Annotated in this window: 49 protein-coding genes and 1 tRNA gene (1 of these 50 cut by a window edge); 28 read left to right on the top strand and 22 right to left on the bottom strand. The window is 71.8% G+C overall.

What is annotated here, in order from left to right; all coding sequences use genetic code 11:
* The coding region (locus ACGFIQ_RS15605) for a hypothetical protein (RefSeq protein WP_393243986.1) at positions 1 to 434 on the top strand (434 nt) is incomplete at its 5' end.
* 62 nt (positions 435 to 496) lie between these two features.
* Here ACGFIQ_RS15605 and ACGFIQ_RS15600 read toward each other — a convergent pair.
* Complete coding sequence (locus tag ACGFIQ_RS15600; protein ID WP_393243984.1) at positions 497 to 934, bottom strand: DUF4259 domain-containing protein; 438 nt, start codon at positions 932 to 934, stop codon at positions 497 to 499.
* Positions 935 to 1,070: 136 nt separating this feature from the next.
* On the opposite strand from ACGFIQ_RS15600, the gene ACGFIQ_RS15595 reads away from it, so the two are divergent.
* Positions 1,071 to 2,045 carry a hypothetical protein gene (locus ACGFIQ_RS15595; RefSeq protein WP_393243982.1) on the top strand — a complete coding sequence of 325 codons (975 nt, stop codon included), beginning with the start codon at positions 1,071 to 1,073 and terminating at the stop codon, positions 2,043 to 2,045.
* A gap of 10 nt (positions 2,046 to 2,055) precedes the next feature.
* Here ACGFIQ_RS15595 and ACGFIQ_RS15590 read toward each other — a convergent pair whose 3' ends face one another.
* Complete coding sequence (locus ACGFIQ_RS15590; protein ID WP_393244047.1) at positions 2,056 to 6,498, bottom strand: HAD-IC family P-type ATPase; 4,443 nt, start codon at positions 6,496 to 6,498, stop codon at positions 2,056 to 2,058.
* A gap of 218 nt (positions 6,499 to 6,716) precedes the next feature.
* On the opposite strand from ACGFIQ_RS15590, the gene ACGFIQ_RS15585 reads away from it, so the two are divergent.
* From ACGFIQ_RS15585 to ACGFIQ_RS15565, 5 genes are all read left to right on the top strand, one after another.
* A complete protein-coding gene (locus ACGFIQ_RS15585; protein ID WP_393243981.1) occupies positions 6,717 to 6,977 on the top strand; it encodes a hypothetical protein in 261 nt (86 codons plus the stop codon).
* Positions 6,978 to 7,035: 58 nt separating this feature from the next.
* Positions 7,036 to 8,424 carry an MFS transporter gene (locus ACGFIQ_RS15580; protein WP_393243979.1) on the top strand — a complete coding sequence of 463 codons (1,389 nt, stop codon included), beginning with the start codon at positions 7,036 to 7,038 and terminating at the stop codon, positions 8,422 to 8,424.
* A 50-nt stretch (positions 8,425 to 8,474) separates the two neighbouring features.
* On the top strand, positions 8,475 to 9,128 hold the full coding sequence (locus tag ACGFIQ_RS15575) for a GAP family protein (protein WP_393243977.1): 654 nt from the start codon (positions 8,475 to 8,477) through the stop codon (positions 9,126 to 9,128).
* A gap of 75 nt (positions 9,129 to 9,203) precedes the next feature.
* Positions 9,204 to 9,398 (top strand): hypothetical protein, encoded by a 195-nt coding sequence (locus ACGFIQ_RS15570; RefSeq protein WP_357410441.1) that lies wholly within the window; start codon positions 9,204 to 9,206, stop codon positions 9,396 to 9,398.
* A gap of 95 nt (positions 9,399 to 9,493) precedes the next feature.
* A complete protein-coding gene (locus tag ACGFIQ_RS15565) occupies positions 9,494 to 10,042 on the top strand; it encodes a YbaK/EbsC family protein (RefSeq protein WP_393243975.1) in 549 nt (182 codons plus the stop codon).
* A gap of 68 nt (positions 10,043 to 10,110) precedes the next feature.
* On the opposite strand, the gene ACGFIQ_RS15560 is transcribed toward ACGFIQ_RS15565, so the two are convergent.
* From ACGFIQ_RS15560 to ACGFIQ_RS15535, 6 genes are all read right to left on the bottom strand, one after another.
* The gene (locus ACGFIQ_RS15560; protein ID WP_393243973.1) at positions 10,111 to 10,746 is read right to left on the bottom strand and encodes a DsbA family protein; all 636 of its coding nucleotides are present in this window, start codon (positions 10,744 to 10,746) and stop codon (positions 10,111 to 10,113) included.
* A 20-nt stretch (positions 10,747 to 10,766) separates the two neighbouring features.
* A complete protein-coding gene (locus ACGFIQ_RS15555) occupies positions 10,767 to 11,195 on the bottom strand; it encodes a SufE family protein (protein WP_357066208.1) in 429 nt (142 codons plus the stop codon).
* Between the two features lie 71 nt (positions 11,196 to 11,266).
* A complete protein-coding gene (locus ACGFIQ_RS15550; RefSeq protein WP_252416973.1) occupies positions 11,267 to 11,692 on the bottom strand; it encodes a CBS domain-containing protein in 426 nt (141 codons plus the stop codon).
* 57 nt (positions 11,693 to 11,749) lie between these two features.
* Entirely contained in the window at positions 11,750 to 13,519 is a 1,770-nt protein-coding gene (locus ACGFIQ_RS15545) for a proline--tRNA ligase (protein ID WP_393243970.1), read from the bottom strand.
* A 64-nt stretch (positions 13,520 to 13,583) separates the two neighbouring features.
* Entirely contained in the window at positions 13,584 to 14,753 is a 1,170-nt protein-coding gene (locus ACGFIQ_RS15540) for a hypothetical protein (RefSeq protein WP_393244045.1), read from the bottom strand.
* Positions 14,639 to 15,778 carry a transporter substrate-binding domain-containing protein gene (locus ACGFIQ_RS15535; protein ID WP_393243968.1) on the bottom strand — a complete coding sequence of 380 codons (1,140 nt, stop codon included), beginning with the start codon at positions 15,776 to 15,778 and terminating at the stop codon, positions 14,639 to 14,641. The genes ACGFIQ_RS15540 and ACGFIQ_RS15535 overlap by 115 nt, the downstream gene beginning before the upstream one ends.
* Positions 15,779 to 15,995: 217 nt before the next feature.
* Here ACGFIQ_RS15535 and ACGFIQ_RS15530 point away from each other — a divergent pair, with 217 nt between their 5' ends.
* The 3 genes from ACGFIQ_RS15530 to ACGFIQ_RS15520 all read left to right on the top strand — a co-directional run bounded on the left by ACGFIQ_RS15530 (position 15,996) and on the right by ACGFIQ_RS15520 (position 18,188).
* Positions 15,996 to 16,763: an SGNH/GDSL hydrolase family protein gene (locus tag ACGFIQ_RS15530; RefSeq protein WP_393243966.1), complete on the top strand. Its 768-nt coding sequence runs from the start codon at positions 15,996 to 15,998 to the stop codon at positions 16,761 to 16,763.
* 2 nt (positions 16,764 to 16,765) lie between these two features.
* Positions 16,766 to 17,212 carry a hypothetical protein gene (locus ACGFIQ_RS15525; protein WP_393243964.1) on the top strand — a complete coding sequence of 149 codons (447 nt, stop codon included), beginning with the start codon at positions 16,766 to 16,768 and terminating at the stop codon, positions 17,210 to 17,212.
* A gap of 73 nt (positions 17,213 to 17,285) precedes the next feature.
* Positions 17,286 to 18,188, top strand: coding sequence for a sulfurtransferase (locus ACGFIQ_RS15520; RefSeq protein WP_393243962.1), 903 nt, complete (start codon positions 17,286 to 17,288; stop codon positions 18,186 to 18,188).
* 85 nt (positions 18,189 to 18,273) lie between these two features.
* On the opposite strand, the gene ACGFIQ_RS15515 is transcribed toward ACGFIQ_RS15520, so the two are convergent.
* The 3 genes from ACGFIQ_RS15515 to ACGFIQ_RS15505 all read right to left on the bottom strand — a co-directional run bounded on the left by ACGFIQ_RS15515 (position 18,274) and on the right by ACGFIQ_RS15505 (position 20,656).
* Complete coding sequence (locus ACGFIQ_RS15515; RefSeq protein WP_393243960.1) at positions 18,274 to 19,461, bottom strand: hypothetical protein; 1,188 nt, start codon at positions 19,459 to 19,461, stop codon at positions 18,274 to 18,276.
* Complete coding sequence (locus ACGFIQ_RS15510; protein ID WP_393243958.1) at positions 19,458 to 20,006, bottom strand: SigE family RNA polymerase sigma factor; 549 nt, start codon at positions 20,004 to 20,006, stop codon at positions 19,458 to 19,460. The genes ACGFIQ_RS15515 and ACGFIQ_RS15510 overlap by 4 nt, the downstream gene beginning before the upstream one ends.
* 68 nt (positions 20,007 to 20,074) lie before the next feature.
* A complete protein-coding gene (locus tag ACGFIQ_RS15505) occupies positions 20,075 to 20,656 on the bottom strand; it encodes a TetR family transcriptional regulator (RefSeq protein WP_393243956.1) in 582 nt (193 codons plus the stop codon).
* 119 nt (positions 20,657 to 20,775) lie between these two features.
* Between ACGFIQ_RS15505 and ACGFIQ_RS15500 the strand changes: the two genes are divergently transcribed.
* A complete protein-coding gene (locus ACGFIQ_RS15500) occupies positions 20,776 to 21,933 on the top strand; it encodes an FAD-dependent oxidoreductase (RefSeq protein WP_393243954.1) in 1,158 nt (385 codons plus the stop codon).
* Between the two features lie 27 nt (positions 21,934 to 21,960).
* On the opposite strand, the gene ACGFIQ_RS15495 is transcribed toward ACGFIQ_RS15500, so the two are convergent.
* On the bottom strand, positions 21,961 to 23,190 hold the full coding sequence (locus tag ACGFIQ_RS15495) for an MFS transporter (protein ID WP_393243952.1): 1,230 nt from the start codon (positions 23,188 to 23,190) through the stop codon (positions 21,961 to 21,963).
* A 119-nt stretch (positions 23,191 to 23,309) separates the two neighbouring features.
* On the opposite strand from ACGFIQ_RS15495, the gene ACGFIQ_RS15490 reads away from it, so the two are divergent.
* The 4 genes from ACGFIQ_RS15490 (at position 23,310) to ACGFIQ_RS15475 (ending at position 30,094) form a co-directional block, all read left to right on the top strand.
* Positions 23,310 to 25,097 (top strand): HSP90 family protein, encoded by a 1,788-nt coding sequence (locus ACGFIQ_RS15490; protein ID WP_393243951.1) that lies wholly within the window; start codon positions 23,310 to 23,312, stop codon positions 25,095 to 25,097.
* Between the two features lie 2 nt (positions 25,098 to 25,099).
* Positions 25,100 to 27,943, top strand: coding sequence for a hypothetical protein (locus ACGFIQ_RS15485; protein WP_393243949.1), 2,844 nt, complete (start codon positions 25,100 to 25,102; stop codon positions 27,941 to 27,943).
* A gap of 103 nt (positions 27,944 to 28,046) precedes the next feature.
* The gene (locus tag ACGFIQ_RS15480; RefSeq protein WP_393243947.1) at positions 28,047 to 28,637 is read left to right on the top strand and encodes a TetR/AcrR family transcriptional regulator; all 591 of its coding nucleotides are present in this window, start codon (positions 28,047 to 28,049) and stop codon (positions 28,635 to 28,637) included.
* Between the two features lie 71 nt (positions 28,638 to 28,708).
* Entirely contained in the window at positions 28,709 to 30,094 is a 1,386-nt protein-coding gene (locus ACGFIQ_RS15475; RefSeq protein WP_393243945.1) for an acetyl/propionyl/methylcrotonyl-CoA carboxylase subunit alpha, read from the top strand.
* A gap of 96 nt (positions 30,095 to 30,190) precedes the next feature.
* On the opposite strand, the gene ACGFIQ_RS15470 is transcribed toward ACGFIQ_RS15475, so the two are convergent.
* On the bottom strand, positions 30,191 to 30,925 hold the full coding sequence (locus ACGFIQ_RS15470) for a hypothetical protein (protein ID WP_393243943.1): 735 nt from the start codon (positions 30,923 to 30,925) through the stop codon (positions 30,191 to 30,193).
* A 1,023-nt stretch (positions 30,926 to 31,948) separates the two neighbouring features.
* Here ACGFIQ_RS15470 and ACGFIQ_RS15465 point away from each other — a divergent pair.
* Complete coding sequence (locus ACGFIQ_RS15465) at positions 31,949 to 32,869, top strand: hydroxymethylglutaryl-CoA lyase (RefSeq protein WP_393243941.1); 921 nt, start codon at positions 31,949 to 31,951, stop codon at positions 32,867 to 32,869.
* 54 nt (positions 32,870 to 32,923) lie between these two features.
* On the opposite strand, the gene ACGFIQ_RS15460 is transcribed toward ACGFIQ_RS15465, so the two are convergent.
* Complete coding sequence (locus ACGFIQ_RS15460; RefSeq protein WP_393243939.1) at positions 32,924 to 33,484, bottom strand: snapalysin family zinc-dependent metalloprotease; 561 nt, start codon at positions 33,482 to 33,484, stop codon at positions 32,924 to 32,926.
* 170 nt (positions 33,485 to 33,654) lie between these two features.
* Here ACGFIQ_RS15460 and ACGFIQ_RS15455 point away from each other — a divergent pair, with 170 nt between their 5' ends.
* From ACGFIQ_RS15455 to ACGFIQ_RS15445, 3 genes are all read left to right on the top strand, one after another.
* Positions 33,655 to 35,187 (top strand): acyl-CoA carboxylase subunit beta, encoded by a 1,533-nt coding sequence (locus ACGFIQ_RS15455; RefSeq protein ID WP_393243937.1) that lies wholly within the window; start codon positions 33,655 to 33,657, stop codon positions 35,185 to 35,187.
* 78 nt (positions 35,188 to 35,265) lie between these two features.
* The gene (locus tag ACGFIQ_RS15450) at positions 35,266 to 36,414 is read left to right on the top strand and encodes an acyl-CoA dehydrogenase family protein (protein WP_393243935.1); all 1,149 of its coding nucleotides are present in this window, start codon (positions 35,266 to 35,268) and stop codon (positions 36,412 to 36,414) included.
* A 128-nt stretch (positions 36,415 to 36,542) separates the two neighbouring features.
* On the top strand, positions 36,543 to 39,233 hold the full coding sequence (locus ACGFIQ_RS15445) for an ATP-binding protein (protein ID WP_393243933.1): 2,691 nt from the start codon (positions 36,543 to 36,545) through the stop codon (positions 39,231 to 39,233).
* Between the two features lie 243 nt (positions 39,234 to 39,476).
* Here the strand turns inward: ACGFIQ_RS15445 and ACGFIQ_RS15440 are convergent, their stop codons facing one another.
* Positions 39,477 to 39,983: a MarR family winged helix-turn-helix transcriptional regulator gene (locus ACGFIQ_RS15440; RefSeq protein WP_393243932.1), complete on the bottom strand. Its 507-nt coding sequence runs from the start codon at positions 39,981 to 39,983 to the stop codon at positions 39,477 to 39,479.
* Between the two features lie 99 nt (positions 39,984 to 40,082).
* On the opposite strand from ACGFIQ_RS15440, the gene ACGFIQ_RS15435 reads away from it, so the two are divergent.
* Together ACGFIQ_RS15435 and ACGFIQ_RS15430 are read left to right on the top strand one after the other, a co-directional pair.
* Entirely contained in the window at positions 40,083 to 40,664 is a 582-nt protein-coding gene (locus ACGFIQ_RS15435) for a YceI family protein (protein ID WP_393243930.1), read from the top strand.
* 271 nt (positions 40,665 to 40,935) lie between these two features.
* On the top strand, positions 40,936 to 42,414 hold the full coding sequence (locus ACGFIQ_RS15430) for a glutamate--cysteine ligase (protein WP_393243928.1): 1,479 nt from the start codon (positions 40,936 to 40,938) through the stop codon (positions 42,412 to 42,414).
* Between the two features lie 117 nt (positions 42,415 to 42,531).
* Here ACGFIQ_RS15430 and ACGFIQ_RS15425 read toward each other — a convergent pair whose 3' ends face one another.
* Entirely contained in the window at positions 42,532 to 43,965 is a 1,434-nt protein-coding gene (locus tag ACGFIQ_RS15425; RefSeq protein WP_393243926.1) for a hypothetical protein, read from the bottom strand.
* Positions 43,966 to 44,091: 126 nt separating this feature from the next.
* On the opposite strand from ACGFIQ_RS15425, the gene ACGFIQ_RS15420 reads away from it, so the two are divergent.
* Positions 44,092 to 44,778, top strand: a complete 687-nt coding sequence (locus ACGFIQ_RS15420; RefSeq protein WP_393243924.1) for a PASTA domain-containing protein — start codon at positions 44,092 to 44,094, stop codon at positions 44,776 to 44,778.
* A gap of 192 nt (positions 44,779 to 44,970) precedes the next feature.
* On the top strand, positions 44,971 to 45,864 hold the full coding sequence (locus ACGFIQ_RS15415; protein WP_393243922.1) for a PASTA domain-containing protein: 894 nt from the start codon (positions 44,971 to 44,973) through the stop codon (positions 45,862 to 45,864).
* Between the two features lie 7 nt (positions 45,865 to 45,871).
* Here ACGFIQ_RS15415 and ACGFIQ_RS15410 read toward each other — a convergent pair whose 3' ends face one another.
* Both ACGFIQ_RS15410 and ACGFIQ_RS15405 read right to left on the bottom strand, forming a co-directional pair.
* Positions 45,872 to 46,327, bottom strand: coding sequence for a hypothetical protein (locus ACGFIQ_RS15410; RefSeq protein ID WP_393243920.1), 456 nt, complete (start codon positions 46,325 to 46,327; stop codon positions 45,872 to 45,874).
* A 104-nt stretch (positions 46,328 to 46,431) separates the two neighbouring features.
* On the bottom strand, positions 46,432 to 46,716 hold the full coding sequence (locus ACGFIQ_RS15405) for a hypothetical protein (RefSeq protein ID WP_393243918.1): 285 nt from the start codon (positions 46,714 to 46,716) through the stop codon (positions 46,432 to 46,434).
* A gap of 624 nt (positions 46,717 to 47,340) precedes the next feature.
* On the opposite strand from ACGFIQ_RS15405, the gene ACGFIQ_RS15400 reads away from it, so the two are divergent.
* The 3 genes from ACGFIQ_RS15400 (at position 47,341) to ACGFIQ_RS15390 (ending at position 49,024) form a co-directional block, all read left to right on the top strand.
* The gene (locus ACGFIQ_RS15400) at positions 47,341 to 48,222 is read left to right on the top strand and encodes a helix-turn-helix domain-containing protein (protein ID WP_393243916.1); all 882 of its coding nucleotides are present in this window, start codon (positions 47,341 to 47,343) and stop codon (positions 48,220 to 48,222) included.
* On the top strand, positions 48,192 to 48,413 hold the full coding sequence (locus ACGFIQ_RS15395) for a DUF397 domain-containing protein (RefSeq protein WP_357066294.1): 222 nt from the start codon (positions 48,192 to 48,194) through the stop codon (positions 48,411 to 48,413). The genes ACGFIQ_RS15400 and ACGFIQ_RS15395 overlap by 31 nt, the downstream gene beginning before the upstream one ends.
* A 209-nt stretch (positions 48,414 to 48,622) precedes the next feature.
* Positions 48,623 to 49,024 (top strand): hypothetical protein, encoded by a 402-nt coding sequence (locus ACGFIQ_RS15390; RefSeq protein ID WP_393243914.1) that lies wholly within the window; start codon positions 48,623 to 48,625, stop codon positions 49,022 to 49,024.
* On the opposite strand, the gene ACGFIQ_RS15385 is transcribed toward ACGFIQ_RS15390, so the two are convergent.
* Positions 48,992 to 49,591 (bottom strand): hypothetical protein, encoded by a 600-nt coding sequence (locus ACGFIQ_RS15385; protein ID WP_393243912.1) that lies wholly within the window; start codon positions 49,589 to 49,591, stop codon positions 48,992 to 48,994. The genes ACGFIQ_RS15390 and ACGFIQ_RS15385 overlap by 33 nt on opposite strands.
* A gap of 215 nt (positions 49,592 to 49,806) precedes the next feature.
* Here ACGFIQ_RS15385 and ACGFIQ_RS15380 point away from each other — a divergent pair, with 215 nt between their 5' ends.
* Positions 49,807 to 51,363: a S8 family serine peptidase gene (locus ACGFIQ_RS15380; protein WP_393243910.1), complete on the top strand. Its 1,557-nt coding sequence runs from the start codon at positions 49,807 to 49,809 to the stop codon at positions 51,361 to 51,363.
* Between the two features lie 71 nt (positions 51,364 to 51,434).
* Here the strand turns inward: ACGFIQ_RS15380 and ACGFIQ_RS15375 are convergent, their stop codons facing one another.
* The 3 genes from ACGFIQ_RS15375 to ACGFIQ_RS15365 all read right to left on the bottom strand — a co-directional run bounded on the left by ACGFIQ_RS15375 (position 51,435) and on the right by ACGFIQ_RS15365 (position 53,503).
* Positions 51,435 to 52,241 carry a WecB/TagA/CpsF family glycosyltransferase gene (locus ACGFIQ_RS15375; protein WP_393243909.1) on the bottom strand — a complete coding sequence of 269 codons (807 nt, stop codon included), beginning with the start codon at positions 52,239 to 52,241 and terminating at the stop codon, positions 51,435 to 51,437.
* The gene (locus ACGFIQ_RS15370) at positions 52,238 to 53,353 is read right to left on the bottom strand and encodes an NAD-dependent epimerase/dehydratase family protein (protein WP_357066310.1); all 1,116 of its coding nucleotides are present in this window, start codon (positions 53,351 to 53,353) and stop codon (positions 52,238 to 52,240) included. Before ACGFIQ_RS15370 ends, ACGFIQ_RS15375 begins: the two co-directional genes overlap by 4 nt.
* Before the next feature lie 64 nt (positions 53,354 to 53,417).
* Positions 53,418 to 53,503: transfer RNA gene (locus ACGFIQ_RS15365), tRNA-Leu, on the bottom strand.
* A 206-nt stretch (positions 53,504 to 53,709) separates the two neighbouring features.
* Here ACGFIQ_RS15365 and ACGFIQ_RS15360 point away from each other — a divergent pair.
* On the top strand, positions 53,710 to 53,714 hold the beginning of the coding sequence (locus ACGFIQ_RS15360; RefSeq protein WP_007454122.1) for a DUF3662 and FHA domain-containing protein. 784 nt of this gene lie beyond the right edge of the window; only the first 5 of its 789 coding nucleotides appear in the window; its start codon is at positions 53,710 to 53,712; the stop codon falls past the right edge of the window.

Here is a 53,714-nt window from a genome sequence, read left to right as displayed (position 1 = left end):
CCGAGCAGAAGCGCGCGGCGGAGAAACGTGAGGCCGAGCAGCGTCGTAAGGACGAGGCGGCTCGTTGGGACGCGTACGCCAAGGCGCAGGCGAAGGCCCATCAGGACCAGCAGAAGGTGAAGGCGAAGGCGGAGAGCAAGAAGGCTGACAAGGTTCTCAAGGCGTCCAAGGCCAAGGACGACCGTGAGTTCCGGGCGGCCGAGCAGAAGCGCGCGGCGGAGAAACGTGAGGCCGAGCAGCGTCGTAAGGACGAGGCGGCTCGTTGGGACGCGTACGCCAAGGCGCAGGCGAAGGCCTACCAGGACCAGCAGAAGGCGAAGGCGAAGACGACCACCGCCAAGCCGACGGCCAAGGGCTCCACCACGTCGACGAAGAGCACCAAGAGCACCAAGAGCGGTGGCAGCGGTGCGACCGCCGGGAAGAAGAAGTCGTAGCGTCACGTACCAGTGCCGTGAGGCGCAGGAGCGGCCCGCCGTACCGCACGGCGGGCAGCGGCCTAGACCAGCGCGATCTGGCCGGGTAGTTCGGGCGGACCGGTCAGCACCGCGCGGAGCTTGTTGATCTGCGGGAACTCGCTGTCTCCCGCTTCGCCCCACAGGCTCCGCCACTCCGAGTCGTCGCCGAGGACCCGGTCGAGTGCCTGGACTGCCAGCTGTGCCAGGTCGTCCAGGTCGAGGGATTCGCCAGCGAGCAGGAAGTCCGGCGCGTACGACGAGGTTATCGGGTCGCCGCCGGGCAGCTGGGACGCCACGATCGCTGCCGCGGCGATGGCCGAGGCGGCATCGTCGTGGTCGAGGTAGTCGGTGTTGAGTGCCGCAGTTGTCAGGGCAGCGCGGACCGTTGCCGCCCGCGCCGACGGTTCGGCATCGTGGAGTTCACCGCACCAGTCGGCGGCGCTGTCGTTGTCGAACGGGCCGTCACCCCAGGCGCCCATGTGTTCCTCCTCGATGTCCCGGTGACCGGATCATGAGGGCAAGCGGGGGCGGACGCAAGGGGCTGTACGGGCCTGAAGCCGCCGCGGCCCCTCGGGCGGGACCGTCGATAGAACGTGATCGTCGTACGGTGGCCGGATGGTGTCGGACGCGGTGCGCTACTACGACGATTTCCTGGCCGATCGGGACTGGCTCGCCGAGGGGCTGGGCTGGGCGGTGGTTCAGCCGGCGAGTGCCGAGGCCACCGTCGACGGAGTGATCGAAAGCCTGCGGGCCAGGCGTGTCGAGCCGGGTGACGACCGTCCGGGTGAGCTCGCCGACCTGGCCCAGATCGGCCCCGATGTGGTGGTGTTCCAGGACAACGGCTGCGCGCTGAGCCGGCCTGAGGTGCTGCGCTGGCTCAGCGACGGGGTGCGGGTGCACACGGTCGAGTGGACCATCAACGGCAACGGCGGCGTCTCGTACGCGGTGTACGGCAGGGTGCTCGCCTGGATGGACATCAACGACCCGGACCGGCGGCACGGTGCTGACCCGTCCGTGTTCGCCGACGACCTGGACGACGTACGCGCCGCGCGGGGCACCGGGTATGTGAGGCCCGCGGCCATGGCGTTCGTCGAGCGGCGGACCGGCGTGCGGCTGCCGGCGGAGTGGATGAGCGACGAGGGGGCGGATCCGCAGGCCGGGCCGTGGGTGACGGTGCGGCTTGAGGCGATCCCGGCGGACCCGCGGCCGCCTTCGAACTTTGGTCACGACGAACCCGATCTCGATGCGCGACTGCGGGCCGCGCCGGAGCGGGTGCGGCGGGCGGCGTTGGCGCTTGCCGTGCGGGCGGTGACGACGCGGTTCACCTTCGGCGACGACGATCTGGCGAGGCAGGCGGTGGAGGCCGTGGAGCGGGGCCTGACCCTGGACGAGGAGACCCGGTTGAGGATCGGCCACCTCAGGGCGGGTGGCGCCGACGTGCCGGGCTGCTCCAGTGCCGTCCACGCCCTGTACGCGGCGACCGGCAAGGGAGTAGCGGCGGTCGAGGCGCTGAACGCCGTTCGGTACGCGGTCGCCGACGACTGGCCGGTGCTGCGCCGGGACCTGTATCGCCTGGTGCGGGAGAGCTGAACAAGCCGGTTCAGCTGTCGGTGGGCGTGGTGTCGGGTCGGGCCTGGGGTACGTGTTCCATCAGTTTGGTGAGTGCGCCGTTGGCGAAGGTCGCGCCGAGCGCGGAGCCGGCCCCGATGGTCCAGCCGACCGGCCCGAGCGGGGTGCAGCCGAAGAACTGGCTCACCCCCGGCGTCTGCACCACCACGACGAGCACGCCCAGTGACGCCGCCGTGGAGGCGAGCACGGCCGGGCTGGTGCCGCCGGCCAGGATGGTCTGGCCGAGTTGGGTGCCGACCAGGGAGACCAGGGCGACGGTGCCGGCGCGTTGGCGGCGTCCGGTGTAGCGGGCCAACGTCCAGCCCGCGGTCGCGCCCAGCGTGGTCGCTGCCGCCCGTAGCCCGATCTCCCTGGTGAGGCTCTCGCCGAGCGCCGCGTCGGGGCCCTCCCGCAGGAGCGTGTCGGTGCGGTCCGACGCGGGTGGGCGGACCGCGATGGCAAGCGCCGGTGCCAGGTCGGTGAGGAGGTTGACCAGCAGCAGTTGTCGGCCGGTGAGTGCGGAGCGGCCGGTCGCCGCGGCGGTCAGCACACTGAAGGCGATCTCGCCGAGGTTGCCGCCGACCAGGATGCTGAGCGCGTGTCGCACCGAGGACCACATCGCCCGGCCTTCGACCAGGGTGGCGATGATCGTCTCCAGCCGGTCGTCGGTCACCACCAGGTCGGCTGCGGCCCGTGCCGCCGGGGTGCCCCGTTGGCCGAGGGCGATGCCGACGTCGGCCAGCCGGATCGCCGGGGCGTCGTTGGCGCCGTCACCGGTCATCGCGACGGTTCGCCCGCACTTCTGCAACGCCTGGATGATCCGCACCTTGTGCGCGGGGGTGCAGCGGGCCACCACGTCGGTGTGGGCCAACCGTTCGGCGAGCGCGTCGTCGTCGAGTTGGTCGAGTTCGCCGGCGGTGACCACCCGCTGCTCGTCGTGCTCGCTGATGGTGGCCGCGATGGCCTCGGCGGTGGCCGGATGATCACCGGTGATCATGATGGTGTGCACGCCGGCCTGTCGGATCCGTCGTACCGCCGGGGCGGCGCTCTCCCGCACCCCGTCCGCGAGGGCCAGGAAACCGACGAAGGTCAGCCCTCGGACGTCGGCGTCGGTCACCTTCGGGTCGTCCACCTGGCACTCGGCGACGGCCAGGATCCGGTTTCCCGCCCCGGCCCGGTCGGCGAGCATCCGCTCCAGCTCCGCGCGGCCGGCGTCGTCGAGCGGCTCCTGTCTGCCGTCGGTGCGCCGGGTCGAACAGCGTGGCAGCACGGTCTCCGGAGCACCCTTGACACTCAGCAACAGGTGACCGTCGGTCTCTCCGATGCTCGCGTGATAGCCGCGGGACGGTTCGAACGGCAGCCCACCGGCAGCCCGCCAGCCGGGGGCACCGGTCTGCTCCACCACACCGGCCACTCCGGCGCCCCGTCGCACCGCCCGGTCGGTCTGCAACGCCAACTCCTCCGGAGTCGCCGCGGCGGGGGTGGCGCGCAGGGCCGCGGCCAGCGTCAACTGGAGTCGGTCGTCCAGCCGGTCCGCCGGGGCGTACCGATCGCCGACGCCGTCGCCGACCCCGGCGAGCAGCAGTTGGCCCTCGGTGAGGGTGCCGGTCTTGTCGAAGCAGAGCACGTCCACCCGACCCAGCGCCTCGATGGTGCGCGGGTTGCGCACCAACGCGCCGTGCTCGGCCAGCCGTCGGGCGGCGGCCAGTTGCGCCGCGGAGACCAGGAACGGCAGCCCCTCCGGCACCGACGCCACGGCGAGGTTCGCGGCGGTCGCCGCCGTTTCGGCAAGGGGTACGCCCCGAAGCAGGCCCGCGCCGGCCACCGCCACCGCCGAACCGGCAGCCAACGGGATGGCGGCGCTCGTCAACGAGCCGAGCCGGGCCTCCACCCCACTTGTTGGTGGGGCCTGTCGTACCAGCGCCAGGCTGCGGCCGGCTTCGGTGTCCGAGCCGGTCGCCACCACCACGGCGGTGCCGTGCCCGGCGGCGACGGTGGTTCCCTCGTAGAGCATGGAGTGTCGGTCGGCGATGGCGGCGGCCACCACCGGGCGGTTGGACTTGGCGACCGGCAGCGACTCACCGGTCAGCGACGATTCGTCCGCCTCCAGGCCCACCGCGTCGAGTACGCGGCAGTCGGCGGGTACCGAGTCACCCGGCTCCAGGGCGATGACGTCACCGAGGACCAGGTCCTCGGCGGCGAGAACCCGTTCGGCGCCGTCCCGGCGGACCCGTGCGGTCACCGCCGAGCGGGACAGCAGCTCCGCCAACGACCGTTCCGTGTTGCGCTCGTGCACCGCGCCGATCAGGGCGGACCCACCGACCACGCTGCCCACGAGTGCGGCGTCGACAAGCGAGCCGAACGACGCGGAGAGCACCGCCCCGGCGGCCAGTACCGGGGTCAGCGGGTTGGACAACTCGTCCACGAAGGCGCGCAGCAGACCGCCACGTCCGGGTGCGGCCTGGCCGTCGCGAGCCGAGCTGTCGTGCCGGCGTTGCGCCTCCGCGCTGGCCAGCCCGTCCGCGGTGGTGCGCAGGTGGCCCAGCACGGTGTTGACCGGCATGAGGTGCCAGGCGGTCGTCACGGGTGCCGGGGTGTCCGACGTGTCGTGTAACCGGCCGGCCTGCCAGACCCCGTTCGCGAAGGCCAACCCGGCGGCGCCGTTGACCGCGACGAGCGCCTTGTGCGGCAGTTGGGTCGGCGGAGCGGTGAACGCCCCCAACGCCCCGAGACCGGTGCCGGCCATGGCCAGCCGGATGTTCTGCTGGGCCGTCCGCCGGGCCACCCCGGTCGCCTCGACCACCAGGGCCACCACCCGCAGGTCGACACCCACCAGCAGGTGTGCACCCCAGGGTGGCAGCGCCTCCGGCGCGGCGAGCCCCAGACCGCAGTCGGACGCGCCGAGCGCTCTGCGGTCCGCCGAGACCAGCATCACCACCGCGCCGTCGCGCTGCAACGCGCGTACCGAATCGGTCAACTGGTCTCCGCCGGGCAGCATCGCATCGGCGAAGCCGTACCGCTGCTCGTCGCCACCGGCCACCACCAGCCGCAGGCCAGCGTGCCGGGCGGCGGCCGGGAGGCCGTCGACGCCGGGCGCCGGTTCCGGTTCGACCCGCAACAGCGCGGCGAGTCGGTCGCCGTGGGCGAGGCCGAGTAGCTGGCCGCCGGCGGATCGCAGCCGGTCGCCGTCCGGGATGGCACTCGGGTCGCTGCCGGGCATCTGGTCCAGCGGTCCGAGCCGCCAACCGTCCGCCGTGTGCGAGGAGGCCGGGTCGTCCGGGTCGAACAGCGCGAAGGCCCGCTCCGCCACCTGGCCGACGTCGGCGCCGGGCGCCGGTGCCAGATCGGCGAGTACGCCCCGGTCCGAGCCGAGCACGGCGGCGTCCAGCACGAGCGTGTCGATCCGGTCCAGCTCCCGCAGCACGCTGCGGTCCATGGCGATCACCCCGCGCCGGGCCAGCATCCGGCCGAGCTGGGCGGCGTACCCCTCGCGTCCGCTGCCGGGAGCCTTCGGCAGGGTGGACAGGCCCAGCGCGGCGGCTCGTTTCGGCCCGGCGAACGGCATCGCCGCCACACCCGTGGCCGCTCCCGCCGCGAGCATGCGGTTGACGTACCGCTCGACCGGGCCGTCCGGCTTCGGCCGGGGACGCTCGACGACCGGCCAGCGGGCGGTGGCTCGGTCCGGGTCGCCGGTCAGTCGTGGCTCGGCCCGCTCCCAGGCCGCGAGCTGGGCCCGCGCCTCACCCCACTGCACCAACCGTTGGGCGCCGTCCAGGGCGATTCCGGTCCAGCGGCCGGTCAGGCCCTGCACCACGGCTTCGGCCAGTGGGAAGAGGAGGTCGGCGCGGGGATCGGAGCGCAGCCGTTTGCCGATGAACTCGTGCAGCTTCGGTTGGAGGTCGACCGCGGAGAGCAGGCCGGCAACCTCACCGGGCAGCGGTGCGAACGGCAGGATCCGGGTGGCCGCCGAGATGGTCAGGCCCAACGCGTCCGAGGCGAGTGCGCCGAGGGTACGGGGGGTTCGCGGCCCCTCCTCCGGTGGGTGCGGCGGCGGGATCTCCGGGTCGGGTTCGTGGTCGCAGGTCTGCTCGATCCGGCTGATCGTGGCGATCAGGTCGCGCAGCGCCGGCTCGGGGGCCTGGACGGCAACCACCACCCGCCCGGACGGGGCGTTGACCCGAGCCCAGGCGACCCCTGGCAGACGCTCCAGCGCGCCCTCCACCTGGCGTGCCAGTTTGTTTCCGCCGTCCTGGCAGACGCCGTGCACCTCGATGTGGTGTCGGCCCGGTCGCGACCAGACCCGACGCCGCGTCAGCCCGGCCGTGCGGGCCAGCCGGGTCGCGGCCGAACCGACGGTCCGGGACGCCTCGCCGACCAGGTGCGGCACGCCGAAGGACGGCAGGATGCGGCTGGCTGCGCGACCCGCCGCCGTCATCGAGGCGTACGGCTGGACGGACGCTGGCCCGACTCCCTGTTGCTGCTGGTCCTGACCTTGGCCATGTCGTCCTCCCACCGCGCTCACGTCCGGCGGCCTGGCTTCCCGACCTGTCGTCCGTTATGCCCCTGCGGTGGCGGAAGTTTCCGCCGCTGGCGGCGCATGGACGGGGTGGGCCGTGGAATCCGACGACCTTCACCGGACATGGGGAGGCCGGCATGAGCACGCTGACGCGACATCTCAACGGTTCGCACGAGAACGTTCGGATGTACACCCGGAGGGTGGCGTTACCGATGCTGGGCGATGTGGCGGTGCCGCCACCGGACAAGGTCGCCTACTACGCGGGGCTCGGTGTGCTCGCCGCACTCCAGGTCATCGAGTGGCCGATCGCCCTGGTGGTCACCGCCGGCCACCTGCTGGCAGACCAACACCTGTCGGGACTGGTGCGCGGGGTGGGGCAGGCGCTCCAGGACGCCTGACGAGAGCCGGGTCGCCGGCGATTGACCTGAATCCAGGTTCAAGTCGCATGCTCGGTTCATGCCGAGCACAGTCGCCACCACCGCTCCGACCGCACCGGGACTGTTCGCACCTCGGTTGCGGGCGATGACCGTGGGCAGCGTCGCGTTGATCTCGTTGCTGGCGTTCGAGGCGTTGGCGGTCGGTACGGCGATGCCGACAGTGGCCCACCACCTGGACGGGCTCGCGCTGTACGGGATCGCGTTCGGTGGCCCGTTCGCCACAGGTGTGCTGGCCATGGTGGTGTCCGGCATCTGGTGTGACGCCCGGGGCCCGCGGGGGCCGATGTGGCACGGGGTCGCCTGGTTCGTGGTGGGGTTGCTGATCGCCGGGACCGCTCCCGTGATGAGTGTGCTTGTCGTCGGGCGGGTGGTGCAGGGGTTCGGCTCCGGGCTGCTGTCGGTGGCGCTCTACGTGATCGTCGGGCAGGCGTACCCGCAGGACCTGCACCGGCGGATCTTCGCCGCGTTCGCGGCGGCGTGGGTCGTACCGTCGCTCGTGGGTCCGGCGGTGGCCGGCCTGATCGTGGAGCACCTGGGGTGGCGTTGGGTCTTCCTCGCGGTGCCGGCGGTGGCGGTGCCGGCGGTGTTGCTGATCCACCCCGGCCTGCGGTCGCTGGGGCGGAGCGCGGAGGCCCGGCCGCCGGCCGGCGCGGCGGGCCGGATCGGTTGGGCGTGCGGGGCCGCGGTGAGCGCCGCTCTGCTGCACATCGGGGGACAGCAGCGCGGTGCCACCGCCCTGACGCTCGTCGCGCTCGCCGTGGCCGGCCTGTTGGTGTGTGCCCCACGCCTGCTGCCAGCCGGGTTCCTGCGGGCGGCCCGGGGGCTGCCCACAGTGGTGGGGCTGCGCGGGCTGGCGTCGGCGGCCTTCGTCGGCGCCGAGGTGGTCATTCCGTTGCTGCTCTCCCGGGAGCGGGGTCTCTCACCCACCGCAGCCGGGCTGGTTCTCACGGTCGGCGCGCTGGCGTGGTCGGCAGGCTCCTGGTTGCAGGGCCGGATCCCGGTGCCGGCGTCCCGGGCCACCCTGCCGCGTGCCGGGCTGAGCTGCATCACGGTCGGCACCGCCACGGTGGCGCTGGCCGTCCGGCCCGAGCTTCCGGTGGCCGTCGCGGTTGTCGGTTGGGCGGTGGCCGGCCTCGGGATGGGGTTGCTCTACCCGTCGCTGTCGGTGCTCACCCTGGAGTTGTCCGCTCCCGGCGAGCAGGGCCGCAACAGCTCCTCGTTGCAACTGGGCGACTCCCTCTTCGCGGCGACTGTGCTCGCGCTGACCGGTGCCCTGCTGGCCGCGGGGAGCGCGCCGGGCCCGGGCAGTTACACGGCGACGCTGGCGGTGACGGCGGGCCTGGCGCTGCTCGGCGCGCTGTTGGCCGGCCGCGTCGTGGTGGGTGGGAGTGCGCGGCCGGGCGGGTGATCGGAGGATTCGGCCGCGTCCGCCCGGTGGTGCCGGGAGGATGGCGGGCGATGAACTTCCTGACCGTCCTGCCGCTCGCCGTGGTGATGGTCGCCGGGACCCAACTGGTTGTGGCGGTCTTCCTCGCCTCGTCGGACCGGCCCCGGGCGGCGTCGCTGGGTTTCCTCGCCGGGGCTGGGCTGGTGGTCACGGCCGGAGTGACGGTGAGCTGGCTGCTGACCCGTTGGGTGGGCGGGCTGGCCGCCGACGCGAGTGCCGTCGCCGGCACTGTCGATCGCGGTCCCGCCATCGATCTGGTGGTTCTCGTCCTGCTGGTCGGCCTGGCCGTGCTGGTCTGGGTGCGGCGGCACCGGTCCGGGCCGCCGAGGTGGCTGGGCAGCATCGAGCACGCCGACCCGCGTGCGGCACTGCGACTCGGTGCGTTGCTCTTCGTGCTGACGCCCACCGACGACCTGACCATGGCCGCCGTCGGGGCGAGCGTGGCCCGGCACAACCTGCCGTGGTGGCACCTGGTGCCGTTCGTGCTGCTCACCGTGCTTCTGCTCGCCCTGCCGCTGCTGGCGTTGCTGTTGCTCGGGGCCCGGGCGGCGCGGACCCTGACCCGGATGCGGGAATGGGCCGAGGGGCACGCCTGGATCGTCAACGAGATCGTGATCGCGTTCTTCGCGCTGCTGACCGTGCTGGACCTGATCCGCTCGGGGTGAACGGGGCAGACACGTACGGGGGAACCGGGCGGAGATGAGAGCAACAGCGGTTCACGTTCGTCTTACGGTGACGGCATGTTCGCTGTCGTCACCACGGTGATCCTCTACGTCTTCGGTTTCGTCTTCCTCTACGGCGTGATCCGGCTGGGTGTCCGGCATGCCATGGAGGACCTGGAGTTGCAACGAGCCAGGGCCCGGCGCGAGGAGGAGTTGGCGGCGGCCCGCGACCGCTCCTTCATGCGCGACAACGCCTTTCTCGCCGGCAGTTGAGCACCGGATCGGTCCGGCCCCGGCCGACGGTGTCGCGGGACGACCCGGGAGCCGCCGGGCGGTTCGGCGTGCCGGATGCGAGGATCGCACCCGTGATGGGAACGCTGAAGACCGAACCCGCCCGCGCCCGCCTCGACCTGCTCGCCGCGCCGGTGGCGGAGGCCATCGCGCAGTGGCCCGCGGACGCGCCGGTGGACGTCAACGACGTGCTGGTCGCGCCGATCGACGCGGAACTCGCCGACACCGCGGCCTTCTGTACGGCGTACGAGGTGGGGCTGGACGTGTCGGCCAACTGTGTCGTGGTGGCGGGCAAGCGTGAGGGTGTGGTCCGCTACGCGGCCTGCATCGTCCTGGCCACCACCAGAGCGGACGTGAACGGGGTGGCCCGCCGGGCGCTCGACGTCCGCAAGGCGAGCTTCGCCCCGATGACCGACGCGGTCCAGTTGACCGGGATGGAGTACGGCGGCATCACCCCGATCGGGCTGCCCGCACAGTGGCCGATCCTGGTGGACGCCCGGGTCATCGCCACCCCGCACGTCATCATCGGCTCCGGCGTACGGCACAGCAAGATCGCGCTGCCGGGGCCGGCGTTGGGCACACTGCCCGGCGCGCAGGTGGTGGAAGGGCTGGCCAGGCCAGCCTGAACAGCGATCGACATCGATGTTGTTGCACGTGAAACATCATGATCATCGATGCCGATCGCCCCGGTGACTCAGTGGGCCGCGGCCTCGCGTTGCTCGACCTCGGTGAGCGCGGCGAGCAGCGTCTGCACCTCCTGCGCACCGGAGACGGCGTACTTTCCGGCCAGGACGAAGGTCGGCACGCTGCTGATGCCCAGGCCCTGCGCGGCAGCCAACTCGCCGGCGACGTCGGTGACCCGCTCGTCGGAGTCGAGGAACCGGCGTGCGTCGGCCGCGTCCAGGCCGATCTCGCCGGCCAGGGTGGCCAGCGCCTCCCGCGACCCGACGTCGATCCCGTGGTGGAAGTGCGCCTGGTAGAGCGCCTCCACCATCTCGGCCGCCCTACCCTGGTCGGTGGCCCAGGAGACCAGCCGGTGCGCGTCGAAGGTGTTGGCGGTCACCGCGCGGTCGTAATCCAGGTGAAGGCCGTCACCCGCCGCGACCTGGGTCACGTGGGCGAATACCTGCCGGGCGCGTTCCGGGCCGCCGAACTTGCCGGCCAGCGCCTGCACCACCGGGAGGGGTTCGGGCACCGGCGACGGGTCGAGCTGGAACGGCCGGTAGCGGACCGTCACCTCGCCCGGATAGCTGGCCAGGGCCTCATCCAGCCGGCGCTTGCCGATGTAGCACCACGGGCAGACGACGTCCGCGTAGATCTCGATCTCCATGATCGGTGCCAACCTCGCGGTCAGGCCAGTTGTTCCCGCACCTGCCGCTTGAGTCGGCCCAGGATCGCCGTGCCGCCGCGGATCCGCAGCGGGCTGATCGCCTGCGCCAACCCCATCCGCTGGTAGAGGTCGTCCGGCACGGCCAGCACCTCCTCCGGGCTCGCCAGGGCCAACCCCTCGGCGAGGATCCCGGCGAACGCCCGGGTGGTCGGCGCCTCCGGCGGGCAATCGAAGATCGTCGCCACGGTGCCCTCCGGGGTCACCTTGGCGCGCAGGAAGAACGACGTCTGACACTCGGGCACCTGCTCCATGCCCTCGCGCTCGACGGTGCCCTCCGGCAACACCGGGATGACGTCCGCGTACTCCAGGAGCATCTCCAGCACCAGGTCGCGCGGCGCGGCAGCGAACTCGTCGACGATCTCGGCCAGTCGGGCCGGCATGTCAGCCATGCGTCGAGGCTACCGCCGGCCACCCGCGCACCGGTCGGCAGCGCACACCGCCGCCCGGCCCGGCCCGTTCGTCACACCGTCGGCGACTGCTCGCTGATCTCGCTGAGTGCGCTTGTGGGATCGAGCTGCATGGCCAGGTCGCCGAGCGAGACGATCCCGACCAGCTTGCGGTCGGTGTCACAGACCAGCACGCGGCGGATGCCCCGATCCCGCATGAGCGCCGCCGCCTCACCCGCCGTGCAGTGCTGCTCGATCATGACCACCTCGCGGGTGACGATCGAGCCGATGGTGGTGGCCGCGGGGGAGCTGTTCTCCGCGACGGCCCGCACCACGATGTCCCGGTCGGTGAGCATGCCGGCGAGGCTGGCGCCGTCGGTGACCACCACGTCGCCGATGTCCGCCTCCTTCATCACCCTGGCCGCCTCGTCCAGGGTGGTCTCGGCCGGCAGGTAGACCACCTGCTTGGTCATCACGTCACTGACCCGGTAACCGGTCATGAGAGCCTCCGAAGACGTTTCCACTCGATCCAACTGCACTACCCCGTGACGCGGCAGCTACACCAGGCTCCCATGCGCCTGGCGTACCTCGCGGACGAGCAGGTCCACCAACCCGTCCAGCGGCACCTCCGTGCGCCCGTCGCCGGCCCGCTCGCGCAGCTCGACGTACCCCTCGGTGAGCCGGCGGCCGACCACGACGGCCCGGGGGATGCCGATCAGCTCGGCGTCGGTGAACTTGACCCCGGCCGAGACGTGCGTCCGGTCGTCGACGAGCACCCGCAGGCCGGCGGCGTCGAGGCGCCCGCCGAGTTCCAGCGCCGCGTCGAGCTGCGGGCCCTTGCCCGCGACCACCAGGTGTACGTCGCACGGCGCGATCGCCGCCGGCCAGACCAGTCCCCGTTCGTCGTGGTGTTGTTCGGCGACCGCCGCGACCGCCCGGGACACCCCGATGCCGTAGCAGCCCATGGTCGGCCGGACCGGCTTGCCGGCCGGCCCGAGCACGTCGACCGAGAACGCGTCGGTGTACCGGCGACCGAGTTGGAAGATGTGGCCGATCTCGATGCCGCGCCGGATCGTCAGCTCGCCGTCGCCGCAGTCGGGGCAACTGTCACCGGCGCGCACCTCGGCCGCCTCGATCGTGCCGTCGGGTGTGAAGTCCCGCCCGCAGACCACGTCTGTCGCGTGCCGGCCCGGCTCGTTCGCCCCGGTCAGCCAGGCGGAACCGGGCACCACCCGGGGATCGACCAGGTAGCGGATGCCCAGCTTGTCGAGCACCTGCGGCCCGAGGTAACCCCGGACCAGCTCCGGATGCTCGGCCCACTCGTCGAAGACGGCCACCTGGGTCGGCGCCAGCGCCGCGGTGACCCGCTTCAGGTCGACCTCCCGGTCCCCGGGCAGCCCGATCACCAGGGGCTCGGCCCGGTCGGCACCCGGTTGCCGGACGGACAGCACCACGTTCTTCAGGGTGTCGGCGGCGGTCCAGCCGTCCCGACCACCCAACCGGCGGGCGTTCGCCAGCTCGACGAGGCTGGCGATCGTCGGGGTCTCCGGAGTGTCGTGCGCCTCGGCGGCCGGCTGCGCGCTCGGGTCACCGGCGGTCGGCGCCCGGGTGACCACGGCCTCGGTGTTGGCCGCGTAGTCGCAGGCGGTGCAGCCCACGAAGGTGTCCTCGCCGACGGGTGTCGCCGCCAGGAACTCCTCCGACGCGGAGCCGCCCATCGCACCGGACATCGCGTGCACCACCGCGTAGTCCAGGCCCAACCGGTCGAAGATCCGCTGGTACGCGGCCCGGTGCCGGGCGTACGCGTCCCGCAGCCCCGCGTCGTCCAGGTCGAAGGAGTACGCGTCCTTCATCAGGAACTCCCGGCCGCGCAGCAACCCGGCCCGGGGCCGCGCCTCGTCGCGGAACTTCGTCTGCACCTGGAACAGCGTCACCGGGAAGTCCCGGTACGAGGTGAACACGTCCTTGACCAGCAGCGCCGCCATCTCCTCGTGGGTGGGCGCCAGCAGGTGCTCGGCGCCCCGCCGGTCGGCGAGGGTGAAGATGTCGTCGCCGTACTCCGTCCACCGGCCGCTGGTCCGGTAGGGCTCGGCCGGCAGCAGCGCCGGGAAGTGCACCTCCTGGTCGCCGATCGCGAACAGCTCGCCACGCACCACGTCGGTGATCCGGTCCAGCACCAGCTTGCCCAGCGGCAGCCACGTGTAGCCGCCCGGCGCGGCGCGACGGATGTAACCGGCGCGCAGCAGGAGCCGGTGGCTCGGCACCTCCGCGTCGGCCGGGTCCTCGCGCAGGGTTCGCAGCAACAGGGTCGACATGCGCAGCAGCATGCGCGCAGCGTAGAGCCGCGCCGACCGGTCGAGCGAACCAATTCGTCAGCGGCTTCGCCGGGCGTCACGGCGTGCCGGGAAGTCGGCCCTCGCAGCGGACGTCCGGATCGGCCACCGGCCGCCGGGGCATCATCCAGTCCAACGCGGTCTCCTCGACCGGCCAACCCCGCACCGACACCAGGCTGTACGGCACCGCAGCCGGCTGTGGGCAGAGGACCTGCGACTCGACCCACCCGTTCGGCACGAACCGCACGGTGGCGGAACGGTCCAGCATGATCGTCGACGTGTCGGTGACCGCGATGAGTTCACCGAGCACCACCTCCCGGCCAGCGTGGGCCACCGGTGGCGGGACGGCCCCGTCGGCCGGGGGCACCGTTCCGCCGTCCGGCGGGATCGTGGCGGCCGGGGCCCGCGGGATCGTCGCGGCCGGTTCCCTCGGCACCACCTGGACCGCGGCGGTGGGCAGCAGCGGCACCCGGAGGAAGACCGCTCCCATCACCACCGGAAGCACTGCGGCGACCGTGAACGCCAGGCCGTGGGTCAGCGCCGGAGCGATCCAGCCGGGGATCGGGCCGGTCAGCAGCAGGGTCGCGGCGGGTGGCACCGCCAGCAGCGCGGCCGTGGCCAACTCGCGATCCTGGTAGGCCGTCCAGATCGCCGGGCCGAGCACGCTGTACGCCAGGACCGCCGCCGCCAACGGCAGGGCCACGCTGACCAGCAGGACCCGGGTCGGCTGGTCCGGGTGCAGGTAGCGCGTACGCAGCGCGAGCAGCCAGAGGGCGAGCATCAGCAGCGACGGCAGGAAGCGGAGCTGCCAGGTGAGTGCCCCCAGCGCGACCGCCGCCGTGATCACCCAACCGGGGGTACGTGCCGTCCCGGAGGCCAGCAGGGACCGTTCCAGGTCGAACCGGTCAGGAGCGCTGAGCCGGAGTAGTCGACCGAGTACCCCGAAGGTGAGCACGACGACGGGGAATGCCCACACCAGGGCGATCAGCAGGGCGCTGAGCAGGCCGAGCGGGCTGACGTACTGCACCAGCAGCAGCATCGTGGACATGTCCTGTTGGCTGAGCTGCCACAGCCGCAGCACCAGGAGGAGGACGGGAAAAGCGGGAAGGAGGGTCAGCAGCCACTGTTGCGCCTGCCGCGCCCCCGCCATCCGGCGCGGGCGGCCGGCCTCGCCGAAGCTGGTGACGATCCGGGGTACGCCGGAGGCGGCAGCGCGGTCCTCTCCCACGGCCACTGTCGCACCTCCACCTTCCTCGCCTCGGGTTGTTGCTGCTCCGCGACCGGCTGCGGGAGGTTGTACCCCTGCTGCCAACGGAGGTTGGCGTTGTACGCGTTCTCCCAGGTCGAGTTCTCCTCGTCCGTGGCCGAGGCGTAGAGCGCGAGGTCGACCAGGTCGAGCAGGGCCTGGTTGGGGCCGGTGTTGACACCCCACTTCTCCTGCGGTGACGAGCCGATGTCCCAGTGCTGCAACGGTTTGACGTTCCTGAGGGTCACCGGGAAGCGTTGACCGTCGTCGCCCGGCTGGTCGCCGGTGACGAAGCCGGCGAGGATCGCCGCATCGGTGGTGACGGCCTGCACCTTGCCGTCGTACAGCTCCTGGACGCACTCGCTGATCCGGTTCCGGCCCACCGGCCTGGCGCCGGCCTCGGCGAGGCGTTGGATGGACGTCGACGTGGTGAGCGAGCAGACCGTCAACCCACGGAGATCCTCCAGGCTGCTCACCTGCTCCTTGAAGCTCTTCAACGTCACCACCGACTGCTCGGTGTGCAGGTACGCGGCGGAGAAGACGGCGCCCTCCTCGCGGCGCTTGTCGTTGATGCTGTACGAGGCGATGACCATGTCGACGATGACGAACCCGTCGTTGTCCCGGGCCTGTCGACGGGCCCGGTCCTCGCTCTCGATCGGCACGAAGCGCACCTGGGAGTGGTCGAAGCCGAGGTAGCCCGCGATCAGGTAGGCGATGTCGACGTCGAAGCCCTTCCAGACGTTGTTCGAGAGGCGCTGCGAAATGCCCGGCTGGTCGTCCTTCACCCCGATGACGAGCTGCTGCTTGCCCTTGAGGCCGGCCCGCTCCAGCAACTCGTCGCGGGTCGGCGGGCCGGTCGCGAGGACGATCGGGACCAGGGCGGCGGCCAGCACGGCCAGCGCCACGACGAGCCCGACGAGTCGGAGCTGGCGGGCCCGTGCGGTGCGCGGCGATGTGGTCACCGCCGGGGCCGGCCCCGGCGGGGTCGGCTCACTGTCCTGGCTCAACTAGGCCCCTCCCCGCTGCTCGGACCGGTGATCGGCCCCCCATTGTGGGGCCTGGATGCGAGCCACGACAGTCCGCCACCGTCGTCGGATGAGTTGGGTCGAGGGGACCGGTTCGTCGCCCATGACCTCCGCCACGTCGCCCGATCGGGGCACTGTCCACCGCGCCCTCGGTGAAAGACTGGTCGCCGCAGGCAACGAGTGGTGTGAGGGGGCGCGGGTGCGCTGGCGCAGTTTTGTCGCGGTCGGGGACAGTTTCACCGAAGGCATGGATGACGCGTACCCGGACGGCACCTTCCGGGGCTGGGCGGACCTGGTGGCGACCCGGCTCGCCGCCGAGGCGGGCCCCGACTTCCGGTACGCGAACCTGGCCATCCGGGGCCGGCTCTTTCCCAGCGTCGTTGCCGAGCAGGTGCCGTCGGCGGTGGCGATGAAGCCCGACCTGATCAGCTTCGCGGCCGGCGGCAACGACGTGCTGCGCCGCAGCTTCGATCCGGACACGCTGGTGGCCCGCTTCGACGAGGTGGTCCGGCAACTGCGTTCGGGCGGCGCGGACGTGCTGCTCTTCCGGTTCGCCGACGTGATGGCCCGACTGCCCGGTCAGCGCCTCGTCGCCCCCCGGGTGCGGTTGCTCAACCAGGCCGTCGGCGAGACCGCCGAGCGGCACGGCGCCATCATGGTCGACCTGTACGCCGACGACACCTTCCTCAATCCGATGCTCTGGAGCACCGACCGGTTGCACCTCTCCCCGGCCGGGCACCGGCGGGTCGCGGGGCAGGTGCTGAACGCGCTCGGGGTCGGTTGCGACGAGGAGTGGCTGATGGTCCCACCGCACCCGGCGCCGTCGCCCTGGTTGGCTGCCCGTGCCGCCGACGTGCGGTGGGCCGGTCGGCACCTCGCACCCTGGGTGAAGCGGCGGCTGACCGGCCGGTCGTCCGGTGACACCGTGACGGCGAAGCGCCCGCTGCTCGGGCCGATCGTCGACTGACCGTGCTAACCCTGCACACCGCGCCGCTGCTGCGACTCACCGCCGATGGTGGGTCGCAGCCGGAGCACGCCGTGCTGGTGGGTGGCGACCGCGTCGAGGCCGTCGGTCCGCTGGCCGACCTGGAGGCGGCGTACGCGGGTGTCCGTGTCCGTCGCTGGCCCGGCACGCTGGGGCCGGGCCAGCTGCACGACGCTGCGCTGCCGGCCGCGCCCACCCCACGCGAGCGGGTGCACGCGCTGCTGCGCAACGGGGTGACGGCGGTGCTGGTGGAGCACCTGGCCGACCCGGCGCTGCGGGCCGCCGTCGACCGGGGTGACCTGCTCGTGTTGCCCGCTGCCGTGTCGCCCACGCTGCGGGTGGGCGCGCGCGCCGACCTCGCGGTCCATGACGCCGACGGTGTCTGCCTGGTGACCGTGGTCGCCGGTCGGATCGCCCACCGCCGCGCCTGAGCGCGTCTCACGTGCGCTGCGTCGCACCCCGACGGCCGGTCACCGGGCCGGGTTACGGCGTAGTTTGGGAATCATGTCTGTGCCGAACGATCCTGATCCCCGCCTTCAGTCGTACGCGGACCCGCAACGGCTGGTCACCACCGAGTGGCTGGCCGAGCACCTGGGCGACGAGGGCCTCGTGGTTGTCGAGTCCGACGAGGACGTGCTGCTCTACGAATCGGGTCACATCCCCGGTGCGGTGAAGGTCGACTGGCACCTGGAGCTGAACGACCAGGTGACCCGCGACTATCTGGATGCCGAGAGCTTCGCCGAGTTGTGCGCCGCGAAGGGCATCGGCCGGGGCGACACCGTCGTCTTCTACGGCGACAACTTCAACTGGTGGGCCGCGTACGCGCTCTGGGTGTTCTCGCTCTTCGGCCACGCCGACGTGCGGCTGCTCGACGGCGGCCGGCAGAAGTGGATCGCCGAGGGGCGCGAGGTGACCCGCGACAAGCCGGCTCGCCCCCGCGCCGACTACCCGGTGCCGAGACGCGACGACGCGCCGCTGCGGGCCTACCGTGAGCAGGTCATGGCGCACATCGCCGCCGGCCGGCCGCTCGTCGACGTCCGGTCGCCGGGTGAGTACACCGGCGAGACGCTGCACATGCCGGACTACCCGCAGGAGGGTGCGCTGCGGGGCGGCCACATCCCAGGGGCGGTCAGCAAGCCGTGGAAGTCCGCCGCCAACGACGACGGCACGTTCAAGTCCGCCGACGAGTTGAAGGCGATCTACGCTGACCAGCTCGGGCTGAGCCCCGACGACGACGTGATCGCGTACTGCCGGATCGGCGAGCGGTCCAGCCACACCTGGTTCGTGCTGCGGCACCTGCTGGGCTACCCGCAGGTGCGTAACTACGACGGCTCGTGGACCGAGTGGGGCAACCTGGTCCGGGCACCTGTCGTCAAGGGCGACCAGCCCGGCGGCCTGGCCGCCTGAGCGGCGGTGCTGGCCTGGCCGCCTGAGCGGCGGTGCTGGCTTGGACCGTCCCCGCGCGATGCCCTGTCGCGCGGGGACGGTCGTTTCAACTGGCGACCGCCAGCACTCCACGCAGGTCGCGGATGATGCCGGTGATCTCGCCGGTCTCCGGGTTCCAGCGGGCCAGGGCGGCCGGTTCCAGTCGCAGGAGCACCGAACCCTTGTTGTCCCAGCCCAGCACCTCGCAGCAGCCCTTGCTGCGCTCCCGGCCCAGGTCGAGCACGTGCACCACCGCTCCGGTCCGCGCGTCCAGCACGGCCGCCCCCTCGGCGCCGTCGATCTCGCGGTTGGTGATCCACGCCGCGCTGGCCAGTCGCCCGCCGTGCAACCAGCCCCGGCCGTAGAACTCGTTGACCTGGTAGGGCGCGGGCAGCGCATCGCCGGTGACCCGTTCTTCGGAACGGATCGTGGCCTCGCGGGCGGTCCGGGTGCGCAGCTCCAGGCTGCTCCGTTCGCCGATCAGCTCGACAAGCGGTGCCTCGCGGCCGGCTGCCGGATCAGGTGCGACCACGGCCCAGGTCGACACGTCGATCGTGCTCGCCGTCCCGGTGGCCCGGTCCACCGCGTACGTGCGGTCCTCGCTACCGACCAGCACCCGGTCGTTCGCCCAGACCACCCGCTCCAGATAGCCGGCGAGCGGAATCCGGCGTACCTCCGCGGTGGTGAGGTCGACCATGACCAGTTCCTCGGTCTGCGCGAACGCCGCCGACCTGCCGTCCGGCGACAGCACACCCGGCTTCACGGCGGGTGCCTCGTTGTAGCCCGCATCCCGGGTGGGTGCCAGCGTCACCACGTCGAGACTGCGCACCACGCCGTCGTTGCCGAGCACCCGAACCGGGCCGTCCGCGCGATTCTCCTCGTCCGTCGGCTGGAACAGCGCCAGCGCCCGCTGGACCGGTCGCTCGGAGAGCGGCACGGTCGCCGGGCCGCTGAGTCGGGCCAGCGGATCGGGCGGGAAGGTCAGCTCGGCGGGCGGGTGCTGCACGGGCCCAGGGTGCGTGGGGACGACGGTCGGGGTCGGTGCCACCGAGTGGTTCGGCGGCGGTTCGGCGGACGATCGCAGAGCCACCACCGTGCCACCGCCGACCAGTGCCACGGCCAGGACGACCCCGCCGACCGCCCGCCGAGCACGCCGCTTACGCCGAGCCCGGTCCCACCCGGCCGACGCCGGCTGGCTGGGTAGGACGTCCTCGACGCTGGCGGTCAGTAACTGGCGCAGATCCTGCTCGTTCACGGGTTCACCTCCACGCCGGTGGCCAGATCGGCCGTGCCCTGACCCGCTCGGGCGTTCCGGGCGAGATCTGGGGCGGCCTCGCGGAGGCGGCGTAGCGCCGCGTGACACTGGCTCTTCACGGTGCCGACGGTCACCCCGAGCGCCTCGGCGGTGGCGACCTCGGTCAGGTCCTCGTAGTAGCGCAACACCAGGACGGCCCGCTGCCGGGGCGGCAGCAGGCCCAGTGCGTCGTGCAGCGTGAGCCGCAGCGCGCCGTCGCGGTCGTGGGTCGCCCGGTCCGGCGGTGTGGCGCTCAGCCATTCCCGCCGTCGGCGACGCCACCACGACACCGCATCCCGGTAGAGGATGGCCCGCACGTACGCGGCGGGGTCGCCGTTGCGAACCGACGCCCAGCGCAGCGCCAGCTTGAGCAGGGCGTCCTGGAGGAGATCCTCGGCCTGGTGTTGGTTGCCACAGATCAGGTAGGCGGCGCGGAGCAGCCGGTGTTGGTGGCTCTCCACGAAGGCGAGGTAGCCGTCGCGTCCGTCGGGTCCCGTCGGTAGCATCCGCCCTCCCATCCAGCGTCGCGTCACGCGTCACCTGCCAGACGCACGAGGAGGGGTAAAAGGTTGGGTCAGTTTTCCGGCACCCCGGTCAGATAGCGCTGAAGGGTCGGTGCGATCCAGGAGACCAGGTCCTCGGCCGGCGCGTCCACCATGGGCGGCAGGCGGACGATGTATCTGGTGAACGCGAGGCCGAGGATCTGGCTGGCCACCAGACCGGCGCGTCGGGCGGTCAGCGGCGGGTCGGTGCCGAACGTGGCCACGGCGGCGCTGAGCTGGTCGGCGAAGATGCCCCGCATGCGCTCTGCGGCACCCGGGTTGGTGCTGGCGGCCCGCAGGAGCGCCACGAGCGTCTCGTCGCCCTCCCAGCGGGCGAGGAAGTGCCGGATCAGCACCTCGCCGAGGCGGGCGGGCGGCACCGGCGCCAGATCGGGCAGGCGCAGGTCGAACTCGGCCGCCGCCGCGAAGAGCCCCTCCTTGCTGCCGTAGTAGCGCATCACCATCGACGGGTCGATCTGGGCGTCGGCGGCGATGGCCCGGATCGTGGCGCGCTCGTATCCGTCCGCCGCGAAGCGTTCCCGGGCCGCCCGCAGGATCGCCGCACGGGTGGCGTCGGAGCGGCGGGGGTGGGTCGGCTGGGTGGACGCTGTCACGTCCACGACCGTATGCCAACAACTGTTGACACACAATCGGCAGCGCTCTAGCGTTGCCAACAAGTGTTTGCCAACAGTCGTTGGCAACAGGCTTTGGTAATCGTCTTCCGGAGGTGGCCATGCTGCCCGTGAGCACCGACGTCCTGGTGGTGGGCGCTGGCCCCACCGGTCTCGCCACCGCGCTGACGCTGGCCCGACGCGGGATCGAGGTGACCGTGCTGGACCAACTGGCCGAGCCGCCCACGACCTCCCGTGCGGCAGTCGTGCACGCGTACACCCTGGAGGTGCTGGACCGGATCGGCGCGGCGGCGCCGCTTGTCGCCCAGGGGGTGCGGTCGCCGCGTTTCACCGTCCGCGATCGGGACCGGGTGTTGCTGACGGTGCCGTTCCACCAGTTGCCATCCCGCTTCCCCTACGCGCTGCTGGTCTCGCAGTCGGTCACCGAGACGGTCCTCACCGCACAGTTGGCCGCCCACGGTGTCCAGATCCGCCGGCCGTCGCGGTTGACCGGCCTGACCCCGACCGGCGACGGGGTGCTCGCGCAGGTCGACGGGGAGACGCTGCGCGCCCGCTACGTGGTCGGTGCGGACGGCCTGCGCAGCACCGTCCGGCAGGCGGCCGGCATCGGCTTCACCGGCCCCAGTGACGAGGAGTCCTTCGTGCTCGCCGACGTACGGGTGGACAGCGCCCTGCCCGGTGACGAGGTGGCGCTCTTCCTCGCCCGTTCCGGTCCGCTGATCTGGGCGCCCCTGCCGGGCGGAGTGGTCCGGCTGGTAGCCGCGGTGGCGACGGCTCCGGCGGATCCGGATGCCGCGTACCTGCAGAGGTTGCTCGACGAGCGTGGCCCGGCGCGACGACCCGACCGGGTGACCGAGGTGCTCTGGGGCTCCCGGTTCCGGGTGCACCACCGGATCGCCGACACCTTTCGAGCCGGGCCGGTGCTGCTGGCCGGGGACGCCGGGCACGTGCACAGCCCGGCCGGCGGCCAGGGCATGAACCTCGGCATCTGCGACGCGGTCGCCCTCGGCACCGCGGTGGCGGACGTGCTCGACGGAGGCCCCGAATCGCTGCTCGACGACTACAGCGCCCGGCAGCGGCCGATGGCCGAGGACGTGTTGAGCTTCGCCGCCGGGCTGACCCGGCTGGCCACCGTCTCCCCGGCCCGTCGACCGGCCCGTGACGTGCTGCTCCGGGTGCTCGGCACACTGCCGCCAGCACGCCGGAAGGTCGCGCTGCGCCTGTCCGGGCTGTCGCACCGGGCACCGACACCGGGTTAGACCGACGCCGGGCTGGCCGACGCCGGGTTAGCCGACGCCGGTGAGGTTCGGCACGCCGGTCGCGGCCGGCCGCAGGGTCCGCCACGCGGCCACCGTGACGAGCGCGAACGTGCCGGCCGCCGCGCCCGCCACCGGCACCGTGCCGTACGCCGCTGCGGCCAGACCGGCGAGCACCGCCCCGACCGGTGCGGTGAGCAGGCCGACCATCCGCTGGGCCGCACCCACCCGGCCGAGCAGCCCGGCCGGCACGTGCCGCTGCCCGTACGACGCCGACAGGCTGTTCCACACCACGGTCCCGGCGGCGAAGACGGCCAACGCGAGGCCGCCCGGCACCGGATGCCGAGCCAGCGCGAACCCGGTCAACGCAACGGTCTGCGCGGCGAGCACCGCACGCAGCGTCGGCACCGTGCCGAACCGGGCGGCGAGCCGACCCGCCCCGAGAGCCCCCGTCACACCGCCGACGATGGCGGCGGCGGCGAACAGCCCGTACCCGGCGGGCGGCACCCGCAGCACGTCCAGCGCGTAGAGCACCAGCACCGCCATGATCCCGCTGATCGCCAGGTTGCTCGCGGCGGCCAGCAGGGTGACCCGCCACAGTGTCCGGTGCCCGCGTAGCCACCGCATCCCCTCGACGATCTCGCTGCGCACCGATTTGCGCCGCGCGGGCGCGCTCGCGACCGGCACCGGAACCGGTGCCAGGGCCAGCACGAGCAGGGCGGCGGCGGCGAAGGTGACGGCGTCGAGGGCGAACGGCAGGGCCGGGGCGAGGGCGAAGAGGACACCGGCGGCGGGTGCGCCGAGGAAGCCGCCGGCCACCGCGGACCCCGCCTGGAGTCGACCGTTCGCCCGGGGCAGCGCGTCCGGGGGCACCAGCGCGGGAAGCAGGGCGAACGACGCGGAGTCGAAGAGGGTGCCCAGCGCGGCGAGGAGGAACGCCGCCAGCAGCAGCAGCGCGACGCCGACCCGGTCGAGGGCGACAGCCACGGCCAGCGCCGCCACCACGATGGCGCGTACCCCGTCGACCAGGGCCATCGTCCGACGGCGGTCCCAGCGGTCCGCGTACACGCCGCCGAGCAGGCCGAGGAGCAGCGGCGGTAGCTGACCGGCCACGGTGACCGCCGCGATGATCCGGGGGTCGCGGGTCACCGCCGCGGCCAGCAGGGCCAACGCCGGCGTACGCAGCGCGTCCCCGAGCCGCGACGAGACGGCGGCGGACCAGAGCAGCCGGAAGTCCCGGCCGAGAGCTGAGGAGGTCATCCGGTGACCGTGCCGGTTCGACCGGGTCGAGGGTCAAGCCGTCGAGACGAAAGAGGGACGCGCCTGTCGGTGATCATCGGTACGGTGGGCGCCGGCATCGGACCGGGGAGAAACCAGGCGTGGATCACACTTTCCAGGTCGACCTGCGTGGCGTGGTCGACCTGCTCAGTCATCACCTGTACGGCAGCCCGCGGGTCTACGTCCGCGAGCTGCTCCAGAACGCGGTGGACGCGATCACCGCCCGGCGTGCGGTCGAGCCGGACGCGCCGGCGCTGGTCCGCATCGAACCCCCGGACCGCACCGGGGACGGCACGCTGCGGGTGCACGACACCGGCATCGGCCTGACCGAGGCACAGGTGCACGAGTTGTTGGCCACCATCGGCCGCAGCTCCAAGCGCGACGAGCTGGGCTTCTCCCGGCACGAGTTCCTCGGCCAGTTCGGCATCGGCCTGCTCTCCTGCTTCCTGGTGGCCGACGAGATCCAGGTGCTCACCCGGCACGGCGACAATCCGACGGTGCGCTGGACCGGGTACGCGGACGGCCGCTACGCGGTGACGCTGGCCCCGCCGGAGGCCGCCCGCGCCGAGCCGGGCACCACCGTCACGCTGGTGCCCCGCCGCGACGCCGACCAGTGGTTCACCACCCCGACCGTCACCGACCTGGCCCGACTCTTCGGGGCGCTGCTGCCGGTCACCGTCCGCGTCGGCGACGTCGTCACCACCACCGGGGCACCGCCGTGGCCGACCACGCCGGATGCCCCGCTGGACCGCGCGGCCCTGATCCGGTACGCGCGGGAGACGCTGGGCGTCGACCCGTTCGACGTGCTGCCGTTGGCCGTGCCGGAGGCCGGCCTGACCGGCGTCGCCGTCATCCTGCCCACCCCGGTGAATCCGGCGGCCCGGGCCGGGCACCGCGTCTACCTCAAGCGGATGCTGCTCACCGAGAACGCCGACGGGCTGCTGCCCGAGTGGGCGTTCTTCGCGCACTGCGTGGTGGACGCGACCGAACTGCGCCCGACCGCCAGCCGGGAGGCCCTCTACGAGGACACGCTGCTGACGGCGACCCGGGAGGCGCTCGGCGACCAGGTGCGCGGTTGGCTGGTCCGGCTGGCGCGGCACGACCCGCACCGGCTGGCGCAGTTCCTCCAGGTGCACCACCTCGGCGTGAAGGCCCTGGCGTTGCACGACGACGAGATGCTCCGGTTGGTCGACAGGTGGTGGCCCATGGACAGCAACGTCGGCACGCTCACCCTCGCCGAGTTCCGCGAGCGCTACGGCGTGGTCCGTTACGCGGCGAGCCTCGACGAGTTCCGTCAGCTCGCCGCCGTGGCCGCCGCGCAGGACCTGGCGGTGGTCAACGCCGGCTACACGTACGACACCGAGCTGATCGAACGGCTGCCGGTGGTGGACCGCTCGGTGCTGATCGAGCGGCTGGAGCCGAGCGACCTCACCACCCGCTTCGACGCACTCGACCCGCAGGTGGAGCTGGCGCTGCGACAGTTCCTCACCGCGGCGCAACGGGCCGTCGAACGGTCCGGCTGCGAGGTGGTCATCCGGGCGTACGAGCCGGTCTCGCTGCCCGCGCTCTACCTGGTGAGCCGGTCGGCCGCGTTCAACGACCAGCTCGCGGCCAGTCGGGACCGGGCCGACGAACTGTGGGGCGGCGTGCTCGACGCGCTCGCCGCCACCGCCCCGCCGGACCGCCCGCAGTTGGTGCTCAACCACCGCAACCCGCTGGTACGACGGGTGGCCACGCTGAGCGACCCGGAGCTGGTCGGTCTCGCCGTCGAGGCCCTGTACGGGCAGGCGCTGCTGCTCGGCCACCATCCGATCCGCGCGGCCGACGCCGCGCTGCTGAATGATTCCTTCCTCGGCCTGCTCGGCCGGGCTGTTCCGGGACGGGAGTGAGCATGAGCGACGAGGATCTGTGGCGGATGCTGCGCGGGATCGCCGACATGCCGTACGGGGCGGGGCAGATCGCCGCGCTGGAGCAACTGCTGCGCCGGGTGGACGCCGCCGACGACCGGCAACTCGCGTTCGTCACCAGGATGCAGGCCACCACCGGCTACATCTACGGCGGCGAGCCGGCGAAGTCCTTCGTGACCTTCTCCTGGTGTCTGTCCGAGTTCGACGGTGACCCGCAGCCCTACCACCAGAGCCACCTGCACCAGTTGCTGTGGCACTTCAAGTACATGGTCAACGGCCTGCTGAACTTCCCGGAGGTGCCGCTCGACCGCACGTACGCCGTGCTGGACGACATGGAACGCCGCTACCGAGCCGGCGGGCACAGCCTGCAGGCCGTGCACAAGCACCGGTTCCGGGTCGCCGACCACGTGGGCGACGCCGAAGCCGCGGCGCACTGGTACCGGCTCTGGCAGACCACGCCGCGCGACGAACTCTCCGACTGCGCCGGCTGTGATCCGACGGGTCAGGTGGGCTACCTCGCCGACACCGGGCGGGACGCCGAGGCGGTGGAGCTGGCCGAGCCGGTGCTCGCCGGCCGGCTCAACTGCAACGAGCAGCCGCAGGCGATCCTCACCGCGCTGCTCCTGCCGTACCTGCGCACCGGGCGGGGCGAGGCGGCGCGGGACGCGCACCGGGAGGCGTACCGCCGGCTGCGCGGCAACCTCGCCGACCTGTGGGACATCGGCGACCACGTCGAGTTCTGCACGTTGACCGGCAACGAGGCGCGGGCGGTCGAGCTGGTCGAGCGACACCTGGACTGGTTGGACAAGCCGCCGTCGCCGGCCGCCGCCATGCACTTCGCGGCGGCCGCCGCCGCGGCGCTGCGCCAGGCCGGCGAGTCGACCGTGTACCGGCGGGCCGCCGAGGGCCGGCCGGCCGCCGAGGTGTCCGCGGCGGCGCTGGCGGACGAGTTGGCCGAGACCGCGGCCGGCCTGGCCGCCCGCTTCGACGCCCGCAACGGCACCGCCCGCCAGTCGGAGTGGATCGCCCGCCGGCTGGCCGTGCGGCCGAGCGGGGAGCATCTGCCGCTGTCGGCGAGCGTGCGCCGCCGCCCGACCGGTCGGACCGCCGACCGGGCCGAGCGGGTGCGGCCCGGCAGGGGTGAACGACCCACCGTTGACCTGCCCGCCGACGCCGGCCCCGACGACCTGCTGGACCTCGCGGACCAGAGCTGGGGTCGACACGACCAGGCCACCTTCCGGGCGGCGCTTGTCGCCTTCGACGAACGGTTCGGCTCCGCCGAGCTGCCCGCACGTACGTCCGCGCACCGGTTGGCGCTGCGGGCGGGCGAGCGTGCCGACGAGGAAGACTTCGACAGCGCGGTCGAGCTGAACCGGGCGGCGCTCAAGCTGTACCGGGAGGTGGGCGAGGACGTGCCCGCCCAGGTGGTCGCCGGGCGGCTCGGCGTGCTGTTGGCCCGGTCCGACGAGGGCACCGAGGAGGGGCTGACGCTGGCGCGTGAGGCGGCCGAGGCCCTGGACCGGTCCGGCGACGCCCGGGAGCGGGCGGGCGGACACGTCCGGATGGCGACGGCGCTGCTGCAACGGGAGCGCTGGGCGGACGCGCTCGCCGCGCTCGACCGGGCACCGGCCGACGCGGGCGGCGACCGGCATCTGCTGGCCCGGATCGCGACGTACCGGGCGCACCTGCTGGAGCAGTCGGACCGCCTCGACGAGGCCCGCGCCGCCGTCGACGAGGCTCGCCAGCTCGGCCGTGAGCTGGGCGTCGGCGAGGTGGTCGTGACCGCCTGCCTGGCCCATGCGCGGATGGCGGACGATCCGGCGGACGCCGTGGCCGCCTGCGACGAGGCGTTGGAGGCGGCACCGGCGGACGCGGAGCTGCCGGTCCGAGTCGCCCGCGCTCGGGCCCTGCAGTCGGCCGGCCGGGCCGTGGACGCGGTGGACGACTTCGTCGAGGCGGTGACGCTGTGCGTGGAGCAGGGTGCCGAGGGGGACGCGTTCCTGCGGTGGGAGCTGGCGAACGCGTACCAGATGGTGGGCCGGCTGGCCGAGGCCGCCGAGGTCGCCGAGGAGGCCGTGCTCGGCCTGGACCGGATGGGCGCCCAGGCCGAGGCCGACCGCTGCCGGCACCTGTTGGCCAGTGTCTACGCCAGGCTCGGTGCGGTTGACCCGGCGTTGGCCCTGCTGGGGCAGTTGGCCGTCAATCTGGACGGCCCGGACAACCTTCCCCACCGGGCGCAGGTGCTGGAGGAGGCCGGTGGGATCCTCTTCGACGCCGACCGGGACGCGCTGGCGGGCGAGCGGTTCGCCGCTGCGGCTGAGGCGTACCGGCTCGGCGACCTGCCGCTGGACGAGCTGCGCGCCCGCCGGCGGGAGGCGTACGCCTGGCTCTGGGCCGACGACCGGGACACGGCGCTGCGGGCCGTCGAGGTGGTGGACGGGGTGGCGGCAAAGCTGGCCGGGCAGACCGAGCCGTCGGTGACGTACGAGCTGGCGATGGCGGCCGAGGTCGGCGCACGGGTGCTCACCAACGAGGGTCGACTGGACGAGGCGTTGGACCGGCTCGCCGGGGTGCCCGACCGGTTGCGGTCGATCGGGGCGTTCAGTGAGGCCGCCATGGCCGAGCGTCTCACCGGTGAGCTGCTGCTGCGCCTGGACCGGCCGGCCGAGGCGGAGGTGCTCCTGCGCCGGGTGCTCGGTGGGCTGCCGGCCGACGCGCAGCCGGTCCGCCAGACGGCCTGGCTGCTGGCTCGTGCGCTGGATCTGCTCGATCGGCCCGCGGAGGCCGCCGCGCTGCGTGCGGAGCACGACCTGGACGAGGACGACTGAGCCGGAGCGGGCCGCCCCCGACCAGGTCAGGGGCGGCCCGACCCCGGTGCGAGCGACACTCACCGGCACCCACCGCACACGGTTCGCGGTCTAGGCTTGCCCGGTGACGGTGGAGCAGCAGACACGGGGTGCGGGCCGGCGCAGGTCCCGCAAGGACGAGATTCTGGAGATCGCGGTCGGTCTGTTCGCCGCCCGCGGCTATCACGGTGTGTCGATGGACGACATCGGCGGGGCCGCCGGTGTTACCGGTCCGGCGCTCTACCACCACTTCGCCGGCAAGGAGGCCATGCTGGCCGCCGCGCTCATTCCGGTGAGTGAGGGGTTGCTGGCCGGCGGGCGGGAACGCGCCGCCGGGCGCCCGGACGACCCGCGTGGAGTGCTGGAGTCGCTTATCGACTTTCACGTCGAGTTCGCGCTGGCCAACCCGGCGGTGATCGCGTTGCACCTGCACGAGTTGGACCGCCTTCCGGAGGAGCCGCGGCGGCGCATTCGCCGTCTGCAACGGCTCTACGTCGAGGAATGGGTGACAGTGCTCACCGCGCTGCACCCGGGCATGCCCGACGGCGAGGCGCGGGTGCTCGCGCACGCCGCGTTCGGCCTGATGAACTCGACCCCGTTCCTCGGTGGTGAGGTGGACCGGCGACGTCGTGCCGAGCTGTTGCGCGGTGCGACCCTGGCCGCGCTGCTCGCCTGAGCCGACTCGTCAGAAGCAGGCCGGTCATGATTCCCTGACATCGTCCCAACATCCGGACGCCGGGAGGAAAAATGATCGAGTCACTGTTGGTCGCCAATCGGGGTGAGATCGCCCGCCGGATCATCCGTACCGCCAAGCGGCTCGGCATCCGCGCGATCGCGGTGTATTCGGAGGCCGACGCCGACCTGCCGTTCGTCGCCGAGGCGGACGAGGCGGTCCTCATCGGCCCACCGGCCCCGGCGCAGAGCTACCGCAACACCGAGGCGATCCTCGCCGCCGCGAAGTCGACAGGTGCGCAGGCCATCCACCCCGGGTACGGCTTCCTGTCGGAGAACGCCGAGTTCGCCCGTACCGTCGAGTCGAGCGGCCTGGTCTGGGTCGGGCCCGGCGCGGACGCGATCACCGCGATGGGCGACAAGATCAATGCCCGGAATCTGATGGCGGCGGCCGGTGTCCCGGTCGCGCCCGGCACCACCGATCCGGCCGCCGACCTGGACGCCGCGATGACGGCCGCCGCCGAGATCGGCTACCCGGTGATGGTCAAGGCCGCGGCCGGCGGTGGCGGCATGGGCATGGCCGTGGCCGTCGACGAGGCCGCGCTGCGCACCGAGTACGACAAGGTACGGGCGTTCGCCGAGCGGATGTTCGGCGACGGCTCGGTGCTGATCGAGCGGTTCTTTCCCCGGGTGCGGCACGTCGAGGTGCAGATCCTCGGCCTGGCCGATGGCCGGGTGGTGGCGCTCGGCGAGCGGGAGTGCTCGGTGCAGCGGCGCAACCAGAAGCTGGTCGAGGAGTCCCCGTCGCCGGCGGTCTCGCCGGAGCTGCGGTCCCGGCTCCTGGCGGCGGCGGTGCGCGCGGGTGAGGCGGTCGGCTATCGCAACGCGGGCACCGTGGAGTGCCTGTTGGTCCCGCGTCAGCGGGACTCCGAGGGCGACGCCTCCGGCTCCGGCTCCGGCTCCGGCTCCGAAGAGTTCTTCTTCCTGGAGATGAACACGCGGCTGCAGGTGGAGCACCCGGTGACCGAGTACGTCTACGGCATCGACCTGGTCGAGGAGCAGCTGCGAGTGGCGTCCGGGTTGGCCCCGAGCTTCGACCCGGACGCGCTGACGCCGCGTGGCCATGCCATCGAGATGCGGATCAACGCTGAGGATCCGAAGCGTTTCCTGCCCGGCCCCGGTGTGATCAGGACCTGGGTGGAGCCGACGGGCACGGGTGTGCGGGTGGACTCCGGCTACACCGAGGGCAACACGGTCACGCCGTTCTACGACAGTCTGCTGGCCAAGCTGATCATCAGCGGCGCGACCCGGGACGAGGTGCTCGATCGTGCGCAGGAGGCGGTGGCCGCCTTCCAGATCGAGGGCCCGAAGAACAACGTCCCCTTCTTTGCCGAGCTGCTGACGAACGAAGAGTTCCGCTCCGGCTCCTACGACACCGGCATCGTCCCCCGGATGCGCTGACCCCACCCCGCACTGCCCCGTCCTCGGTGACCAAGAGGTTCGCGTCCGGAATCCGGACACAAACCTCTTGAACACCGATGCTGGCCGGGGGACGGGCTACGGCTGTTGGCGCAGACTGTTGGGAGTGTCGAGTTGTGGCTGTCGGGTGTGCCAGGGCTGGTCGACCAGGCGGGCCAGCTCTCCCCTGTTCTGCCCGGACAGTCCGGGCGAACCCGTGTCCAGCCGCGGTGCCGGGTAGTGGCTCTGCGCCGGACCGCCGCCCCTGGCCTGGCTGGGCGGGAAGTGCCTGGTGTTGGGCGTCGGGGTCGACGAGCCGCTCAACGGCTCGCGCTGTCGGGGCAGATCGTCTGACGTGGGCCCGAGGGGCCGAGTCGCTTGGGCGGCCCGCAACTCGCTGACCTCCACCCGCAGGTCGAGACACTCTCGTTCCAGGTCGGCGATCCTCTGGCGCAGGCACTGTACGAGATCGCGGCCGTCCCGCACCTCGGTTCTGTCCTCGGCGCGTTCGTCGCGAACGCCATCCGGCGGCCTCTCGCCGCGGGCCAGCTCGTACAACTCGGCGAGGTCGGCCAGCCACTGCCGGCGGAGCTCCGGGGGCAGCGCGTGCTTCACCACCAGCATCACCGTCTGCCAGGGCGGCCCCTTGCTCTCGGCGGTGAAGTGTCGCGACAGCTTCTTGCGCAGAAGGGACTGTTTCCTGCTCCGACTGGCTCGGTCGGGATCGGACTGGGGCGTGTAGATCCGGTCTGCCAGCTTCTGCCAGGTGTCGATCGGCCCGATCTCGGGGCAGGTCTCCACGATCTCGCGGACCGCCAGCGCGTACGTCGACACGGCGGGGTTGTGATATCGCTGGCGATATTGCGCTTCGAGCGTCGACCGCGGCACCAGTCGGTGTCTTTGGGTGCGTTCTGCTGGGAGTGGCACATGTTCCTCGGCGTTCACATCGCTCCTTTCAATCCGGTGGTCATGGCATCCCCGCAAACCGCGCCACGCGGGTCCTTCCAAGAGCTCACATGACGCCGGGATCAACATTTGTACCGCCTCAGATCAAGCAAACGGGTATCTGAGGCTGTGTCGCAAGTCAGATTCTGGCCGGGTGGCTGGCCGGGTTGTCAGGATGAGCCTGTGTTCAGCCCTTACACCAGACCAATTTGGCCGGGTCGTGGTCGCAGCCCGGCCATCTGTCGGGTTGGCCGGGTAGCCCTGCGGCTACCCGGTCACAGGATCGTCATGTTCATCGGGTCGGGTCGTTGCCAGGGAGAGATGGAAACGTCCAGCCCTCGATCCGGATTGGTTGTTGATCGTGGAAACAGTCGTGGAACTTCCATCGATGTTAACCGCGCCGTAATTGCGGGCTGATTGCCGGAGGAAGAGGGATGAACGGTATTGGCGCAAACTGGCCGAGTGTGGGGTCGCGGGCGGTCCGCATTCTGCGGAAGGCATCGCTCGGCACCGATGGCGCCGTGGTGCTGGCTCTGCTCGTGGGTCGAGAGGGCGCCGCCGCGTGCGCCGGCGCCCTCTCGACCGCACTCCGATGCGCTGCGGAGCTCTTGGAAGGACCGTCGCAGCGCTGACCACCGGAGGCGTCCGGACGGTGGGGTCGAGCCGATGGCTGGCCCCGCCGTCCCGCCGGCACCAACGTAGCCACCCGACCGCCCGCAGTTCCATGCCGCCGCCGGTGATGGCATCCTTCTGGCCTGATTCATTCGCCGAAGGGTGGTCCGGCGCTGGCTGGACGGGCCACCCCGGCGGGCGGCCGTCGCACACCGTGTCCGTACCGCCTCCGGCGCTGGCGGCTATGCGGGCCGGGTGTCGTTACCGTTGTTCCACCAGGGCAGATAGTGAGGTGACCCCATGGCGGAATTGCCAGATTTCGTCTCTATTCGCGAGGTTGGGCCACGGGACGGGTTGCAGAACGAGGACCCGATCCCCGCCGAGGCCAAGGTGCGCCTGCTCGACGCCCTCGCCGGCACCGGCGTACGCCGGATCGAGGCGGTGTCGTTCGTGCACCCCAGGGCGATTCCGCAGATGGCCGACGCCGACGAGGTGTGGCAGCGGGCCGCGAAGGTCGACGGGGTGCGCTACTCGGCACTGGTGCCGAACACCCGGGGTGCCCAGCGTGCCCTCGCGGCCGGTTTCACCGAGATCGAGGTGGTGGTCTCGGCCAGCGACACGCACAACCGGCGCAACGTCAACCGATCCACGGACCAGTCACTTGACGACATCGCCGAGCTGATCGATCTGCTGCACGGCGCGTCCGCGCGGGTCGAGGTGATCGTGGCGACCAGCTTCGGCTGCCCGTACGAGGGGGACATCGACCCGAAGCGGGTGGCCGGGATCGTGGACCGGGTGGTCCGTGACGGCGCGGACCGGGTCGCGTTCGGCGACACCACCGGCATGGGCACGCCGCGTCGGGTCCGCGAGCTGCTGACCGCGGTACGCGACCGCGACGCGCAGGTGCCGGTGCTGCTGCACTTCCACAACACCAGGGGTACGGCGCTGGCCAACCTGTTGACCGCGCTGGAGTTGGGAGTCACCGAGTTCGACGCCAGCGTCGGTGGTCTGGGCGGTTGCCCGTACGCACCGGGGGCGAGCGGCAACCTGGCCACCGAGGAGGCCGTGCACATGCTGCACGACATGGGCATCGACACCGGCATCGACCTGGCGGCTCTGGTCGAGGTGGCGGAGTTGGCCGAGGAGTTGCTCGGCAAGAAGCTGCCGTCCGGCGTGCTGCGGGCCGGCCCGCGCACCCGGCTGACGCCGTTGCCGAGCTGAGGACGCGACGAAGGGGCCGGCGCAGTCGCCGGCCCCTTCCTTGTGCCAGGTCGATCAGCTCACCGGGGTGAGCACGCTCGGCCAGCTGTCCCGGAAGATGTCCGCACTACGGTCGGTAGCGCTGAACGTGCCGGCGAAGAGGTTGCTCACCCGGTTCGCCTCGGCGCTGCTCGGGTACGGGTTGGTGCAGCCGGTGCCGGCGCTGCCACCGGACATCAGGATCGCGCAGTTCCCGTTGTAGTTGTCCGGCAGCCCGAGGATGTGCCCGATCTCGTGGGTCATGATCCGCAGCGGGCTGTACTGCGCCGCCTGCTGGGTGTCGATGTAGACCCGGCCGTTGCCGAGGCTGGTCCGCACGGCGTACGAGCCTCCGCCGGTGATCTGGTAGATCCGCAGGTTGGAGCCGCAGTTGGCGGAGAGGGTCAGGTTGACTGTGGCGTTGTTCCAGATCGAGGCGGCCTGGTTGGCGGTGCCGGCGTAGCTGCCCGCCTGGCTGGTGTTGTAGCAGATGGTCATGGCGGCGGACGCGGGCGCGGGGTTGGCGACCGTGATGCCGACGGTGGTGAGTGCCGTCGCGAGGAACGCGACCGCGAGCCGACTGAGTCGTGAGGTCATCGCTGACTCCAATCCGGGAGGAGGGGGTGCCAGGAGCCTAGCGACAAGTATTCACGTTATTCAATGTCTTGTGCTGGGCCTCGCCCGTCTGATTCGCTCATGGGTCGCGAGCGGTCGCACCGATGCGCTAGCCTAACGATCGTTCAGGTCAGTATGGCGGAGGAGTCGGCGTGACGCTCGACGGTGAGGCACTGGAGCAGCTGCGCAAGCGGGCCCGGTCCGGCGGCGCGGACAAATACCATGCCGCCAACGCGGCCAAGGGCAAGCTCTTCGCGCGCGAGCGGGTCGCACTGCTCGTCGACGAGGGTTCGTTCGTCGAGGACGGCCTCTACGCCAACGCGCTCGCCGAGGGGCTGCCCGCCGACGGCGTGGTCACCGGCACCGCCACCATCGACGGCCGACAGGTCTGCCTGATGGCCAACGACTCCACGGTCAAGGCCGGCAGTTGGGGTGCCCGTACCGTCGAGAAGATCATCCGGATCATCGAGCGGGCGTACGGCGCCGGTGTGCCGATGGTCTACCTGGTCGACTCGGCCGGCGCGCGCATCACCGACCAGGTCGACCTCTTCCCCGGCCGCCGCGGCGCCGGCAAGATCTTCTGGAACCAGGTCCGCGCCTCCGGCTCGATCCCGCAGGTGTGCGCGCTGTTCGGCCCGAGCGCCGCCGGAGGGGCGTACATTCCGGCGTTCTGCGACGTGGTGGCCCTGGTCGACGGCAACGCGAGCATGTATCTCGGCTCGGACCGGATGGTCGAGATGGTCACCGGCGAGAAGACCACCCTGGAGGCGATGGGCGGGGCCAAGGTGCACACCGCCGAGTCCGGCGTCGGGCACTTCCTCTGCAAGACCGAGGCCGACGCGCTCGACGTGGTGAAGACCTACCTGTCGTACCTGCCGGCGAACTGGACCCAGGCGCCGCCGACCGCCCCGGCGGTCGCCGCGCCCGCGAAGGCCGACCTGGCCGCGCTGGTGCCGGCCAGCGAGCGGCAGGCGTTCGACATGCGGCGGTACGTCAAGGGCCTGCTCGACGAGGGTTCGTTCTTCGAGATCCAGGCCCTCTGGGCCAAGGAGCTGACCATCGGCTTCGGTCGTCTGGACGGTCAGGTCGTCGGCGTGCTCGGCAACAACTCGATGTTCAAGGGCGGCGTGCTCTTCGTCGACTCCGCCGACAAGGCGACCCGGTTCGTGCAGCTCTGCGACGCCTTCAACGTGCCGCTGCTGTTCCTGAGCGACGTCCCCGGCTTCATGGTCGGCAGCGCGGTGGAGAAGCAGGGCATCATCCGGCACGGCGCCAAGATGATCACCGCGATCTCCGAGGCGACGGTGCCGAAGATCTGCGTGGTGGTCCGCAAGGCGTACGGCGCCGGCCTCTACGCGATGGCCGGCCCCGGGTTCGAGCCGGACGCCACCATCGCCCTGCCCAGCGCGAAGATCGCGGTGATGGGGGCCGAAGCGGCCGTGAACGCCGTCTACGCCAACAAGATCGCGGCAATCGAGGACGAGGCCGAACGGGCCGCCTTCGTGGCCGCCAGGCGTGCCGAGTACGAGCAGGACATCGACGTCGTCCGGCTCGCCAGCGAGCTGGTGGTGGACGCCATCGTCGAGCCGCACGACCTGCGCACCGAGCTGGTCCGTCGCTTCGCCGCGGCGCGTACCAAGGATCGGCACTTCTCTCGTCGTCGGCACGGCGTCACCCCGGTCTGACCCGACGGCCGGACCCGTACAGCCACCCGTCCCCGGCGTCACGAGCGCCCGACGGCACCGTCCCCACAGGAGGATGAGATGGATTTCCGGCTCACCGACGACCAAACGGCGCTGCGGGAGAGCGTGCGGGACTTCGCGCGCGAGGTGGTCGCCCCGGTCATCGCCGAGCACTACGAGCAGCACACCTTCCCGTACGAGGTGATCCGCCAGATGGGCAAGATGGGCCTGTTCGGCCTGCCCTTCGGCGAGGAGCACGGCGGCATGGGCGGCGACTACTTCGCGCTCTGCCTGGCCCTGGAGGAGTTGGCGCGGGTCGACTCCAGCGTGGCCATCACGCTGGAGGCGGCCGTCTCGCTGGGCGCGATGCCGATCTACCGGTTCGGCACCACCGAGCAGAAGGCGACGTGGCTGCCCCGGTTGCTCAGCGGCGAGGCGCTGGCCGGGTTCGGGCTCACCGAGCCGGGCACCGGCTCGGACGCCGCCGGCACCCAGACGCGGGCGGTGCTGGACGGCGACGAGTGGGTGATCAACGGGTCGAAGGCGTTCATCACCAACTCGGGCACCGACATCACGGCCATGGTGACCGTCACGGCGGTGACCGGCACGAACCCGGACGGCTCCAAGGAGCTGTCGACGATCATCGTGCCGACCGGCACGCCAGGGTTCACCGTGGCACCGGGCTACTCCAAGGTGGGGTGGACCGCGTCGGACACCCACGAGCTGACCTTCGACGACTGCCGGGTGCCGGCGGCCAACCTGCTCGGCGAACGGGGTCGAGGCTTCGCCCAGTTCCTGCGGATCCTCGACGAGGGCCGGATCGCCATCGCGGCGCTCGCGGTCGGCCTCGCTCAGGGCTGCGTCGACGAGTCCATCAAGTACGCGAAGGAGCGGCACGCCTTCGGCCAGCCGATCGGCGCCAACCAGGCCATCCAGTTCAAGATCGCCGACATGGAGCTGAAGGCGCACACCGCCCGGCTGGCCTACTACGACGCCGCCGCCCGGATGCTGGCCGGCGAGCCGTTCAAGCGGCAGGCCGCCATCGCCAAGCTGCACGCCAGCACCATCGCGGTGGACAATGCCCGGGAAGCCACCCAGATCCACGGCGGGTACGGCTTCATGAACGAGTACCCGGTGGCCCGATTCTGGCGGGACTCCAAGATCCTGGAGATCGGCGAGGGCACCAGCGAGGTGCAACGCATGATCATCGCTCGTGATCTGGGCCTCTGAGCGTCCCTAGGCCAGCCAATCGGCCCCGACCTGGCTGTCCGTAGAGATGTCGGATTATCGGCGAACGGGCGTCGGTAGCCCGACGTTCGGCTGCCGACGGTCGTAGTCCATCCGTACTCTTCGTGGCCATGACTCCGGATCATGATCGGTCACGGAGCCCGGCGGGGCGTACCTCTCTGCCGGAGCTGCTCCGCGGGCATCGACGCGCCGCCGGCCTGACCCAGGCCGAGCTGGCGTCGCGGGCCGGGGTGGGTGTGCGGACGGTGCGTGACCTGGAGCGCGGTCGGTCGGTCCGGCCGCAGCGCACCACTGTCGAGCTGCTCGCCGCGGCGTTGGCGCTGACCGGCACCACCCGGGCGGCGTTCCTGGCCGCGGCCCGTGGCCCCGCCGGCGCCGAGTCACCCAGGGCGGACGTCACCCCGGCGGCGCTCGGGATCGGTGGCAGGACGACGGCGGAGGCGGCATCCATCGACCTGCCGGCCGCACTTCCGCCGCCGATCACGCTTGTCGGCCGGGATCGTGACCTCACCGAGCTGGCCGAGATGCTGACCGCCGAGCGCGGGCCTCGGCTGGTGAGCCTGGTCGGGTTGGCCGGGGTCGGCAAGACCGCTCTGGCGACGGCGGTGGCGCATGTGGTGGCCGTCGCCCACCCGGCCGGTGTGGCCGGGATGCTCGTCGGTGAAGGCTCGGACGGGCCGGACGTGCTCGCCGCCTCGATGGGCGTACTCGGCGCGGCGCGGCTCCCGGAACTCGTGGCCCGGCTCGCCGGGCAGCCGGCACTGCTGGTGATGGACGCGGTGGAGCGTGCGCCTGGCCCGGTGGCCACGACTCTGCACCGGCTGCTCGCCGCACTGCCCTCACTGCGGGTGCTGGTCACCGGGCGGCACCCGGTCGGGCTGCCCGGCGAGAGAGTGTGGCCGGTCGCGCCGCTCGACGTGCCGCCACCGGGCGCCGAACGCTCCGGATCGGCCCCGCTCGACACGTGGCCAGCTGTCGCGTTGTTCATCTCCCGGCTCGCCCAGGTCCGTCGGGAGCCGCCCACCCGCGACGAGTTGCCAGCGCTTGCCGCGCTGGTCCGCCGGCTGGGCGGGCTGCCGCTGGCCATCGAGCTGATGGCCGCCCGGGGCCGACTCCTCGACCTCACCGAACTGCTCGACCGGTACGGCGACCGGGTGCTCGACCTCGCCACTCCCGCCGAGCCGGCGGTCCACCCCGGCTGGGACGCCCCGGATGCGCTCACCCGCGCCACCGGCGAAGCCGACACGGCTTCCACGGCAGGTTCGGTCACCCTGCGCGAAGCGGTGGCGACAAGCTACCGACTGTTGGCCCCGGACGAGCAGGCAGCGCTGCGCCGGCTGGCCGTGTTCGGCGACCGCTGGTCGGTGGAGTTGGCCGAGGAGATGCTCGGCGACGACGCCGACCGGGACGGCACGGTGGCGATCGACCCCCTCGCACTGCTGGACCGGTTCGTCGAGCTCGGGCTGCTGAGCGTACGCGGCACCGGGCCCTTCCGGTTCCGGCTGCTCGACGCGGTCCGTGACTACGCCGTCGAGCAGGCGGCCGGCGCGGGTGAGTTGACAGGCATCCGACGTCGGCACGCCGAGGTGATCGCGCGCCTGGTGGCCCGGACCGCCAGCGACCTGGTCGGCCCCCGGCTGCCCGACGCGGTGCACCGGCTGGACGAGATCAGCAGTGACATCAGCTCGTCGCTGGTCCACGCGGCCACCGACGACCCGTTGACCGCGCTGCGGCTGGCGGCGTGCCTGACCCGCTGGTGGCGGTTCCGTGGTCGCGACGTCGCCGGGCGGCAGTGGCTGCGGCGGTTGCTGGCGGACCCGCGGACCGCGGACGCCGATCCGATCCTGCGGGGCTGGGCCGCGCTCGGGGTTGCCCGGCTGGCGGCCGAGCACGGCGCGGGCGCCGAGGAGCTGTCGACGGCACGCGCGGCGTTGGAGATCTTCCGGCAGGCCGGCGACGTCACCGGGGAGTTGGAGGCGCGAAACATGCTCGGCACCCTGCTGATCTCCGTCGGTGGGCAGGACGAGGCTCGCGAGCAGGCCGAGACGGCGCTGCGGTTGGCCGCCCGTAACGGACGCACCCGGGATCTGGCGGTGGCCCAGAACAGCCTCGCCTGGCACGAGATCCGGACGGGTGACCTGGCCGCGGCCCGGCGCAGGCTCGCCGCGGTGGACCGACTCGCCGCCGAGAGTGGCGAGCAGCGACTTCGGGTGCTGGCCTGGGCCAACCGAGCCGAGGTCGCCCGCCTGGAGGGCTGGTACGCGGACGCCGTCGACCAGGGCCGGCGGGCGATCGCGGCGTTGTCCGAGCTGGGTGATCCGCGACGCCGCCGCCGGGTGCTGGGGAAACTCGGGTTGGCGCTGGCTCAGGACGGGCGTGGTGCGGAAGCGACAGAGGTGCTCACCGAGCTGCGCGCGGGGACTGTCGACGCGATGGCGGCCGAATCGCCGCGAGCGTCGGCTCGGCGGGGCGTGGTGCCGCGACAGCGCTCGGAGGACGCGGCGCTGTCCTCGGGTGGGCCGGAGGCTGGGCTCTGTGCGCTGATCGAGGGCAATCTGGCGCTGCACCGGGGTGACCGGGAGCTGGCCGCCGAGTGGTTCGCCGCCGCCGTCGACGCCAAGGGCCAGGATCACCGAGATGTGGTGGAGGCGCTGGTGGGACTGGCCGCCAGCACCGCGAACCCGGCCGTCCTGGACCGGCTGGGGCGGGTCTGCGAGGAGAGCGGCATTCGGCTGCTGCCGCAGGAGTCGGGCCTGCTCTACGCGCTGACCGCCGTCCGGAGTGGCCCGGAGGCACCCTAGGGTCTGCCGCTCGCGAGCGCGGCCGACGGGCGTCGGGGTGGGGAGAGTGGCGCGGACGAAGAGCCCCCTTTGGTGCTACCCCTCGCTGATCGCCCGCGCCGTCACCCCCCGGTTGATCCCCGGTGTGGGAAGCCTGCCACCGCCATGGAGGCGGAAAGTCGGGTTAGGTGGCATTCTTCGGCTTGGGTGGCCCAGTTCTGCCGCTTTTTCTGCCGCTATTGGTCACCGTCACCGCCCTGGTGCTCAGGGGTGGGTGGTGGCGGTCTGCTGCTCTGGGCTGACGTCGTCGCTGCCGGCGGTGGCGCACGGATTTGCGGCGTCGCGGACCCGGCGTAGCCCGTCGAGTAGGGCCGCCAGTGCCTCCGGATCGAGTTGGCCGGTGAACCATTGCTCGATCATCTGTAGATGCCCGGGCAGCGTCTCGTTCAGTCGCTGCATCCCGGCGGCGGTGACGACCGCGTACGAGCTGCGCCGGTCGTTCGGGCAGGCCCGCCGGGTGAGCAGCCCGTCGCGTTCCATCCGGTCGACCACGCGCGTCACGCCGCTTGTCGACAACGAGGTCTGGGCGGCGAGGTCGGTCATTCGTAGTTGGTTGCCCGGCGAGCGGGCCAGCCGGGTGATGACCTCGAACTCGACCGAGGAGAGGCCATGCTCCTCGAGTTGGGCGGTGAACCGGGCTGACAGTCCGGCGTATGCCTCGAAGAGCAGGCCGACGGCGGTGATCCGGGGATCGTCGAAGACGTTGGTCACTCGTTCATCCTAACAGTACTTGACACGGGGAATATTGTTGCGGTTATATTTGCTCCGGCAGTCGTTGGGCTACTAAACATTCCCCTGGAGGACAGCAGCATGACCAGCAGCACCGATGTGGTTACCCGCGACTGGGACGGCCTTACCATCCCGGCGGCTGGCACCTACGCGTTGGACGTGGCGCACAAGCGGGTCGGCTTCGTCGCGCGGCACATGATGGTGAGCAAGGTCCGCGGTGAGTTCAAGGAGGCGACCGCCACCATCACCATCGCCGAGGACCCGATGCAGACGTCGGTCTCCGCCACCATCCAGGCGGCCAGCATCGACACCACCCAGACCGACCGGGACGCGCACCTGCGCAGCCCCGAGTTCCTGGACGTGGAGAAGTTTCCGACGCTCGAGTTCCGCAGCACCGGGGTCAAGTCCCGTCGTGGCAGCGAGTTCGTGCTCGCCGGTGAGCTGAGCATCAGGGGTGTCACCCGTCCGGTCGAGCTTGAGGTGGAGTTCGAGGGTGTCGGCCGCAGCCCGTTCGGTCAGGACATCTTCGGTTTCTCCGCGAGCACCGAGATTGACCGTGAGGAGTTCGGTCTGACCTGGAACGTCACCCTGGAGACCGGGGGCGTGCTGGTCAGCCGCAAGATCAAGATTGAGATCGAGGGCGAGGCCGTCCGTCAGGCCTGATCTGCCCCGGATCGCCGGTACGCCGGGCCCGCGCCGCACGTCGGCGCGGGCCCGGCGTCGTCTCCACCGCCAACGCCGAAGTCGTGGTGATTGTCACGACTTGTTCGCACCGCCCTCGGGTCCAGACGGCCGACGACGGGGTACAGATGGCGCCACGGGTGCGTCCGCTCCGGCCTCTGGCCCGGTCAGCTGGGCGCTCTTACCGTGAAGGGTTCACAATGCGCTTGCCGGGAGGGCAGAATCCCGACCGCGCCGGCTGTCGGGAGGACACATGGGCAAGGACGTCGTGCAGGGCGCCTTCACCCGGGATGATCGCGTCCGCTACCGGCAGAAGGTGCGACGGTGCCTCGATGTCTTCGCCCTCATGCTTGACGACTTCGGTTTCGACGCCGACCGGCCGATGACCGGCCTGGAGATCGAGCTCAACCTTGTCGACTCGGCGGCCGAGCCGGCGATGCGCAACGAGGAGATCCTCGCCGACATCGCCGACCCGCTGTTCCAGACCGAGCTGGGGCAGTTCAACCTGGAACTCAACGCCGAACCCCGACTGATCGAGGGCACCGGCTTCGCCGACTACGAGCACGACCTGCGCGGCAGCCTCTCCAGAGCCGACGAGCGCGCGGCCAAGTCCGACGCGAAGATCGTCCTGGTCGGCATCCTGCCCACCCTCACCGAGGGGCACCTGGTGGAGGACAACCTCTCCACCAACGAGCGCTACCGGGTGCTCAACGACCAGATCGTGGGCGCCCGCGGCGAGGACATCGAGCTGGACATCCGCGGCGTCGAGCAGCTCCGGACGCACACCGACTCGATCGCCCCCGAGGCCGCCTGCACCAGCCTCCAGTTCCACCTCCAGGTGGCACCGGACAGCTTCGCCGACTACTGGAACGCCTCCCAGGCCATCGCCGGCGTGCAGGTGGCGGTCGGCGCGAACAGCCCCTTCCTGTACGGGCGTCAACTGTGGGCCGAGACGCGGATCGCCCTGTTCCAGCAGGCCACCGACACCCGCCCGGACGAGCTCAAGGCCCAGGGCGTACGGCCCCGGGTGTGGTTCGGTGAGCGGTGGATCACCTCGATCTTCGATCTCTTCGAGGAGAACGTCCGGTACTTCCCGCCGCTGCTGCCGATCTGCGAGGACGAGGATCCGGTGGAGGTGCTGCACGCCGGCGGTGTGCCGCAGCTCGGGGAGTTGAGGCTACACAACGGCACTGTCTACCGGTGGAACCGCCCGGTCTACGACATCATGAACGGCCGACCGCACCTGCGGGTGGAGAACCGCGTGCTGCCGGCCGGTCCGACGGTGGTGGACATGCTCGCCAACGCGGCCTTCTACTTCGGGCTGGCGCGGGGTCTGGCCGAGGCGGACCGCCCGATCTGGAGCCAACTCACCTTCAGCTCCGCCGAGGAGAACTTCCAGGCCACCGCCCGACGGGGCCTCGATGCCGTGCTGCACTGGCCCGGGCTCGGCGACGTGCCCGTCAGCAAGCTGGTGCTGGAGCGGTTGCTGCCCACCGCCGCGGCCGGCCTGGACGGGTTCGGTGTCGCACCGGCCCAGCGGGACCGGCTGCTCGGCATCATCGAGCAACGCTGCCGTACCGGCCGCAACGGCGCCGTCTGGCAGACCGAGGCGGTGTGGGCGGCCCAGCGGCGCCTCGGCATGGACCGGTCGGCCGCGCTGCACCACATGGTCCAGCGCTACGCGGAACTCCAGCACACAAACGAACCCGTCCACACCTGGCCAGTCCCCTAACCCACCCACCCCCACCCAGATCGCGTTGATCATGAGGTTATTGCCGCGACACGCCGGGCGGATGGCAAAACCCCATGATCAACGAGGCGGGCGGTGGACGGGGGACGGTACGGGGGGTTAGTCGGAGGTGGGGCGGGTGGATCGGCGGGTTGCGCGGGTGCGGCGGGCGCTTGGTGTCGGATCCTCTGCGGGGGCGGAGATGGATGGTTCGGTGCGCGGTGCGGGCACCCACGGCGTTGCATCCGCACCTGGCGGGGCGCCCGCACCTGGTGCGGTGCCTGCCGTGGTTGTTCGGGGTGCGGCGTCGGTCCTGCCGCGTCGGCCCATGGTGGCGGTGGACGAGCGGGAAGTCGACGGCTCGGAATCGGGCTCGGCGTTCGGAGCCGGATCGGTCCGAGGGGTCGGCCCGTCGACGGTGGCCCGGGTCGAGTCGACCTGAGGAGCCGGGTGCGCGTCCGGCCTCGGGACCGAGGCAGCCGCACCCCGACTCCACTCGGCGCGGTCGGCGAGGACAGCGGCCAGCACCGACCCGCCGATGCCGGCGAGCACCGCGTACGGGGCGATCAGCTGGGTGGACAGCTGCGCGGGGCCCAGCGTCGACCAGTGCGGCAGGGTGGTCAGGTAGGCGAGCGCGACGAGCACCGGACCGGCAGCGCCGGAGGCCGCGGCCCCGACGCGGTGGCCGGTCGACCGGGCGCTGCGCCGGGCGGCCAGCACGCCGATCAGCAGCGCGGGCACGAGTGCCATCAGCGCGCCGGGCCAGTAGAGCTGGTCGGCGATCCAGTACCGCGGCTGGTCCGGGTCGAGCTGCCAGGTACCGAGCTGGGCACCGGTCAGCCCTTGTCCGACACGTACCCCGTCGATCACCGAGACCACCGCGAGCAGCCACAGCCAGGCGGCGGTCGCGGTCACGTTGACCGCGGCGGCGCGGGAGCGGAGTGCCCAGACCGCGACGAGCACACCGATCAGGATGCCCAGCGTCGCCTGCACGGCGGCGGTCCGTTGCGGTGCGCCGGTGTCGGCACCTGTCGCGACCCGCGCGGGAACGGCGATCAGTAGCACGGTGACCAGCCCGCCGACCCCGGCGCCGAGCGCCAGGGCCACCCGGCGCAGCAGGCCGCCCCGATCATCGGACGGCACCTCGGACGGCTGCGCGGTCGTCTCCGGGCCGGCTCGGTCGTCGGCCGGCACCTCGGTCGGCTGGGGTGATCGCCTGTCGGCCGTCTCCGGGCCGGTGGTGTCGGTGGCAGGAGGACGCTCGGGGTCGGAAACCTCGGTCGCCTCCCGGTCGGTCACCGGCTGCTTGGGCGTCGTGGATGCGCCGCGCTGGTGTAGCCGCTGCGCGCACACCGCGCCGAGGACCGTCGAACTGGCGGCGAGCCAGGTGGCCCAGGCGAGGCCGTCGGCCCAGGCCGTGTCCGTGGCCCCGAGGTCGGTGGGCGTCCAGGTGATGACACCGAGCCCGTAGCCGAAGCCCAGTTGCGCGGCGCCCGCGCCGGCAGCGATTCCGATCGCGGTCGCGATCGACACTCCCCAGCCCTGTCTGGCCATGCCGGGCAGCGTAACGTCCCGTCGTCGGCGCGGCGAGTCGCAACGACCCGCCGGTATGGACGGACCGTCGGTGCGGCGGATTGGGCGGCGGGCGGTACGGTCGCCGGTGATGAGGCGGTGGGCGGTATGACGGACACGAACACGGGCTCGCAGGATGCCGCGGGCGGCGGCACGAGCCGGGCCAGCGTGCTGCTGGGTGGTGGGTTGGCCGTTGTGCTGCTCGCCGCGATCGGCGCGACCGGCGGCTGGCTGCTGGCCGGCGACGGTGACCCGCCTTCCGGGGATCCGCTGGCCGCCGCGACCACGACCGCTCCGCCGACCAGCCGGGCAACCGCGCCCCGGCCGAGCACCGGCCGGGCCACGCCGTCGGCCGTCCGCACCTCCGCCGCGGCGACCAAGGGGTCCGGGCTGACCGTGCCACCGGTGGTCGGCACCGATTTCGAGCAGGCCCGGGACGTGCTGCGCGAGCAGCGGCTGGGCTGGCGGCTGGTGTTCGGCGGCGGGTCCGGTCGTACGGTCGAGAGCACCTCACCGACCGTGGGCACCGAGGTCGCCCGGGGTACGACCGTGCAACTTCAGGTGGCGGGGCCGGCGCCAGCGGCCGAGGTGCCGGACGTGGTCGGGAAGGACTGCGCCAAAGCCGCCGACGATTTGATCGACGAGGGCCTCTACCCGCGTTACATCAGCGGCCGCAACGGAAAGGTCGCCCGGCAGGAGCCGGCGGAGGATGGCCCGGCCCGCTGGAACGACGAGGTCAGCATCTGGTGCGGGTCGGGCGCCCCCGAACAACCGACGGCGAGGCCCACTCCCTGATCTCGGGCCGGCGAGCCGATCTGCCTAGCGGGCCCGGCGGCCCGGCTGCCCGACGGCCCGGCGGGATCGGTGCGCTCTGCTTGTGTGCGGGTGGCGCGGCTCGGCACGCTGATCCCCACCGGTGGCCGGTTGGGAGACTAGGTTGACGGTCGAGGGGCCATGACGCCCGTCCGGTTCGGGAAAGGACGTGCGATGAGCGACGACCGCCAGGAGCCGCCCGCCGGCGAGCACGACGACGACCGGACCCGCCCCCTGCCACCGGCCACCGACCGGGCGGAGTCACCGCAACCGACCCGGCCTGCCAGCGCACCGGACGAGACGGCGCCGATCGACCGGGCCGTCCCGGCTCATCCCGCCGCGTCGCCCGACCAGACCATGCCGATCGACCGTCCCACCGGTACCCAACCGGCCACGCCCGCCGGATCGGGCACGCCGCCGGCCACTCCGGTTACTCCGGGCACGCCTGCGGACCAGACGGCCCGGATGCCGGTGGAGCAGTCGACTTCGCCGTCGTGGTCCGGGCGGGCCGAGGTGCGGCCGTCCCGACCGGAGTCCGGCGGTGAGTGGTACGTCGAGGAGCAGGGCGGCCGGCGCTGGTGGCTGCCGATCCTGTGGGGTGTGCTCGCGCTGCTGCTCGTCGGGCTGCTCGGGGGAGCGCTCTGGTTGGTGCTCGCCCAGCGCGATGACGACCGGGACGACCCGGGTGGCACCCCGTCCGCCCCGTCGGCCAGTGCCACAGGCGCCACAAGTGCCGCACCGACAAGCGCATCCCCGAGTTCGGCGGCACCGACAAGCGAGACACCGAGCAGCCCGCCGACCACCAGCGCGCCGGACGAGGTGCCGGTGCCGCCGCTCGCCGGGCTGCCGCAGGCCACCGCCGAGGGGTTGCTGGGCCGGCTCGGCATCTCCTACCAGGTGGAGTACCGCCCGTCGGAGCTGCCACCAGGGACCGTGGTGGGCACCGAGCCGGGAACGGGCACGCCGGTGTCGACCGACGACGAGGTGCTGTTGATCGTCTCCCAGGCCCGGCCTTCGACCGGAGTGAGCCCGACCGCGCCGAGCCCAACGGTCACGAGAACGCCCTGACCGGTGGTCACCACCTCCGTCGGCGGGTGCCGACCAGGCCGAGGCCGGCTATGGAGATGGCGAGACCGAAGATCCCGGACCAGAACAGGGAGCGGCGGACGTCCGGCGCGGTGTTCCGGGCCGGAGCTGCCTCGGTGAGTTGCTGACGGCCGTCGGACTGGCCGCCGGCGCCACCGCCGACCACCGGCCCGGTCGGGTCGGTGCCGGCGGCATGCTCGCCCGGGCCACCGGCGCCGATCCAGTCGTGGTCCTCGTGTGCCGTGGGACCGTCGTCCGTCGGCGGGTCGGCGTCGACCACGGTGATCTCGGGTGCGGGCACCGGTGTGGTCAGCCGGGTGGACGACATCGCCGGGTCGCGGACGAGGACCAGGATCGTGGCCACCGCCCCGAGGAGGGCGAGCAGGCCGAATGCGTAGGCGATGAGGGAGCGGTGGTGCCGCCGCAGGGCGGGCTGATTGACCATGACCATCCCAGGGTCAGGGTCCTGGACGCGCGGGTGGAACGGTGCCGGGGTGGGCGTACCAATTCTATGGTGACGGCACGCCCACCGGCGGCGGATCGGGCCGGTCAGCCAACCCGGATCGGGGTACGGGTGACCGGTCGCCGGGCGCGTACGGTGTGCGGGCGCGGCTCGGGGGCTGCCTGCAGCTGTTCCAGCCCTTCCCGTTGGACGAAGATCGACCGTCGGTTGACCGCGTCGCCCGCGGCGTTCAACTCATAGCCGTCGAGCCAGAGCCAGCCGTCGTAGGTGGGCCAGTCCAGTACCCGGATCACGCGGAACTTGATGGGTCGGAGGAACTGGACACTCGCCGCGCGAGTCACGAGCAGTACGTCACCGGTGCGGGGAAGCACATGGGCTCCTGGGGAGGAATGGCCGGCGGCTGTGCCGGCGGTGCCTGAACGGGGGACGTCTCGGCCGGCGACGGGGTCGTGCCTCGTGAACCGGTGGTGCGGATGGCGGTGGTCGGGCCGTACCCCGCTGGTGGCGTGCCGCCACCCGACCACCACCCGGATGCTTCCGGGGACCGCGCCCGCCGCCGCAGCTTGCCGGCTTGCAGCAGCGGGGTCTTTACCCCCGGAGCAGGTCTCGGTGTTGTCGGCCGGACCCGCGTCGCGCCCGGTGCCCCCGGCTCGGTGGGGTCACCACTGCGAGGGAGTGGACGGAGACGCTGAGTAACCCGTGCCATACGGACAGAGTGCATGAGGGACGTGCTACATGCAAGTTGCACGTCGACTTTTGCCGATACGTGAGCGAGTCCCGCGAAAGGCCTATTGAAGCCTTCCGCGTACGGACGCACACTGGGAGCCGGTTTCGCCCGTCGCGGCCGGCCGAGGACCAGCACCACCCCTCGTCGCGAACGCCCGCCGGACGACGGTCGCGCCACCGGCGGGTGTCATCAGTGGCGCGTCGACCGGAGGTAGCCCGAGTGGGGTCGAGCAGCCAGCGGCGGGGATCAGCGATTCGCGGTTCGCGCGATGAGTGAGCGGCGCAGTCCCACCATCAGACGGCGGAGGCTCGGTGCCGAGCTGCGCCGCCAGCGTGAGTCCGCCGGGATCACCATCGAGATGGTCGCCGAGCAGTTGGAGTGCTCGGCGTCGAAGGTCTCCCGGATCGAGACCGGGCACACCACCGCCACGCCGCGCGACGTCCGGGACATGCTGCGGATCTACGGCGTGGTCGGCGCCGAGAGCGACGAGCTGGTGCAGATCGCCCGTGAGGCCCGACAGAAAGGTTGGTGGCATCCGTACAGCACGGTGCTCGTCGGCGCGTACGTCGGGCTGGAGGCGGCGGCGAGTTCGATCCGGGCGTACGAACAGCAGGTCGTGCCGGGTCTCCTGGAGACCGAGGAGTACGCCTCGGCGATGATCCGCGCGGCCCGGCCGGACTTCACCGCCGATCAGGTGCACCAAAGGGTGCGTGTCCGTTTGGGCCGTCAGTCGTTGTTGACCCAGGACGATCCGGTCGATCTGTGGGTGGTACTCGATGAGGCGGTGGTACGTCGGCCGGTAGGCGGGGACGAGGTGATGCGTGGCCAACTCAAGCGGTTGGTCGAAGTTGCCGAGCTGCCGAACGTGACGTTGCAGATCCTGCCCTTCGAGGTGGGCGCGCACGCCGGCATGGACGGCACCTTCACGATCCTCAGCTTCCCTGAGCCCGGTGATCCGGATGTTGTGTACGCGGAGAACGCCACGGGTGGGCTTTTCCTCGAGAAGAGCGACGAACTGCAGAAGTACAGCTTCATCTTCGATCACATCCGCGCTGCGGCCATACGTCCAGAGGAGTCTGTCGCACACATCGCAAAACTGGCAGAGGAGCCGTTGTGGAAATGGCGACCAAAGGGTTCCCCGTGGACCTGACGCAGGCAGCATGGTTCAAGAGCTCGAAGAGCGGGCCGAACTGTGACAACTGCGTGGAGGTGGCGTACGTGACGGGGGCGGTCGGAGTGCGGGACTCGAAGGACAAGGCGGGCCCAGCCCTGGTCTTCGCACCGAGTGACTGGCATGCCTTCGTCGGCGGCACCCGAGGTGGTGCGTTCGGCGCGGTCTGACCGAGTGGTCAACTGAGGTCCCCGTCCGGATCCGGATCCGGACGGGGACCTTGCCGTGTCCCGGGGAGAGGGTCGGGCGGGGGTGGGCGGGGCGAGGTTCCGCCGGGATTCCCGTCGCCACAGCCGGCCCGTCTCGTTGAACCGAGCGGTACGGCGCGGGTCGACGACCCGTCGCCCCGACCGGCAACCGAGCGAGGTAGGCGAGACGGATGACGACGATCGGGTCAGACAATCTCACCAACGGTCCGGGCAAACCGGAGCGGTTCGGTGGAAAGTACCGCGGAGCGCGTCGGGACAGCGTACTGACCGAGGTGGTTTCGACAGACCAGGAGATGAACGGGCGGGACGGGTCGGCCTCCGACTCGGCCGACATTCCGCTCTCGCTGCCCTCACTGGACCCGAACCCGCTGGTGGAGCCGTCGTTTCCGCCCACCGGCTGGCCGATGGAGCCCAGCGGCTCGTTGGCCGACCACCCGCTGCTGCGCGGCCTGCTGTTGGAGTTGCCGCCGAGGGGCAGCGTGCCGCCGCCCGGCTGGCTGGACCGCTGGTTCGAGGCGACCAGGGCGATCCTGGAACTGCTATACGTGCAGGGGGCCGGCCGCCCGCGCTGATCGCGGAGCGTTGGGCTGGGCCCGCTCGGCGAACCGGCTGTGCCGCAGGGCGTGCCGGACCCCGATGGCGAGCACCGCGAGCGCGCCCACGGTGATCGCCGGCCCGGTGACACCGGGGTCGGCGCCGAGATCGGTGCCGATCGCCCCGATCACCGCCGGCGCCGTGGCCAGGGCGGTCACCTGTATTGGCAGGCCGATGAGCGGGTGGGCCGCAGCGGCGCGCAGCCCGTGCGGCGCCGGCGTGCCGGGGGCGCTGACGAACGCCCCCGCCCCGGCCCGCAGCCGCCGGATCCGCCGGAGGGAGCAGACCGTCGCCACGAGCGCCGGACCGGCGGCCAGGGTGAGCCCGGCGGCGGCACTGTCGACCGGCGCGGTGCCGGCACTGAGCAGGCCGGCGCCGAGCACGGCCGCGGTGAGCGCCGCACCGGTCAGAGCCAACACCAGCAACCATCCGGTACGCCGGCGCAGCAGGCAGGTGGTGCGCAGCCGGGGGAGCCCGTCGGCCACGACGCCGGCGGCCAACCAGACGGCGGCGACCGGAAGCAGGATGGTGAGTTGACTCTCCATGTTCGAGAGTCTTTCCCGAATCACGCCGGTGCGAATCCGGGCCGGTCCCCTGTTCGCCCCGGACCCCAGGCCCGTAGGGGTCATCGCACGGAGATATGGACGTTCCGGCATGTCCAACTACCTGGTCGCTGACCTACCCTCAGCTAGATCGGCAATTGTCGATTGATGTTGGGACCGGTGGTCACGTTCCACCACCGGTCAGAGGGAGGTAGGAGATGGGTCTTCCACGAAGGTCCGTACTGGTCGGGGTGGCCACGGCGACCGTGCTGGCCGTCGGCACGCCAGCCCTGGCCGCCGAACCCGCGGGTGAGGTCAGGGCCGCTGGCGGAGTCACCGCCGTGCCGGACAGCTACATCGTCGTTCTCAAGGACAGCGCCGTGGCCCGCGACCGGGTCGGTGACACCGCGAAGCGGCTCTCCGGCCGCCACGGCGGCACGGTGGCCCGCACCTACGGTGCGGCGCTGCGCGGCTTCGAGGTCAAGGTCGGCGCGAGCGCGGCGGCGCGGATCGCGGCCGACCCGGCGGTGGCGTACGTCGAGCAGAACCACACCGTGTCCATCTCCGGCACGCAGGCCAACCCGCCATCCTGGGGCCTGGACCGGATCGACCAGCGCAACCTGCCGCTGGACAGCTCCTACACCTACCCGAACACGGCAAGCAACGTGCACGCCTACATCATCGACACCGGTATCCGGTTCTCCCACAACGACTTCGGTGGCCGGGCCACCTCCGGCTACGACGCGGTGGACGGCGGGGCGGCCGACGACTGCAACGGGCACGGCACGCACGTCGCCGGCACCGTCGGCGGATCCTCGTACGGGGTGGCCAAGGCGGTCCAACTCGTCGGTGTCCGGGTGCTGAACTGCTCCGGCAGCGGCACCAACGCCGGGGTGATCGCCGGCGTCGACTGGGTCACCGCGAACGCGATCAAGCCGGCGGTGGCTAACATGAGCCTCGGTGGCGGCGCGAACAGCTCGCTGGACAACGCCGTGCGCAACTCGATCGCCTCCGGTGTCACGTACGGCCTGGCGGCCGGAAACGGCAACGGCGCGAACGCGTGCAACACCTCACCGGCGCGTACCACGGAGGCCATCACGGTGGGCTCGACGACCAACTCGGACGCCCGCTCGTCGTTCTCCAACGTCGGCACCTGCCTGGACCTCTTCGCGCCCGGCTCGTCGATCACCTCGGCCTGGTACAACAGCAACACCGCGACCAACACGATCAGCGGCACCTCGATGGCCACGCCGCACGTGGTCGGAGCGGCGGCCCTGGTGGCCAGCGCCAACCCGGGCTGGACCCCGGCGCAGGTCCGCAACCAGCTGGTGTCCAGCGCGACACCCAACGTGGTGGGCAACCCCGGCTCGGGCTCACCGAACCTGCTGCTCTACGTGGGCACCGGCACCACCCCGCCGCCGCCCACCGGCTGCACCGGCACCAACGGCACCGACGTGTCGATCCCGGACGTCGGCGCGGCGGTGACCAGCTCGATCACCATCTCCGGCTGCGGCCGCAACGCCTCGTCGGCCTCCACCGTGGCGGTGAACATCGTGCACACCTACCGTGGTGACCTGGTCATCGACCTGCTCGCCCCGGACGGCAGCGCGTACCGGCTGAAGAACAGCAGCACCTCGGACAGCGCCGACAACGTGAACGCCACCTACACGACCAACGTGTCCGGTGAGGCCGCCGACGGCATCTGGCGGCTTCAGGTACGGGACACCTACTCGGCCGACACCGGCTACATCAACACCTGGACCCTGACCGTCTGACCGTGCCTCCCGCACCACCGAGGCCCCACCCGATCCTCCGGGTGGGGCCTCGTGTCGTACGCGATCAGGGGTCAGACCGAGAAGGTGGCCGGCCGCTCGGTCGCCGGCGCCGGCGGGCGGGCCTTCCACAGGCCGACCTTCTGGGCGGCGAGCCGGCTCAGGTAGGCCGGGTTGAGGATGACGTAGCGGCGCCAGAGCCGCTTCGGCTCCAGACCGAGACGCCAGAACCACTCCAGACCGGCGCGCTGCATCCAGCGCGGAGGCTGGCGCAGCAGACCGGCGTGGTAGTCGAAGGCCGCGCCGACCGCCATCAACGGCATGTCCAGCAGCGGCCGCATGGCGTACGCGAAGACCTCCTGGCGTGGGCAGCCCAGCCCGACCAGGACCAACCGGGCACCGCTGGACCGGATGCGGTCGGCGATCTCGGTGTCCTCACCCGGCTGGACGGCCCGAAACTTGGACGGCTCCACCCCGGCGATCTTCAGCGCGGGGAACATCCGCTCCAGCGCCGGGATCAACCGGCCGAGGGTCTCCTCGGTCGAGCCGTACAGGTAGACCGGCAGGCCCTCGTCGGCGAAGCGGGACAACACGTGCAGGGTCAGCGTCGGCCCGTAGACCCGGTCGGCGAGCCCGGCGTGGTGCAGCAGGTTGAGCGCCCACCGCACCGGCTGCCCGTCCGGCGTGACCACGTCGAACGAGTTGAGCCGGGCGTTGTGCGCCCGATCCAGCACCCCGGTCATCACGCCGTGCACCGCCAGCGCGGTCAGCGCGAGCGGACGCCGCTCGTGCGCCGCGGTCACCACCGCGTCGGTCGCCGTCGCGTAGTCGGTGGCGTCGACCAGGACGCCGAGCACGTTGCGCTTGGTCCGCGCGGTCATGCCTTGAATACCCACTTACCCACGTTGGCCTCGTAGATCTCCCGCAGGATCATCGGCACGTCGTACGTGATCTTCCAGTCCGGGTACTGCGCCTCGAACCGGGCCATGCTGCTGACATACCACTGGTGGTCGCCGGTGCGGTTCTGCTCGACGTAGTTGATCCGCGCCTCGCGGCCGGCGATCTCCTCGGCGATCCGGAACGCCTCGATGTGGGAGGTGTTGGAGTGCCGGCCGCCACCGAGGTTGTAGACCTCGGCGGAGCGCGGGGCCCGGAAGAACGCCTCGAACGCGGTCAGCACGTCGCGTGAGTGGATCGCGTCCCGGACCATCTTGCCCTTGTAGCCGAACAGGTTGTATGTCCGGCCCTCCATCACGCAGCGCATCAGGTACGCCAGGAACCCGTGCAGCTCGGCGGCCGAGTGCGCCGGACCGGTGAGCGTGCCGCCGCGGAAGCAGGCGGTCTTCATGTCGAAGTAGCGCCCGTACTCCTGGACCATGACGTCCGCCGCGACCTTGGAGGCGCCGAAGACCGAGTGCAGCGAGTGGTCGATCGACATCTCTTCGGTGATGCCCTCGTACCAGCGGTGGTCCTCGGGCAGCTCGTACCGTGTCTCCAGCTCGATCAGCGGCAGGCTGTTGGGCCGGTCGCCATAGACCTTGTTGGTCGAGCAGTGGATGAACGGCGCGTCGATCGCGTGCCGGCGGGTGTTCTCCAGGATGTTGAGCGTGCCGCCGGCGTTCACGTCGAAGTCCGTGTACGGCTCCTTGGCCGCCCAGTCGTGGCTCGGCTGAGCGGCGCTGTGGATCACCACGGCGATGTCCGAGGCGTATTTCTTGAAGACCTGCTCCAGGCCGTCGCGGTCCCGGATGTCCACCGCGAAATGCGTGTACGCGCTGCCCAGGTCACGAGCGAGCCGTTCAAGGCTCCAGGATGTGGAGCCGTCCTCGCCGAAAAAATACCGGCGCATGTCGTTGTCGATGCCGACGACGTCCAGACCGAGGCCGGCGAAGTGCCGGACCGCCTCGGAGCCGATCAGGCCACCCGACCCTGTCACCAACGCGACACTCACACGCCACTCCCGGTCCATCGGAGGCAGAATCCATCGCAGCATAGCGTGACGTCTGGCCCGTCCCGATATGACGGAAGGGCCCCGCGGTAAGCGGAGCCCTCGTCGGTGGTGGGGATGGGGGGAGTTGAACCCCCACGCCCTTTCGGGCACACGGACCTGAACCGTGCGCGTCTGCCATTCCGCCACATCCCCGTGGCACAACCCGGAACACTGTAGCCGCCCCGGCCCCGCTGTCTCCAGCGGCCCCGGGAATACTACGCTGTCCAAGGCGCTCGCCACGAGCGGTTACCGTTCGTGGCGGACGAAAGATTAGCACGGCAATCCCGGCCCTTCCGAACGGGCCGAGAGCAGGTGGCCGAGCGGCGTGTGAGCTGCGCGCGCGCCGGCCGGATACCATCATGTC

Origin of the sequence: Micromonospora sp. NPDC048898, assembly GCF_043198035.1 — a bacterium.
In the GTDB taxonomy this organism is placed as follows: domain Bacteria; phylum Actinomycetota; class Actinomycetes; order Mycobacteriales; family Micromonosporaceae; genus Micromonospora.
Note: the sequence above shows the minus strand (reverse complement) of the source record. Positions and strands in the feature narration are given on the sequence as shown.

Bases quoted from the DNA above. Each gene is read 5' to 3' on its own strand.
- ACGFIQ_RS15495 (WP_393243952.1), bottom strand. From the start codon at position 23,190: ATGACCTCCTCAGCTCTCGGCCGGGACTTCCGGCTGCTCTGGTCCGCC.
- ACGFIQ_RS15465 (WP_393243941.1), top strand. From the start codon at position 31,949: ATGGCGGAATTGCCAGATTTCGTCTCTATTCGCGAGGTTGGGCCACGG.
- ACGFIQ_RS15545 (WP_393243970.1), bottom strand. From the start codon at position 13,519: ATGCTGCTGCGCATGTCGACCCTGTTGCTGCGAACCCTGCGCGAGGAC.
- ACGFIQ_RS15445 (WP_393243933.1), top strand. From the start codon at position 36,543: ATGACTCCGGATCATGATCGGTCACGGAGCCCGGCGGGGCGTACCTCT.
- ACGFIQ_RS15400 (WP_393243916.1), top strand. From the start codon at position 47,341: ATGAGTGAGCGGCGCAGTCCCACCATCAGACGGCGGAGGCTCGGTGCC.
- ACGFIQ_RS15600 (WP_393243984.1), bottom strand. From the start codon at position 934: ATGGGCGCCTGGGGTGACGGCCCGTTCGACAACGACAGCGCCGCCGAC.
- ACGFIQ_RS15460 (WP_393243939.1), bottom strand. From the start codon at position 33,484: ATGACCTCACGACTCAGTCGGCTCGCGGTCGCGTTCCTCGCGACGGCA.
- ACGFIQ_RS15385 (WP_393243912.1), bottom strand. From the start codon at position 49,591: ATGGAGAGTCAACTCACCATCCTGCTTCCGGTCGCCGCCGTCTGGTTG.
- ACGFIQ_RS15395 (WP_357066294.1), top strand. From the start codon at position 48,192: ATGGCGACCAAAGGGTTCCCCGTGGACCTGACGCAGGCAGCATGGTTC.
- ACGFIQ_RS15415 (WP_393243922.1), top strand. From the start codon at position 44,971: ATGAGCGACGACCGCCAGGAGCCGCCCGCCGGCGAGCACGACGACGAC.
- ACGFIQ_RS15370 (WP_357066310.1), bottom strand. From the start codon at position 53,353: ATGCTGCGATGGATTCTGCCTCCGATGGACCGGGAGTGGCGTGTGAGT.
- ACGFIQ_RS15550 (WP_252416973.1), bottom strand. From the start codon at position 11,692: ATGACCGGTTACCGGGTCAGTGACGTGATGACCAAGCAGGTGGTCTAC.
- ACGFIQ_RS15450 (WP_393243935.1), top strand. From the start codon at position 35,266: ATGGATTTCCGGCTCACCGACGACCAAACGGCGCTGCGGGAGAGCGTG.
- ACGFIQ_RS15590 (WP_393244047.1), bottom strand. From the start codon at position 6,498: ATGACGGCGGCGGGTCGCGCAGCCAGCCGCATCCTGCCGTCCTTCGGC.
- ACGFIQ_RS15435 (WP_393243930.1), top strand. From the start codon at position 40,083: ATGACCAGCAGCACCGATGTGGTTACCCGCGACTGGGACGGCCTTACC.
- ACGFIQ_RS15375 (WP_393243909.1), bottom strand. From the start codon at position 52,241: ATGACCGCGCGGACCAAGCGCAACGTGCTCGGCGTCCTGGTCGACGCC.
- ACGFIQ_RS15475 (WP_393243945.1), top strand. From the start codon at position 28,709: ATGATCGAGTCACTGTTGGTCGCCAATCGGGGTGAGATCGCCCGCCGG.
- ACGFIQ_RS15425 (WP_393243926.1), bottom strand. From the start codon at position 43,965: ATGGCCAGACAGGGCTGGGGAGTGTCGATCGCGACCGCGATCGGAATC.
- ACGFIQ_RS15595 (WP_393243982.1), top strand. From the start codon at position 1,071: ATGGTGTCGGACGCGGTGCGCTACTACGACGATTTCCTGGCCGATCGG.
- ACGFIQ_RS15570 (WP_357410441.1), top strand. From the start codon at position 9,204: ATGTTCGCTGTCGTCACCACGGTGATCCTCTACGTCTTCGGTTTCGTC.
- ACGFIQ_RS15555 (WP_357066208.1), bottom strand. From the start codon at position 11,195: ATGGCTGACATGCCGGCCCGACTGGCCGAGATCGTCGACGAGTTCGCT.
- ACGFIQ_RS15520 (WP_393243962.1), top strand. From the start codon at position 17,286: ATGTCTGTGCCGAACGATCCTGATCCCCGCCTTCAGTCGTACGCGGAC.
- ACGFIQ_RS15390 (WP_393243914.1), top strand. From the start codon at position 48,623: ATGACGACGATCGGGTCAGACAATCTCACCAACGGTCCGGGCAAACCG.
- ACGFIQ_RS15500 (WP_393243954.1), top strand. From the start codon at position 20,776: ATGCTGCCCGTGAGCACCGACGTCCTGGTGGTGGGCGCTGGCCCCACC.
- ACGFIQ_RS15485 (WP_393243949.1), top strand. From the start codon at position 25,100: ATGAGCGACGAGGATCTGTGGCGGATGCTGCGCGGGATCGCCGACATG.
- ACGFIQ_RS15430 (WP_393243928.1), top strand. From the start codon at position 40,936: ATGGGCAAGGACGTCGTGCAGGGCGCCTTCACCCGGGATGATCGCGTC.
- ACGFIQ_RS15560 (WP_393243973.1), bottom strand. From the start codon at position 10,746: ATGGAGATCGAGATCTACGCGGACGTCGTCTGCCCGTGGTGCTACATC.
- ACGFIQ_RS15410 (WP_393243920.1), bottom strand. From the start codon at position 46,327: ATGGTCAATCAGCCCGCCCTGCGGCGGCACCACCGCTCCCTCATCGCC.
- ACGFIQ_RS15565 (WP_393243975.1), top strand. From the start codon at position 9,494: ATGGGAACGCTGAAGACCGAACCCGCCCGCGCCCGCCTCGACCTGCTC.
- ACGFIQ_RS15420 (WP_393243924.1), top strand. From the start codon at position 44,092: ATGACGGACACGAACACGGGCTCGCAGGATGCCGCGGGCGGCGGCACG.
- ACGFIQ_RS15510 (WP_393243958.1), bottom strand. From the start codon at position 20,006: ATGCTACCGACGGGACCCGACGGACGCGACGGCTACCTCGCCTTCGTG.
- ACGFIQ_RS15380 (WP_393243910.1), top strand. From the start codon at position 49,807: ATGGGTCTTCCACGAAGGTCCGTACTGGTCGGGGTGGCCACGGCGACC.
- ACGFIQ_RS15580 (WP_393243979.1), top strand. From the start codon at position 7,036: ATGCCGAGCACAGTCGCCACCACCGCTCCGACCGCACCGGGACTGTTC.
- ACGFIQ_RS15585 (WP_393243981.1), top strand. From the start codon at position 6,717: ATGAGCACGCTGACGCGACATCTCAACGGTTCGCACGAGAACGTTCGG.
- ACGFIQ_RS15575 (WP_393243977.1), top strand. From the start codon at position 8,475: ATGAACTTCCTGACCGTCCTGCCGCTCGCCGTGGTGATGGTCGCCGGG.